This is a genomic window from Litoribacter ruber, from assembly GCF_018449405.1.
Taxonomy (GTDB): Bacteria; Bacteroidota; Bacteroidia; order Cytophagales; family Cyclobacteriaceae; genus Litoribacter; species Litoribacter ruber.
Map to the genome: position 1 here is coordinate 1 of NZ_JAHCMY010000012.1, position 57,671 is coordinate 57,671.

Annotated in this window: 42 protein-coding genes and 3 tRNA genes (1 of these 45 running past the window's edge); 27 read left to right on the plus strand and 18 right to left on the minus strand. The window is 44.6% G+C overall.

Annotated elements, in window-relative coordinates:
• Positions 1 to 269 precede the first annotated feature (269 nt).
• Entirely contained in the window at positions 270 to 1,823 is a 1,554-nt protein-coding gene (locus KI659_RS15355; RefSeq protein WP_213946257.1) for a GH3 family domain-containing protein, read from the plus strand.
• Positions 1,824 to 1,859: 36 nt separating this feature from the next.
• Positions 1,860 to 2,468, plus strand: coding sequence for a hypothetical protein (locus KI659_RS15360; protein WP_213946258.1), 609 nt, complete (start codon positions 1,860 to 1,862; stop codon positions 2,466 to 2,468).
• Between the two features lie 52 nt (positions 2,469 to 2,520).
• On the opposite strand, the gene KI659_RS15365 is transcribed toward KI659_RS15360, so the two are convergent.
• From KI659_RS15365 to gndA, 3 genes are all read right to left on the minus strand, one after another.
• Entirely contained in the window at positions 2,521 to 2,958 is a 438-nt protein-coding gene (locus KI659_RS15365; protein ID WP_213946259.1) for a DUF2147 domain-containing protein, read from the minus strand.
• 73 nt (positions 2,959 to 3,031) lie between these two features.
• Positions 3,032 to 4,378, minus strand: a complete 1,347-nt coding sequence (locus KI659_RS15370) for a GntP family permease (RefSeq protein ID WP_213946260.1) — start codon at positions 4,376 to 4,378, stop codon at positions 3,032 to 3,034.
• Positions 4,371 to 6,263: an NADP-dependent phosphogluconate dehydrogenase gene (gene gndA / locus KI659_RS15375; protein ID WP_213946261.1), complete on the minus strand. Its 1,893-nt coding sequence runs from the start codon at positions 6,261 to 6,263 to the stop codon at positions 4,371 to 4,373. The genes KI659_RS15370 and gndA overlap by 8 nt, the downstream gene beginning before the upstream one ends.
• A gap of 279 nt (positions 6,264 to 6,542) precedes the next feature.
• Here gndA and KI659_RS15380 point away from each other — a divergent pair.
• A tRNA-Arg gene (locus KI659_RS15380) sits at positions 6,543 to 6,616 on the plus strand.
• Positions 6,617 to 6,829: 213 nt separating this feature from the next.
• Here the strand turns inward: KI659_RS15380 and KI659_RS15385 are convergent.
• Positions 6,830 to 7,564, minus strand: a complete 735-nt coding sequence (locus KI659_RS15385) for a porin family protein (protein ID WP_213946262.1) — start codon at positions 7,562 to 7,564, stop codon at positions 6,830 to 6,832.
• 268 nt (positions 7,565 to 7,832) lie between these two features.
• Here KI659_RS15385 and KI659_RS15390 point away from each other — a divergent pair.
• Positions 7,833 to 7,921, plus strand: a tRNA-Ser gene (locus tag KI659_RS15390).
• A 7-nt stretch (positions 7,922 to 7,928) separates the two neighbouring features.
• A tRNA-Pro gene (locus KI659_RS15395) sits at positions 7,929 to 8,003 on the plus strand.
• Between the two features lie 441 nt (positions 8,004 to 8,444).
• Here KI659_RS15395 and KI659_RS15400 read toward each other — a convergent pair.
• On the minus strand, positions 8,445 to 8,804 hold the full coding sequence (locus KI659_RS15400; protein ID WP_213946263.1) for a hypothetical protein: 360 nt from the start codon (positions 8,802 to 8,804) through the stop codon (positions 8,445 to 8,447).
• Between the two features lie 479 nt (positions 8,805 to 9,283).
• Between KI659_RS15400 and KI659_RS15405 the strand changes: the two genes are divergently transcribed.
• Together KI659_RS15405 and KI659_RS15410 are read left to right on the plus strand one after the other, a co-directional pair.
• The gene (locus tag KI659_RS15405; protein WP_213946264.1) at positions 9,284 to 10,273 is read left to right on the plus strand and encodes a 2-hydroxyacid dehydrogenase; all 990 of its coding nucleotides are present in this window, start codon (positions 9,284 to 9,286) and stop codon (positions 10,271 to 10,273) included.
• 14 nt (positions 10,274 to 10,287) lie between these two features.
• The gene (locus KI659_RS15410) at positions 10,288 to 11,736 is read left to right on the plus strand and encodes an L-lactate permease (RefSeq protein ID WP_213946265.1); all 1,449 of its coding nucleotides are present in this window, start codon (positions 10,288 to 10,290) and stop codon (positions 11,734 to 11,736) included.
• Positions 11,737 to 12,683: 947 nt separating this feature from the next.
• On the opposite strand, the gene KI659_RS15415 is transcribed toward KI659_RS15410, so the two are convergent.
• Positions 12,684 to 13,277 carry a hypothetical protein gene (locus KI659_RS15415; protein WP_213946266.1) on the minus strand — a complete coding sequence of 198 codons (594 nt, stop codon included), beginning with the start codon at positions 13,275 to 13,277 and terminating at the stop codon, positions 12,684 to 12,686.
• A 60-nt stretch (positions 13,278 to 13,337) separates the two neighbouring features.
• Positions 13,338 to 13,850, minus strand: a complete 513-nt coding sequence (locus tag KI659_RS15420) for a hypothetical protein (RefSeq protein WP_213946267.1) — start codon at positions 13,848 to 13,850, stop codon at positions 13,338 to 13,340.
• A 213-nt stretch (positions 13,851 to 14,063) separates the two neighbouring features.
• Between KI659_RS15420 and KI659_RS15425 the strand changes: the two genes are divergently transcribed.
• From KI659_RS15425 to KI659_RS15445, 5 genes are all read left to right on the plus strand, one after another.
• On the plus strand, positions 14,064 to 16,076 hold the full coding sequence (locus KI659_RS15425; protein ID WP_213946268.1) for a tetratricopeptide repeat-containing sensor histidine kinase: 2,013 nt from the start codon (positions 14,064 to 14,066) through the stop codon (positions 16,074 to 16,076).
• Positions 16,054 to 16,815, plus strand: coding sequence for a LytR/AlgR family response regulator transcription factor (locus KI659_RS15430; protein ID WP_213946269.1), 762 nt, complete (start codon positions 16,054 to 16,056; stop codon positions 16,813 to 16,815). Before KI659_RS15425 ends, KI659_RS15430 begins: the two co-directional genes overlap by 23 nt.
• A gap of 181 nt (positions 16,816 to 16,996) precedes the next feature.
• Positions 16,997 to 18,721 carry a bifunctional isocitrate dehydrogenase kinase/phosphatase gene (gene aceK / locus KI659_RS15435; RefSeq protein WP_213946270.1) on the plus strand — a complete coding sequence of 575 codons (1,725 nt, stop codon included), beginning with the start codon at positions 16,997 to 16,999 and terminating at the stop codon, positions 18,719 to 18,721.
• A gap of 98 nt (positions 18,722 to 18,819) precedes the next feature.
• A complete protein-coding gene (locus KI659_RS15440; protein WP_213946271.1) occupies positions 18,820 to 19,410 on the plus strand; it encodes a peptidoglycan recognition protein family protein in 591 nt (196 codons plus the stop codon).
• Positions 19,356 to 23,159, plus strand: a complete 3,804-nt coding sequence (locus KI659_RS15445) for a phosphodiester glycosidase family protein (protein ID WP_213946272.1) — start codon at positions 19,356 to 19,358, stop codon at positions 23,157 to 23,159. Before KI659_RS15440 ends, KI659_RS15445 begins: the two co-directional genes overlap by 55 nt.
• 1 nt (position 23,160) lies before the next feature.
• Here KI659_RS15445 and KI659_RS15450 read toward each other — a convergent pair whose 3' ends face one another.
• From KI659_RS15450 to KI659_RS15475, 6 genes are all read right to left on the minus strand, one after another.
• Positions 23,161 to 23,520, minus strand: a complete 360-nt coding sequence (locus tag KI659_RS15450) for an iron chaperone (protein WP_213946273.1) — start codon at positions 23,518 to 23,520, stop codon at positions 23,161 to 23,163.
• Positions 23,521 to 23,610: 90 nt separating this feature from the next.
• A complete protein-coding gene (locus KI659_RS15455) occupies positions 23,611 to 24,438 on the minus strand; it encodes a DUF1206 domain-containing protein (RefSeq protein WP_213946274.1) in 828 nt (275 codons plus the stop codon).
• Positions 24,439 to 24,473: 35 nt separating this feature from the next.
• Positions 24,474 to 27,461: a glycoside hydrolase family 3 N-terminal domain-containing protein gene (locus KI659_RS15460; RefSeq protein ID WP_213946275.1), complete on the minus strand. Its 2,988-nt coding sequence runs from the start codon at positions 27,459 to 27,461 to the stop codon at positions 24,474 to 24,476.
• Between the two features lie 133 nt (positions 27,462 to 27,594).
• Positions 27,595 to 29,307: a RagB/SusD family nutrient uptake outer membrane protein gene (locus KI659_RS15465; protein ID WP_213946276.1), complete on the minus strand. Its 1,713-nt coding sequence runs from the start codon at positions 29,305 to 29,307 to the stop codon at positions 27,595 to 27,597.
• A gap of 19 nt (positions 29,308 to 29,326) precedes the next feature.
• Positions 29,327 to 32,581: a SusC/RagA family TonB-linked outer membrane protein gene (locus KI659_RS15470; protein WP_246535439.1), complete on the minus strand. Its 3,255-nt coding sequence runs from the start codon at positions 32,579 to 32,581 to the stop codon at positions 29,327 to 29,329.
• Between the two features lie 487 nt (positions 32,582 to 33,068).
• Positions 33,069 to 34,226, minus strand: coding sequence for an acyltransferase family protein (locus KI659_RS15475; protein ID WP_213946277.1), 1,158 nt, complete (start codon positions 34,224 to 34,226; stop codon positions 33,069 to 33,071).
• A 191-nt stretch (positions 34,227 to 34,417) separates the two neighbouring features.
• On the opposite strand from KI659_RS15475, the gene KI659_RS15480 reads away from it, so the two are divergent.
• From KI659_RS15480 to KI659_RS15510, 7 genes are all read left to right on the plus strand, one after another.
• Complete coding sequence (locus KI659_RS15480; protein WP_213946278.1) at positions 34,418 to 35,050, plus strand: response regulator; 633 nt, start codon at positions 34,418 to 34,420, stop codon at positions 35,048 to 35,050.
• An 88-nt stretch (positions 35,051 to 35,138) separates the two neighbouring features.
• Positions 35,139 to 35,993 carry an N-acetylglucosamine kinase gene (locus KI659_RS15485; RefSeq protein ID WP_213946279.1) on the plus strand — a complete coding sequence of 285 codons (855 nt, stop codon included), beginning with the start codon at positions 35,139 to 35,141 and terminating at the stop codon, positions 35,991 to 35,993.
• Entirely contained in the window at positions 35,990 to 37,525 is a 1,536-nt protein-coding gene (locus tag KI659_RS15490; protein WP_213946280.1) for a glycoside hydrolase family 10 protein, read from the plus strand. The genes KI659_RS15485 and KI659_RS15490 overlap by 4 nt, the downstream gene beginning before the upstream one ends.
• A gap of 116 nt (positions 37,526 to 37,641) precedes the next feature.
• Positions 37,642 to 41,736 carry an AAA family ATPase gene (locus KI659_RS15495; RefSeq protein ID WP_213946281.1) on the plus strand — a complete coding sequence of 1,365 codons (4,095 nt, stop codon included), beginning with the start codon at positions 37,642 to 37,644 and terminating at the stop codon, positions 41,734 to 41,736.
• A gap of 89 nt (positions 41,737 to 41,825) precedes the next feature.
• Positions 41,826 to 42,251, plus strand: a complete 426-nt coding sequence (locus KI659_RS15500) for an SRPBCC family protein (protein ID WP_213946282.1) — start codon at positions 41,826 to 41,828, stop codon at positions 42,249 to 42,251.
• 12 nt (positions 42,252 to 42,263) lie between these two features.
• A complete protein-coding gene (locus KI659_RS15505; RefSeq protein WP_213946283.1) occupies positions 42,264 to 43,007 on the plus strand; it encodes a hypothetical protein in 744 nt (247 codons plus the stop codon).
• A gap of 80 nt (positions 43,008 to 43,087) precedes the next feature.
• The gene (locus tag KI659_RS15510; RefSeq protein ID WP_213946284.1) at positions 43,088 to 43,501 is read left to right on the plus strand and encodes a hypothetical protein; all 414 of its coding nucleotides are present in this window, start codon (positions 43,088 to 43,090) and stop codon (positions 43,499 to 43,501) included.
• A gap of 36 nt (positions 43,502 to 43,537) precedes the next feature.
• Here KI659_RS15510 and KI659_RS15515 read toward each other — a convergent pair whose 3' ends face one another.
• The gene (locus KI659_RS15515; protein WP_213946285.1) at positions 43,538 to 44,269 is read right to left on the minus strand and encodes an MBL fold metallo-hydrolase; all 732 of its coding nucleotides are present in this window, start codon (positions 44,267 to 44,269) and stop codon (positions 43,538 to 43,540) included.
• A gap of 163 nt (positions 44,270 to 44,432) precedes the next feature.
• Here KI659_RS15515 and KI659_RS15520 point away from each other — a divergent pair, with 163 nt between their 5' ends.
• Positions 44,433 to 45,359, plus strand: coding sequence for a YihY/virulence factor BrkB family protein (locus KI659_RS15520; protein WP_213946286.1), 927 nt, complete (start codon positions 44,433 to 44,435; stop codon positions 45,357 to 45,359).
• Positions 45,360 to 45,392: 33 nt separating this feature from the next.
• On the opposite strand, the gene KI659_RS15525 is transcribed toward KI659_RS15520, so the two are convergent.
• Positions 45,393 to 45,971: a nuclear transport factor 2 family protein gene (locus tag KI659_RS15525; protein WP_213946287.1), complete on the minus strand. Its 579-nt coding sequence runs from the start codon at positions 45,969 to 45,971 to the stop codon at positions 45,393 to 45,395.
• A 208-nt stretch (positions 45,972 to 46,179) separates the two neighbouring features.
• Here KI659_RS15525 and KI659_RS15530 point away from each other — a divergent pair, with 208 nt between their 5' ends.
• From KI659_RS15530 to KI659_RS15560, 7 genes are all read left to right on the plus strand, one after another.
• Positions 46,180 to 46,422, plus strand: coding sequence for a hypothetical protein (locus tag KI659_RS15530; protein WP_213946288.1), 243 nt, complete (start codon positions 46,180 to 46,182; stop codon positions 46,420 to 46,422).
• Between the two features lie 51 nt (positions 46,423 to 46,473).
• Positions 46,474 to 46,917, plus strand: coding sequence for a DUF302 domain-containing protein (locus tag KI659_RS15535; protein WP_213946289.1), 444 nt, complete (start codon positions 46,474 to 46,476; stop codon positions 46,915 to 46,917).
• A 163-nt stretch (positions 46,918 to 47,080) separates the two neighbouring features.
• Positions 47,081 to 48,124, plus strand: a complete 1,044-nt coding sequence (locus KI659_RS15540; protein WP_213946290.1) for a hypothetical protein — start codon at positions 47,081 to 47,083, stop codon at positions 48,122 to 48,124.
• A gap of 178 nt (positions 48,125 to 48,302) precedes the next feature.
• Positions 48,303 to 49,853, plus strand: coding sequence for a M20/M25/M40 family metallo-hydrolase (locus tag KI659_RS15545; RefSeq protein WP_213946291.1), 1,551 nt, complete (start codon positions 48,303 to 48,305; stop codon positions 49,851 to 49,853).
• A gap of 118 nt (positions 49,854 to 49,971) precedes the next feature.
• The gene (locus tag KI659_RS15550; RefSeq protein ID WP_213946292.1) at positions 49,972 to 50,877 is read left to right on the plus strand and encodes a DUF5996 family protein; all 906 of its coding nucleotides are present in this window, start codon (positions 49,972 to 49,974) and stop codon (positions 50,875 to 50,877) included.
• A 43-nt stretch (positions 50,878 to 50,920) separates the two neighbouring features.
• Positions 50,921 to 52,666, plus strand: a complete 1,746-nt coding sequence (locus KI659_RS15555) for an alpha-amylase family glycosyl hydrolase (protein WP_213946293.1) — start codon at positions 50,921 to 50,923, stop codon at positions 52,664 to 52,666.
• An 83-nt stretch (positions 52,667 to 52,749) separates the two neighbouring features.
• Complete coding sequence (locus KI659_RS15560; protein ID WP_213946294.1) at positions 52,750 to 53,964, plus strand: PQQ-dependent sugar dehydrogenase; 1,215 nt, start codon at positions 52,750 to 52,752, stop codon at positions 53,962 to 53,964.
• A 33-nt stretch (positions 53,965 to 53,997) separates the two neighbouring features.
• On the opposite strand, the gene ligD is transcribed toward KI659_RS15560, so the two are convergent.
• The 3 genes from ligD to KI659_RS15575 all read right to left on the minus strand — a co-directional run.
• Positions 53,998 to 56,403 carry a DNA ligase D gene (gene ligD / locus KI659_RS15565; protein WP_213946295.1) on the minus strand — a complete coding sequence of 802 codons (2,406 nt, stop codon included), beginning with the start codon at positions 56,401 to 56,403 and terminating at the stop codon, positions 53,998 to 54,000.
• Between the two features lie 3 nt (positions 56,404 to 56,406).
• Entirely contained in the window at positions 56,407 to 57,186 is a 780-nt protein-coding gene (ku, locus tag KI659_RS15570) for a non-homologous end joining protein Ku (RefSeq protein ID WP_213946296.1), read from the minus strand.
• Between the two features lie 168 nt (positions 57,187 to 57,354).
• Positions 57,355 to 57,671, minus strand: partial view of a PorP/SprF family type IX secretion system membrane protein gene (locus KI659_RS15575; RefSeq protein ID WP_213946297.1) — the 3' portion only. It continues 706 nt past the right edge of the window; the window shows 317 of its 1,023 coding nt (coding positions 707-1,023); the start codon falls outside the window, past its right edge; the stop codon is at positions 57,355 to 57,357.

The window sequence follows — 57,671 nt, forward strand, 5'->3', positions numbered from 1 at the left end:
GAAGCTCGAAGGGAGGGCCACGAGAGTAAAAAACGGTTAATTTCAAAAAAGCCTCCAAATCACCCCAAGAAGCGCCCTGCCCTGCGGTGTACTTGGTACTTGGTACCTAGTACTTTGTACCCATTCTGAAGTACGAAGTACGAGGTGGTTGACAGTGCAGCCACGTTCAACTAATACCCCGCTCCTCTCCCAAAACCTTTGAATGGTCCAATAGTTGCATATAAAGTAGTTACATTTTTTATTTTGACCACTTACCACAATTATTATAAATGACAGTCATTGGAGAAATTATCAAAAGGGCAATCGAGTTTGGAGATAAACTGAACTCGGATCAGAGCCCGAAAGACGCTCAATTGGAAGTATTGGAAAGCCTGTTGGATAAAGCAAAAGACACCTCTTTTGGTCTTTACTATGGTTTTCAGCAGATTTTGGATGAGGATGAGGATATAGACAAGGCATTTGCCAAAAAGGTCCCCTACCACGATTACGACGCCATGTACAACAAATGGTGGTGCAAGCTTATGGACCGGCATGAAAACATCACATGGCCGGGACTCAATGAGTATTTTGCCGTGAGCAGCGGCACCACGAGTGCCAGCAAACATATCCCCGTCACAGACGACATGCTTGATTCCATCCGGAAAACTGGTGTAAAGCAGATTATGACCCTTTCCAAATATGACCTTCCCGGTGATTTTTTCGAAAAACAGATTATGATGTTGGGAAGCTCTACCGATTTGAAGGAAAACAACGGTTTTCTTGAAGGGGAAATCAGCGGTATTAGCGCCAGCAGAATCCCTTTTTGGTTTAAAAACTTTTACAAACCTGGAGAGGAAATAGCCTCAATTGAGGACTGGGACAAGCGCGTGGAAGCCATAGCCAAAAAAGCCAAAGAATGGGATATTGGCAGCATCAGTGGCATTCCTTCTTGGATAGAACTGATGATGAAAAAGGTCATCGAATACCACAAGGTGGATAATATTCACGACATTTGGCCAAACTTGGCTGTTTACACCCCTGGTGGGGTTGCATTCGAACCCCACCGAAAGAGCTTTGAAAAACTGCTCGCGCATCCCCTAATCTACATAGATACTTATTTGGCATCGGAAGGATTTTTGGCTTTCCAAAGCAGGCCGGATTCCAGCTCCATGACTTTGGTACTCGACAACGGGATTTACTTTGAGTTTGTCCCCTTCAAGCCTGAAAACATGACCGAGTCAGGGGCCGTTCATCCGGATGCCCCCTCATTGGCCATTGACCAGGTGGAAGAAGGGGTTGATTATATCCTTGTCATTTCTACTGTTTCGGGAGCCTGGAGGTATATGATTGGAGACACCATTCAGTTTACCGACAAGGAGAAATGTGAAATCATCATTACGGGACGAACCAAGTTCTTCCTGAATGTAGTTGGTTCGCAACTAAGTGTGCACCAAATGGATCAGGCAATTGAGCAGATTCAGGAACAATTTTCCATTGCCATCCCTGAATTCACCGTAGCGGCCGTCAAAAAGGATGGGGAATACATTCACCGCTGGTATCTGGGTGTGGATGGTGATAGTAGTGATGAAAATGTTGTCGCTGAGGAACTGGACAAGATCCTCCAGGAAAATAACAAGAACTACAAAGTGGCGAGAAGCAAATCCCTGAAGGGAGTTGAAACCCGCATTATTCCTGTTGATCTTTTCAACGACTTCAATGAAGTAAAGAAGAAAAAGGGAGGTCAGGTGAAATTTGCCAAAGTCATGAAAGAAGAGGCCTTCGAAGAGTGGGAAAGTTTCGTAAAGGAGAAAAATCCACCTTTGAGCCCAACAAATGAGGTATAGCCCTGTTTTTTAATCATAAACTAACCATTAATGACCATGAAACTGAACACTAAAACGCTGAGTATACTGACAAGTTCACTGCTAATAGCAGGTGTTTCCTGTACTGCTGATCATGCTTACAAAACTTCTATCTCCGGGAAAGAGGAAGTTGTAGTAAATCAGTATGAGGGGACGTTTTTCAAAGAAGTGGACGAAAACAGCATCATCACTGTAAGGTTGCAGGAAGACAGAATCTTTGACGCTGCAAAATTCCAGGAAAGCCTAAATGAAACCGGACAGGAAAGTCGCCAAGTAGCCGTGGAGCAGAATGAGAACGATGATGATGATGAAAATGATGTTCAAGCAGCATCTATGGATAGAAAAAGTGATAAAATGGACGCCAAACTCATTGGGGCTTCCCAAAATCGGACGGCTAACAATCCCTGGATTTCGTTGAATGATAGCATTTCATATAGGATCACCCATTTGTATCATGACAATGAATTGCACTTGAAAGCTTTTTATATCAACCATAAAGACAGCGAATTTCCCAAATCAGGCCGTGTGATCAGCCAAAACCGGGCACAGGAACAAAATCTAATGCCCGCTTGGAACCACATGATGAGCTTGGCCAGGCAATACGGAAACAATGTAACAACCCGATAAATAAGAAAGGCATCCAAAACTGGATGCCTTTTTTATTTATAACTATTAATTTCTAATCAGCTCTTGTCCATTCCACCGTTCTACCGATAAGAGAAATTCCAACATACCCCCTTACTTCAAGCGTATTGGGGTTTTTCATTTTGATGATACTGGAATAGGTCTTGCCATTTTTTGGATCATAGATAGTCCCCTCTTCCCAGGCATTTCCATCAAATTCAAAATCACGAAGCAACCTCATCCCCATAATGGGCCTATCTCTTTTTGATTTGTCGGAGTTGTTTTTATCCACCTTTGGTTTTCCGTTTTCCTCAGGCTCTTTAAGCCAAACAATCTTGCCATAGTACTTGTCACCCTCCTGGAAAATCTCCACTTTGGCGTCTTTCTCTGTGTTGTACCAAGTGCCCTTGATGTCATCGGCAGACTGGGAAAAAGCATTGTGAGAAATTAGAAAAACAAATACGAAAGCAATCTTTGTTAATACAGTTTTCATAATTTTAGGTTTAATTGATTTTCAAAATAAACTTATTTGATAGTATATGCAAAATTTTGCGGGTGAAATTTTGTTAAGCAAAACTCCAAGCCAAAAGGCTAACCGCAAAACCCACCAGTGAAACGATGGTTGTCATTATACTCCAAGATTTCAAGGTTTGTTTTTCCGTCATGCCGAAATATTTGCTCACCAACCAGAACCCGCTGTCATTCACGTGAGAATATATCGAGGCTCCGGCGGCAATGGCAATAACGGATGCCGCCAATTGAACAGAGTTGATTTCTGATCCTGCCAAAACTGCTGCTGTCATTCCAGCACTTGTGATCATAGCCACCGTACTGGAACCCTGAAGCAGACGAATGGCAGCGGCGGCCAGGTACCCAAAAAAGATGGCGTTCATCCCTTTGGCCATCAGAAAGTCGGCGATCATCAGGCCTGCCTCGGTTTGGGTAAGTATTTCCTTAAACACTCCTCCTGCGCCAGTCACAAGGATAATTAGGCCTGCAGGCTCTAAAGAACGGTTGCTTATGGCTAACAGTTCTTTCTTTGTACTGCCTTTTTTCAAACCGAGTATGTACCAGACCAGTAAATTGGCAATTATTAGGGCTGAAAAGGGATGCCCTATAAAACGTAAGGAAGTGATAAGGTTGGGATTGGCTGCCTGAAAATCCATAGGTGCCATTTGGGCCAAGGTGCTCATGAAGATTAAGATCAGCGGCACAGCCAGAAGTAACACAATCAAGGCTACCGAAGGCAGCTTAGATTGCCCTTCTGCATGGGTAATCTCATCGGGAGCTGTAATGTTGATGCGCCTGGCAATAAAATTCCCAAAAAATGGTCCGGCCATGAATGCGGCAGGAATTCCGGCCACAATCCCTATGACAATCACCCAGCCCATATCCGCACCAAGTATGTTAGCCACAGCCACCGGACCCGGAGTAGGGGGCACAAAGGCATGGGTAATGGCCAGCCCAGCCACCAAGGGTATCCCGTATTTCAACAGTGATTTCCCCGTTTTCCGCTGCAAGGCATATACCACCGGCATAAGCAGTACCACACCCACATCAAAAAACACGGGAATGCTTACCAAAAAACCTGTAAACATGAGTTTGAAAGAAACCTTGTTTTCTCCCCCGCCCTTCAAAATGGAGGCCGCCAAAGTCTGTATCCCCCCGGAGTTCTCCAAAATAGCTCCAAGCATGGCCCCCAAACCGACTACAATGGCAATAAAACCCAGGGTGCCGGCCATACCATCCTGCACGCTTGCCAGAACATCCAAAGGCCCCATCCCAGCCATCAGTCCCACGCTGATACTTGCGATCAAAAGGGCTAGGAAGGGTTGGATTTTGAAATAAAGAATCAAAAAAATCAAGACGGCAACTCCTACGAGAACTGCCGTCAAGAGTCCAAAATCAATCATTTGAAAGCCAATCAGTATGAAAATAATTTCCTCTTTCCTTGTCCTTCCTTTGGTAAGTATGGGCGCCAAAGAAGTCCCGCTGGGCTTGGATCAGATTTGCCGCAGACTCGGAAGTGATGGCGGACAAATAATAATTGAGTGCTGAGGACATCACAGGAACGGCATGACCACTCTCCATGGCCTGGTTGACCACAAAGGCTAAATCACGCTGGCTTTTACCGAATAGCTCCAAGGACTGCTTGGCGGCAAGCAAGTTGTCGTGGTCTTTAAAAACATCCACCAAATCTTCCATCAAGGCAGACCTGATAATGCAGCCATTGGTCCAGATTCTGGCTGTCTCACTAAGATTTATTCCCCAATCCTGCTTATCCGACACCGTTTTGATGAGGTCAAATCCTACGGCATGGTTGATCAAGCTCACCATGGCAAAGGCATTTCTCAGAATTTCAGGCTTTTCGTCAAATACAAAAGCGGGATCCGGTTTGAAGGCTATTTTTTTTGCCAAGTCTTCTCGGGAAGTTTTCCTGGCACTGATGTTTCTGGCCATTACGGCCTCAGCCAAAGGCCCGTATGGCACCCCGTTTTCCAGGGCCACACTCACTGACCAACCACCTGTACCCTTTTGCTCGGCCTGATCCAAAATCTTATCCAAAAGGAATTCTTCATTTTCCTTTTTCTTCAAAATGGAAACTGTGATTTCCAACAGGTAACTGTTCAAACCATATCCTGCCCAATCCTCCAGAATGGCCGCAATCTTTTCAGGTTCCAGCCCCCATCCATGGCGCATGATGCTGTAGATCTCGGCGAGCAATTGCATTTCGGCATATTCTATACTGTTGTGTACCATTTTGACAAAATGCCCGGCTCCCCCAGTTCCCACATGCGTGATGCAGGCCTTTCCTTTTTTGTCCACAGCGGCAATTTTCTCCAAGTAGGTTTTCAGAAGATTATAACCTTCTGCTGTCCCGCCGGGCATCAGACTAGGCCCCTTTCTCGCACCTTCTTCCCCTCCGGAAATACCCATGGGAAGAAAGTGAAAACCGTCAGCTTTTAATTCTGATGCTCTTCTTTCACTATCCTTAAAAAATGAATTCCCCCCATCCACAATCACGTCGCCTTTGGAGAGTAAAGGCTTGAGCTGTTCAATTTGCATATCCACCGCATTTCCGGCAGGAATCATTAATAGAATTACCCTAGGCGCTTCCAAAGTATGGACAAAGGATTTCAAATCGTCAAAGGCTTTGAATGGCAGGTCTGGGTTTTCATCGGCAAGGCGCTGCGCAATACCTTCCTCAGAGCCGACCACATGCCGGTTGTACACACAGACAGTTTCTCCCTTTTCGGCTAAATTGAGGGCTAGGTTGCGCCCCATCACGCCCATTCCGATGATTCCAAACTGCACTTTATTTTGGTGTAATTTGTCCATAATTTCCTGTACGATTAGGTGTGGTGAAGAATCAATTTCAATCCTGATCCCGTAGTCAGGCTCTTCTAAAATCTCAAACTGGGAATCCAGCAATTTGGGGTTCATAAAATGTTTCATCCGGGTGACCAAGCGCTTCCGGATAGTATCATAGCTTCCTGCCAGATACACCCAGTTGATTTCCGTTGCTTCCGCAAGGGTTTGCCTGTAATCTTCCTTGAGTGCTGAGCAGGCCAGTACGGCACCCCCATTATTGTCCCACTCCCGGAGGTTGGAGGCAAGTACTTTGAGCCAAGGGATTCTGTCCTGGTCTGTCAAGGGCTCCCCGTTGGACATTTTGGCCACATTGACGGGCGGATGGTAAAGGTCGGCATCGTGAAAGGGCAGGTTTAACTGCTCGGCCAGCAGCTGCCCGACCGTTGTCTTTCCACAACCCGAAACCCCAAAAACTATTATTATCATGATTTAAATTAAGCATTTTTGTGAAGCATTCCCATTCTATATGTAATCCCCTGAGCAGGTAAAAGTTTGGAAGCAAGTATCATTGCAAATAAATCAACTCAAAATGAACCAGTTAAAATAATTTTGATCAAAAACCCCGCCCTGCACTTGCCAAAAAACCTAAATTGCACCATATTTGCACCTGATTCGAAAACGGTCTTGTAGCTCAACTGGATAGAGCATCCCGACCGCCCAAGCGGCCGGGAAGGTTTCAGGTTGAGTTAAATATTTAAAGTGAATGGTCTTGTAGCTCAACTGGATAGAGCAACTGCCTTCTAAGCAGTAGGTGTCAGGTTCGAGTCCTGACAGGATCACGAAAGCTCTCCTTTTGGAGAGCTTTTTTTATTTACAAACCGGGTTAAAAGTACCTGCTTTCTAAACAGTAGGTTTCAGGTTCGAGTCCTGACAGGATCACGAAAGCTCTCCTTTTGGAGAGCTTTTTTTATTTACAAACCGGGTTAAAAGTACCTGCTTTCTAAACAGTAGGTTTCAGGTTCGAGTTGGCCGCGGTGAATCACTTTGAGCTCTTAATTTAAAGTGTAGATAAGTCCCACCACTCCAAAGTTGACAATGGTAAAATTATATACCGTGTCGTTGGAGGCTCCGCCTTCGAGGACCCTGTAGCCTGCCTTCAATTCTAGATTTGGAGCTATAGGCCCTCTTCCCCCGATCAGAAAATCGAATGCCCGACCTTGGGGGGCAGCAAGTCCATCTCCTTCCAGATAAAGACTCCATTTTGGGAGTTTGTACTCGGTATATAGATGAAGCAAAGGCACAAATCCCACATCATCGTTGAAATCGTAAGAACTTTCGTCTTGAAGTCTTACTACCGCATCCCGGATTTTGCCGGTAAAACCTACCCCAACAATCCAGCGGTCATTTCGCACAATATCTCGTCTGTAGGTAAGGCGGTAGCTGTTGAACTGATAGTACCCATCAATATTATTTCCTTGGGGGAAGGTGCTGTTTTCAAAATCAATCGTGGTGGGTGCGGCACCTTCATACCTCAAACCCAAAGGTGCGTAAAGGGCAAAAATATGGTTTCTTTCAGCAAAGGTGAAGCCGAGACGTAATCTCACAGGGATCACTGGCCCCTGTAAATCAAAATCGCGGTTGAAATCAAACAATGTTCCCCCTTCATTGGGAATCCTGATCTCATTGTAACCTTGGATGGCAATGCCGGACTCTACGTCTAGTGACCATTGGGCCAAAAGTGGGGAGGTAACGAAAACAAATAATAGTGCTGCAATAAATCTTTTCATATGGCTTTTTTATATAAAGGCCTTCTCTTCTAGTTTTGTTTTCATAAAACCAATCCCCCCGCCATCCTTGTCCGGTGTCACGTCTTCCGTCTTCCGTCTCCGGTCTCCAAACTCCTCCCAAATTTTTCGTCTTGTCTCTCAGGAGGTTAAAAATTAATTGATAAAAAAGGCAAGAAACTTCCCATTTAAAGGCTTCTGAAGTTTGTTTCTTACCGAAATAATGATTTATATTTGCAACGCTTTAAGGGAAAAACGTTTCCCAAAACAGAGAGAGTTGGGTGAGTGGCTTAAACCAGCAGTTTGCTAAACTGTCGTACGGGTCAAACCGTACCGGGGGTTCGAATCCCCCACTCTCTGCACCGTTCGGGGTGTAGCGTAGCCCGGTCATCGCGCCTCGTTTGGGACGAGGAGGTCGCAGGTTCGAATCCTGCCACCCCGACATTAAGCCTGCTCTTTTGAGCGGGCTTTTTTTGTTTGTAAAGTTTAGCCACGGAGGCGCGAAGGCGCAAAGAAATAATTTAGTAACAATACTGAGCAGGAGGTCGCAGAGCCTGTGCCGCTTTTTCTGCGGCATTCGAATCCTGCCACCCCGACATAGAAGCCTGCTCTTTTGAGCGGGCTTTTTTTGTTTGAAAAGTTTAGCCACGGAGGCGCGAAGGCGCAAAGAAATAATTTAGTAACAATACTGAGCAGGAGGTCGCAGAGCCTGTGCCGCTTTTTCTGCGGCATTCGAATCCTGCCACCCCGACATAGAAGCCTGCTCTTTTGAGCGGGCTTTTTTTGTTTGAAAAGTTTAGCCACGGAGGCGCGAAGGCGCAAAGAAATAATTTAGTAACAATACTGAGCAGGAGGTCGCAGAGCCTGCCTTTGTTAGCTCCAATTATTTTATTCTTTTCATAATAAGTTCAATTCCTTGAGATGTTTGAATTTTCAAGGTGTCTTTATCTACTTCAATTATCTCGTGCTTAAAGCTTTTGCCGTTCGTAGTAACCGTAAGAGTTTGACTATTCTTGTCAATTTCGTATTTCCCTTTCAGTTCACTGATAACAGAATCTCCACTGGAATACATTGTAAGTATGTAACTCCCGTCACTATTAAAATCAGCCCTGTCGGTGACATCAAATCCAGTACTTTCTTGCACATAAACTGAAGTCCAAGAGCCGACTATATCATTCTGTTGGTTTGATTGGCAGGCCACGAATGCTAGGCAGGTAAAAAGTAAAAGGGGTTCGATTTGCATAATCATTTATAATTTAAATTAACATTTTGTAGCAACCTGAAGGTGGCGATTTCCCGGGTTCTCAAAAAAAACTGCCAGGTAACATTCACCAGACGGTATAAACCTGGGAGGTTGGCTCCCTCCCCAAAGCATCCGTCTAATTTCTCTTCACCACTATACTTCCTGGAGCTATCCCTGAGTTATGGGTTAGCCTTATCCACTGTGCACCCTCTCCGCTATCACTGGGGACCCTCTCCGCTCCCACTAGGGGTAAGGGCCTACAGGGTGCTGATTGGAAGCTGGGTAAGAGCTGACAGATTCCTGGCCTGGTTTGACTACCCCATCCCTCCGAATGTCCCAAGAATCGGCTGGTAGTTAAAGGGGGAGAAAAGGGGATTTAAAGAAGCCAGCCCTTTTGCCTTAAATGCTGTTCAAGGCAAAATTGCCCTTGAATAAACCTGAAGGATGTTTTCCCGTTATCCTTACAAAACAACAGCATAATGAAAACACTTTTCTTCAGCGCCAAACCATATGACAGGGATTTCTTCACCCGCCAAAACCAAAACCACAACTTCCAGCTTGAATTTATTGACGAGCCCCTCAACCACCACACCGCAGTGCTGGCCCAGGGCTATGATGCTGTCTGTATCTTTGTTAACGACAGTGCCGATGCTGAGGTGTTGGACATACTCGCACAACAGGGCGTAAAGCTGATCGCCCTCCGCAGCGCCGGTTATAACCATGTGGATCTTTCCAAGGCAAAGGAACTGGGAATTAAAGTGGTGCGGGTGCCGGCCTATTCCCCCTACTCTGTGGCCGAACATACCATCGCGCTGATCCTGACCATCAACCGAAAAACCCACCGGGCTTACAATAGGGTTCGGGAAGGGAACTTTGCCCTGAACGGCCTGATGGGATTTGACCTGAAGGGGAAAACCGTTGGACTGATCGGACTGGGTAAAATTGGGATCGCCACTGCAAAAATCCTGCTCGGCTTTGGCTGCAGGGTACTGGGATTTGATGTGGAAAAATCTGAGGAGGTGGAAAAACTCGGCGTTGAGTATGCCGGCCTGGACGAGCTATATGCCCAATCCGATATTGTGTCCCTACATTGCCCGCTGACACCCCAGACCTATCACATCATCCACACCGATTCGATTGGAAAAATGAAAAAGGGCGTAATGCTCATCAACACCAGCCGTGGGGCACTGGTGGACACCCAAGCGGTAATCCAGGCCCTCAAAAGCGGACAAATCAAATATCTGGGCATCGATGTTTACGAGGAAGAAGCAGACCTGTTTTTCGAGGACCTTTCCGACAAAGTCATCCAGGATGATGTGTTCATGCGCCTCTTGTCCTTTAACAATGTCTTGATCACAGGACACCAGGCCTTTTTCACAGAAGATGCCATGCTGGAAATATCGAAGGTCACCCTGTCCAACATTTCGAGCTTTATCAAGGGAGGGGAATTGGAAAATGAGGTTCACTGATTTCCCTGAAGCCTATGATGCCTGTACTTTCCTTTTTGCCTATAGCATTGCTCATTGTGCTTTCTCTTACTAGGAATGTAAAGGAGGCGGTATTTGTGGTCTTTGCAGTCACTACTTTGCTTTTCTTTTACTGGGGCCGGGGACTTGCCGAATATTCAGGGACACTTGTCGTATCGGCTTTCACCACCCTCAACATTCTCATGATCGTTTTTGGGGCAGCCTTTCTTTTTCACATCATGGAGAAAAACGGCTTGATAGCCAAAATCAGCAGCTCGGTGGCAGAAATGCACCCGGCTAACGAAATGCGATTTTTCCTCTTGACACTTGGCCTTACCGGTTTTTTTGAAGGTGTGGCAGGCTTTGGCACTCCCGGAGCGATCGTTCCACTGCTCCTTATCGCGCTTGGATACAACGCGGTATTATCAGTGGCCGTGGTACTCCTGTTCAACGGACTTTTTGCCATCTTCGGCGCCATATGCACCCCATTGATCATTGGCATCCAGTTGCCCCTACAGCTCAGTGACGAATTGATTTTCGATATTGGCATAATCTCGGCCCTGGTATCCGTATTGACCGTTTTCCTTTGGCTTTTTTACGTTTTCAGGGTGTTTAGGAAGAAAGGTTATGAGTTGAGGCACAAAAAACAGGTCATACTTCTTTATGGGTTATTTGCTGCCCCTTTCTGTTTTTTTGCCTGGGTGGCCCCTGAACTGGCAACGGTATTGGGCTCCCTGATCATGTTGATACTTGCGGTCCTACTCTTCAAGCAGAAAAACACAAAAATAAGCATCAGGCCTTGGCTGCCTTATCTTTTCCTGGCGTTCCTGCTACTGCTTCCCCGCTTGTTCCTGCCACTGAGAACCTTCATCGGATGGGAGATTGCTTTCCCAAGCCTGTTCCAAACTGAAATCGGAACAGTGTTTAGGCCACTACAGACCCCACTTGTGCCATTTTTGGCTACCGGCATGATGGTAGCTTTGAGATACGGGAATTTGGACCTTGGGATCAAGGTACCCCTCCAAAAAACCGGAAGGGTTCTGGTAATCCTCTTCCCCTCCATCGTCATTGCCCAACTGATGATCCAATCGGGTGGGGAAAACCCATCCATGGTGGCCCATATCGCCGGCACCCTGGCAGAAATGGGTCAGTTTTATCCCCTGATTTCTCCCTTTCTGGGCCTTACCGGGACATTCATTACCGGCAGCACCACGGTTTCGAATATAGTATTCGCTCCCTCTCAACTGGAAACGGCCAGGGCTTTAGGTCTACCAGTAGAAATCATCCTTGCCCAGCAGCATGCCGGGGCAGCACTGGGAAATGCCGTGTCCCTTTTCAACATCATCGCCGCATCCGCCATCGCCAGTCTGCACAATTACAAAGAAGTGTTGAAACTAACCTTACTCCCGGTGGTCATTGGTGGGATTATAATAGGGAGTATGGGGTATTTTCTGGTAGTGGTTTAATTTAGCAGCTTCGCTTATTTTCCAGCTCTTTTGCTCTACACTTTGTGGGTATTTTCTTTCCATAAAACACCTCAAATCAGCCCGGTGTTATCAGGTTTTTTAGACAGGTCAGCTCAATTTATTATTAGGAAAAACAGCAGTTCAACCCTTTATCAAATTAAAAACAACACTAAGTGAAGGGGAAAACTTCATGATCTTATTCGACCATACTGAAGTCATTTGTTCTCTAAAAAACCTGCCCGGTTACCTTCTTCAATTTGTCTTCTTGGCAGGTTAAGGGGAGCGGCACTCTAAGGCCCTTCTGTACCAATTGAGACTAATACTGTATTCCTACTCTGCCCATCTTACCCCTAAACATGGTATGGATAAGGTACGGATTAGGTATGGACAAGCAGTACATTTGGGATAACCGGGCATGCGAGGATACCTAGCTTAGCCCTAACTCAATATCCCTATAAGGTCCCTATAATGTCCCTATAAATTCCCTGTAAGGTCACTATAGGGAAAAAGACTGGAGACGGAAGACTGAAACTCCTTCTCGGAATGAAAAGGAGGCACAGACCGGACTGGGCGCCTAGGGGAGAGAGAAATGGGTCAATAAGTCGCACTAAGTTAAAATGGAAGTCGCAGAAAGTTCACTGCTTTAAAAACTTTGTGGTAATCTGTGAAATCTGTGTTTTTTTTCACAGAGAATCTCATAATTTGGGCACGGAGGATCACAGTGTATAAAAACAAAAAAATCCCACTCTCCTCAGTGCACCTCTGTGAAAACCTCCTCAGTGGAACTCTGTGATAAAAATCCCCTCAGCAGAACAAAATGGCTCATCACCAAGCTTGTTGCCTTGCGGTGTACTTTGTACTTGGTACCTAGTACTTTGTACAAAAAAAATACCCCAGGGACATCGCGTCCCCGAGGTAAGAGTAAGTAGCTGAAAAAATCTAAGCTGTCAGTCATCGTCCACTTCAATGACTCCCAGATCTTCCACAAACCCTTTAAAGGTCCCCTGTACAGCAACCCGAGTTGCGTTATCCAATAGGTTGGCAAATGTCAAAGCTAGATTTCCTTCTACATATTCCCTTCCCCCAATAGTCCTCCTCTGATCAATGGTGAAGGTTCCACCTGTTTCTTCCCCGTAAGTCATATATACAGCTGAACTCCCAGTCAAGGTAAGTGAGGCATAAAATCCCTCAGTAGGATCGTCGTCTTCCGTCCAAGCGGGAATGGTATGACTTCCGGGAGCAAAATTAAATGGCTGGGACATCATACGGCTTATGTTCAACACATAAGTGTCGGGATCCTCATCAGCCAGCACTATGGTCATAAAATACCCCCCGTCACTTGTGGTAGCTTTACCTACAAACGTCTCCCCTACCTTTCTCCCAGTCTCAGCACCTGAAAAGGTCAGTTCAGATACAGAAAGGGTTTCCTCATCCTCATCGCGCAGTATGGGTTCCTCATCGTCACTACTGCTACAGCCTATGATCAGGGCTCCCATCAGCAGCCCTGTCATGTAGAATTTCAATTTGTTTAGTGCTTTCATTTTTCATCATAAAAAGTGTTTTTTTTTCCTCATCTTACCTCTTTATGCTTAGGGCCTTCGTCAAAACTCGACGGGAAGCCTATAAGCCACCCTTAAACCAAGCGTATTGAATCCGGTCCCATATCCCTGATATCGGACGGAGAAATCGAAATCTTCGTATAAGAAACCTCCCCCGATGGCTACCGAACCGTTCAGCGTGCTGCCGGAGGCCCCAAAACCCTCTACTCGGAATGCACTGTTGACAATGGCCAAGCCCAGCTGGGCCTCTCCATAAAAGCTTTCAAAGTGGTGCCTATAACCTCCCATGATAGGGATCATGCTGACCCCGCCATTTACCGTGCTGCTGCCTTGGTAGCCGTGGCGGATAAACCCCAGGGTGGCACTGACTTGACCAGCTTCCCCTACCCCATACAAGCCCTTGGCGGTGGCACCAATCCCCACTGACATCCAGCTGCTCTGGATACCAACTGGAAGACCCACTTCCAAACCGGCGTTCAGTGAGTTATTGTCTTTTTGAGCAAAAAGCGATAGAGATAAAACAAAAAACAATGCGGTTGCTAATAGTTTTTTCATGACAAAATGGATTCAGTTTCGAAAAATTGTTTAGGTAAATTTGGCAAACTTTCAGCAGTAGCTCAATAGCGGTTGAGTATTCAGCAGCTTTGACCACCCAAAGGCCAGTTTTCACTGAGTATTAAGCTATACCCCCATCCTTAAACAGTTTATAAGTTGATTACCAACCTGTTATTTAGTAACTTTATCCATATCATTAATCAAAATTTTTCAATGAGATACTTTTTCATTTTATCTTTTCTAATAATCCCAATATCCCTTCATGCCCAAGTGGACAGCTTGAGGCAGGAACTCCAGCATGCCCAAAACAATAATGACAGTGTCAGCCTGCTGATCGATATTTCCAGGGCTATCCACAAGGCAAAACATGATGAATCTGAGGAATTGTCCCTGGCCAGAAAAGCCCTTAGCTTAGCCGATAAGGAAGATACCCTATTATATAGCCGCGCGCTTGACAACATAGGGCTGCTTCACCGCTATCATCAGAACTATACCCAGGCCTTTGAGCTACATGCGAAAGCATTCAAACTGAGTCAGGCGGCTTCTCTGGAGCCAATTTATCAAATGATTTTTGCCAACAATGCAGGAGTGGCCGCCAGATATGATCAGGCTTTTGACCAGGCAATTTCCCACTATCTGGAAGCCCTCAAAATCGCCGAAAGGGAAAGTGACCTAAAAAACATAGCCATCAGTTGCAATGGACTGGGCAACACTTACAGCTATATCAAGGGAAAGGAGGATCTGGCCCTCTCCTATTTTCAAAGGTCCCTAGAAGCCGAATTGGAAAGGGACAACAGCTTGGGGGTGGCGATGAATTATCTTTCCATAAGTGACCACTACACCAACTTGGAGGATTTCCCAAAATCAAGGGAGTATCTAGAAAAGCTTTTGAAACTTAATGAGGAGCGGAAGGACACCTTCGGCCTGGCGATCACGTATGAATATCTGGGCCATAATTATTTTTCCGAAGGAAAGGACTTGAACAAAGCGAACCGCTATTTCCAGCGTTCAATTGAGCTGTTTGACAAACTTGGGAACAAGCACAAAACGGCCGGTTTGCTCAATAGCAAGGCCTCCCTGCTTCAAAAGCTGGGTGATACCAGGGAAGCGGCAAGATTGTATGAAAAGTCGCTTGACATTTCCACCTCCATGTCACTGAAAGCCCTTGCCCATAGCAATGCTTTGGGACTTTCACTGATTATGGAGGAAAATCAGGATTATGGGCAGGCCCTTCATTATTTCAAACTTGCTGAGGCCTATAAAGACAGCATCAACCTGCACGAACAAGAGACGCAAATCGCTGCCCTCACCCGACAGTATGATCTGGAGAAAAAGGAAAACCAAATTGAGCTTTTGGAAAAAGACAAGGACTTGCAGCAGGCAGAGCTTGCTGCCCAAGGGGAAAAATTGAAGAAGCATCAGGCTTTCCTTTTCACCCTTTCCATTTTTTTATTGGCCTTGATCCTAGTCAGCACACTTATTTACAGAAATGCCAAACACCGAAAGCAGGCCGAAAAACTGATCCAAGAGCAGGAAAAAATGAGGTTCAAAGCAGAATATGAACGCAACCTGTTACAGGCTGAAATCCTGGTCACCAGACTGCAGATGAACCCACATTTTCTGTTCAACTGCCTCAATGCCATTAAATATTTAATTCAACTGGAGGACTACAAGACCGCTAAAGAATACTTGGTTGTCTTCAGCAGGTTTGTCAGGAAAGTGCTTGAAACCAGCCAAAACCCCTTGATCAGCCTTAGCGAAGAGTTGAAGCTGGTCAGCCAATATTTACAGCTGGAAAAAATCAGGTTTGATGACCATTTCACCTATTGTTTGAACCATGGGAGTTTAGATAAAGATGAACTGAACTCAATTTCCATCCCCCCTTTACTTTTACAACCATTTGTGGAGAATGCCATCTGGCACGGGTTGCTGAAAAGTGAAAAGCCCGAAAAAAGGATTTCCATAGAAATCACCCATACCGCAGAAGGCTATGAGGTTTGCATCACCGATAATGGTGTGGGCAGGCGGAAAAACTCTTCCAATGAACACACCAGCCTGGGTACTAAAATCACCCAAGACAGGATCGATCTTTTCAACCAATCCAACCAGTGGCAAATAGATTTTACCATCCACGATCTTGCAGAGGGAACGAAGGTTTGCATTTTATTGAAATCGAAAACACTCAATACTAAAAACCAACTACATGAATATAGCTCTATTGGATGATGAAAAACACTGTTTGGAAAGCTTGGCTTTGGACCTAAAGCAGGTAGCTCCCGAGGCAGAAATAGTATTTAAGAGTACCAAGCCGGAGAAAGCTTTGGAAAAAATCCCAGACTTGGAAGTGGATTTACTTTTTTTGGATGTCCAAATGCCTAAGCTGAACGGTTTTGAGTTCTTGGAGCAACTCGCCCCCAATGTGCCGGATGTGATTTTTACCACCGCATATAGCCGTTATGCCATTCAGGCTTTCAGGTACCATGCGTTCAATTACCTACTCAAGCCAATAGATGAAAAAGAGCTGGCCACTGTGGTCGATCATTGGCGGCAAAAGCGGGAACGGGATAGACTGTTTCAGGAAAACACTATTGAAGGGCTTTTGGAGAAAATGAAAAGAGATGGCATTTTTCAAAGCAAGATTGCGGTTCCCGTATTTGATGGTTATGAATTCATAGAAGTCAAGGATATCCTATTTTGCCGAAGTGAGAGCAACTATACCACATTTTTTTTGGAGAACGATGGTCAAATCCTGATCTGCAAAACCTTGAAAGAGGTGGAATCCATATTGAACAAGCACCATTTTATCAGGATCCACCAAAGCTACCTTGTCAACCCACACCACATGACCAAGTTTCAACGCAGTGATGGTGGATATGTGATCATGAAAAACGGAGAGAAGATCAAGGTCAGCTCCCAGAAAAAGGATTTGGTCACGGGGTTTTTTGAAACTGTGAAGAAAAACTGAAGCTAACTAAAAAAATCCACCGCATAGACAAGAAGGTCACAAAGAGTAAGACGGAAGATGGAAAACGGAAGGCCGAAAACGCAGGACGGAATACCGATGTCTTGGCGCCCTTTGCGGTTAAAAATGGACCCGGCATCCGTTTTCCATAGGTTTTTTAGGGTAATTTTTGCAGTTTAGTAGCATGAAGGAAGACTTGCCAGAATCGATAGCCTCCGAGATTTTAAAAGCATATAACACCTACATCGACACTTTCAACGCCCTGACCACTTTGGCCTCTGAACTTTTTAGGCGCAAGGACTGGAAGCGCATGCAGGAAAACCACCTACGCAGACTTAGACTATATAAGGATGAAGTCAGAGATTCAAAGCTCCGCATTTTGGATCAGTTGGGTGGCCAAAAGAACAAACTTTTCTGGAAAAAAGTCAAAGAAAGATATAGGCTGCAAATTGCTGATCTCAAGGACCGGGAGTTGGCAGAGACCTATTTCAACAGTGTGATCCGAAAAACTGTCCCAGGAGTTTCGGCAGAGGAGGAAATAATGTTTGTAAAGGAAGGGTTTAATGCCTGTGACATCTATCCTAGTGAGCATCTCTTCTATAATTATCCCGCAGAATGGGGGCTTCAAAGGATCATCCGGAAAATAGTGGATGATTTTGACATGGGGGTACCCCATCTGTCCAAGGAAAAAGACATACAGTTTCTGGTCAAAACAGTGCGGGAAGTTATCTTGAGTAGATATAAAGCTGATGATTTCACCACCACCCAAATTCTAAAAAGTGTATTCTACAGAAACAAGGCGGCTTACCTGGTGGGTCGTACTTATGTGGGCAGAAAGTGGATGCCTTTCATTATCCCCCTCCTTCACGGACCCAATGGGCTGTATGTGGACACCTTTATTTTCGACCCCAATATCATGTCTAATCTTTTCAGTTTTACGAGAAGCTATTTTATGGTCGAAACCGAGATTCCATCACAGCTGGTGGCTTTTCTCAAATCCATCCTTCCCCAGAAAAAGGTCCATGAACTTTACAATGCGATAGGCTTCAATAAACACGGAAAAACAGAGTTTTACAGGGATTTCCTTGCGCACCTTGAGCAGAGCGAGGATGAGTTTATTATTGCCAAAGGTATCAAGGGGATGGTAATGACTGTCTTTACTCTCCCTTCCTATGATATAGTATTTAAGCTGATAAAAGACCATTTTGAGCCGCCAAAAAACATGACGCGTCAGGAAGTGAGGGCGAAATACAAGTTGGTTTCCATGCACGACCGGGTCGGAAGAATGGCCGACACCCATGAATTTGAGGATTTCAAACTTCCGTTGAATAGGATCCACCCTGAGTTGCTGGAGGAATTGAAAAGCACCGTCAATTCCCTTGTGGAAATCAAAAAAGATACGTTAATCCTCAAGCACCTCTATACCGAAAGGCGAATGACTCCGCTGAATATTTATTTGGACACCTGCAATCACGAAGATGCAAAAGCCGCCGTCGAGGATTATGGGCGGTCCATACTGCAGCTTGCCCAGGCCAACATTTTCCCTGGGGACATGATGATCAAAAATTTCGGGGTGACCCGGCAGAAAAGGGTGGTATTTTATGATTATGATGAGATTGAATTTTTGACTGACATGAATTTCAGGAGGAAGCCAAAAGCAGAAACCTACGAACAGATTTATGCTTCTGAACCCTGGTATGATATTGCCAAAAACGATGTATTTCCAGAAGATTTCAAGCGCTTCATGATAGGAAGAGAGGACGTAAAGGAGCATTTTCAGGAGTTTCATGCTAAGCTATTCGACCCTGACCACTGGAATTCCATAAAAGATAGCATCCTGAAAGAGGAATTGCTACATGCCTTCCCGTATCCGAAAAGCATTAGATTCAGGCCCGAGGAGTTGGATTAAAGCCCTTCCCCCCCATCACTGAAAACAGGGATTTGTCAAAATCACTATGGAAGCCACGGTTTTAAGCCTTATTTTAGGATATCGAGACTTACCTATCTATGTCAAAACTAGTACATCTGATTTTACTGTCCCTAATTTCACTTCCTGCTTTTGCTCAAAATAAAGGGGATTTTCAATCGTCGATTATAAAAAGAGAGGACTGGAATGCCAAGCCGCCACAATTTGAAATCCCAGCCCATACCCCACAGTTTATCACCCTACACCACACTGCGGTTAAGCAAAATGCGGGGATAAGCATAGAGCAAAAACTCCAGAACCTCCAGGCTTTTTCGATTTCAAGTGATCCCTTGGCCGATGGCACCCCCCGAAAAGGCTGGTCCGATGTCCCCTACCACTTTTACATAGATATGGATGGCAACATCGCCGAGGGGAGGAAAATAGAACTGCAGGGTGACTCAAACACCAACTATGACCTCTCAGGACATGTGTCTATCGTATTGGAAGGCAACTTTGAAGTTGAAGAGGTATCCCCCAGTCAACTTGCCAGCCTTCAGAATCTGATTGCTTTTCTCAATGACAACTACGGTTTGCCGCTGAATTCTATTTCCGGCCATCTGGACCAAGCGATGACTTCATGTCCCGGCAAAAACCTCTACAGTTTAATTCCCCAATTACAATCCACGCCATGACCACCAAGATCAGACTTTTCATAGTATTGTTTTTCCTTTCCTGGCAACTACCCGCCCAGGAGATTCAATTGGATTGGATCGAAAGAGCTGATTTGAATATCCTTTTGCCCAATTCCATTCGGGTTTATGAAAGTCATGGACAACTGGCTGATGGTTCGCCTGTCAAGGCAACCTATACAAAGATTGACTTGAAGGATGATAATTTAAATTTCAAAGCAGTGGGGAGCAACATCGCTAGGCAAACCACCCTGGATGCTGCTTTGCAAAATGATGCCCTAGTGGCGATCAACGGCGGGTATTTTTCATCCAATGAATCCGTAAGTTTATTGATTTCCGACGGGGAATTGATAGCATCGGGGCCTGCCCAGGGCACCGCAAGGGGTGCCATGGGTTTTATTGCAGGACAGCCTGAGATTACCTGGCCGCATATAAACCCCGACAATCAGGAAATCTACTCATTTCTATCCCCCACGGTTGGGGAAGGCGATTTTGATGCGGCAAATAAATGGAAGGCCACCCAGGCAATAGGAGGTGGACCGGTGCTGATAAAAGATGGGCAAATTGAGAATTATGGGAAGGCAGAAGGGTTTGGAGGCAGCCATTTGGCCAGGCATCCACGCACGGCCGTTGGCTACACCGCTGATGACCAGCTAATTCTCATGATAGTAGACGGCCGGCAGGAATCAAGTGCCGGGGTCACCTTGGATGAATTGGCCGAGTTGATGAAAGGCATCGGCAGCTACGAGGCCCTCAACTGGGATGGTGGCGGGTCTTCGGCGATGATAGTGGCCGATGAGGTGGCCAATATCCCATCTGATATCCCCGGGGGCAATCGGAACAGCCTCAGAAAAAATGCCTCAGCTCTGGTCATTCAGGAAAAGAAAAAAAGCAACAAGCCCAAAACGATAATCCTTGACACTGAGCATGAACAGTATGCCGAGAAGGGAATTTGGAAGGACAGCAACCATTCCAGCTACTACGGCCATTCCCCGAGCAGAATTGCCAATGCGGAAAGTACATACAATTCTGCAGCTTATAATATTGAGGGATTGGAGGGTAAAAAATACCAATTGGCCAGCTGGTGGACAGTGAATACCAAGACCAATTCTTCAAAAAATCAAGCCGTCATTCATCATTTGGAGGGAATAGACAGTGTTTTCATCCATCAAAATGATATTAAAACAAGCGGGAAATGGAATGTACTGGGCGAATATAAATTTGGTGAGAATTCTAAAGTTGAGTTTTTCCCCCAAGGGGAAGGAAAATTGGTAACTGACGCACTGAGGTTGGTAGAAATGAAGGATAGTCAGAAGATCCAGAAAAGAGGAGACTTGCGACTAGCTGTGATAAGTGATTTGAATTCGGGTTTGGGTGCCGCGGATTATGAATGGCAGGTGGACAGCATCATCCAGCGGATCCCGAGACTATGGCAACCCGATATGGTAGTGTGCGGAGGTGATATGGTGGCCGGAATGGGCATCAGTGATCCTGAGCATTTGAATAAAATGTGGGCAGGCTTCGACAAGCACATTGCCGCACCGCTAAGGCAGGCAAACATCCCATTTGCTTTTACGCTGGGCAACCATGACGGTCCTCGGTCCTATCCCATAGAGCACCAGGCGGCCAAGGAGTTTTGGAAAGACCCTGAAATGGAAACCGGGTTGGAGTTTGTCGACCAAAGCAATTTCCCCAATTGGTATTCCTTCAAAAAAGGAAATGCTTTTTTCATTTCTTGGGAAGCCTCCTCCCCGGTTATTAACCAGGAAAATTTGGAATGGCTGGAAGAACAATTGTCCAGCGAGGAAGCACAACAGGCCCAATACAGGTTTGTAATGGGTCATATGCCCCTATACGGAGTGGCACAGGAAAGGGACTCCAAAGGAAATGTGCTGGAAAATCCAGAGAAGCTAAGGTCAATCCTTGAAGAGTATGGTGTGCATACTTACATCAGCGGCCACCAGCACGCCTATTATCCCGGCAGACGAGGAGATCTGGAACTGCTCAATGCCGGTGCGGCAGGCTCTGGGCCCAGAGGCTGGCTGAATATGGACTTCCCTCCCCAACACACGGTGACCATCATGGATATTTTTTACGAGCAGGATACCATCATCTATACCACCTTTGATATCAAGGAAAAGAATGCCGCTGACATGAAGGTTTTTGACTACAAGAAGCTACCTCCAGCGGTGTTTGGCGTCAATGGTCATTTGATCAGAAGGGATATCCTACTTGCCGAAACCTTTTCAACCGGAAAAGATCAAGCCATAACCTTGCAAGTCAAAGGAAATGCTTTTGTAACCTCAGGGAGAAACTTTAATCGAAAAGACAAAACTTTAAAGTTTTATAAAGGGAGAAATACGGAAGAGGGGGAACTTTTAAAATCTTTCGAAATTTCGCCTGATAAAAGCGGCCAATTTGAAACCAGTATTGACTACGATCGGGACTGGCATGAATGGTTAGCGGCTGGGGCAATTTACGCCCAAGTAGATAATTATCCACCTAGGCACCTTCTAAGCAGTGAGTTTGCCACGCCATCTGCTCCAACTATCACCAGCCACAACCCCAGAAACGTTTATGGGGTCAGGGACATTGAGGCCCTTTATACTGTAGAATGGTCCCCGGCAGAAAGTGCAATGGGGAACTGGATAGGCTATACCTATCAGGTTTCCGATTCGGAATCTTTCGCCAAGGTTTTGTTCGAAAAAGAAACAAATAGGGTCACTGAAGTGAAAATGCGGGAAAGCGACTGGTATGCTATGTTGGAAAATAAGCCATCAGGCCAACCAAAAACCCTTTTTCACAGGGTAATTTCTTCTGATGGAAAAAATGACGTTCACTCCAGCCCTTCCCCTATCCATTTAATGAAAAGCGAGGAGCCATTGGAGGACTTCATTGAGGTTCCGGCTCCAGATTATCAGTTTGTCGGAAAAGTGGAAGGGGCATCGGGAGCAGGCTATGGAGCACTCTGGGATGATGAGGGGAAACTTTGGCTGGCTGATTACGGTGGTAAACTAACCGTAATTGACCCAGATGGAACCGAGTCAACTCTTTCACCAATTAAGAAGGTGGAGTTGGATGGAGAGGAGCTCTCCTTGAACCCCATCAATGGCATCGGGCTTGACAACGATGGGCATATATTGATAGGCAGGAATAGACTCTTGCTAAAAATTGATTCCAAAACTGGAGAAGGCCTTGCCAAGTGGGAAGTGCCGGAAGGCAACCGTGCGATCACCTCTCCAAGAGCTGCCAAAAATGGGGAAGTCTACGTCATGTCCTTGTTTGCTGAAGACGGCAATTTTGTCCTTAAGCAGAATGGGAAAGCTTTTGAAATGGTTAGGGAGTTAATCTTGCCTGACCGCATTTTGGCACGCACCTTTGAAATGGAGAAAGAGGGGAAAAGACTCTTTTTCCCCAACCCAGGGAGCCCCTATATCCAAACTTACGAAAGTGAGGACGGCCAAAATTTCAAATCAGCCGAGGATATCACAAGCATTGCTGCAGGATCCAATGCCATCCATGTGAGCAGTGAGGGGAAAATATATTTAGCTGTAAGGGCGAGTGGTGTAAAACCTGCAACGTTCCACTTTAGGGATGAAAAAAACAAGAGAATGTGGACTTTGGATTTGCCTGAAGTACAGGGTGCTGAAGCGCGAGGCATAGGCGTTTCCCCTGATGGCAAAACCCTAATATTTTGCAGTTATGACAAAGGTGGGGGATATTATATCTATAAGCTAAAAGAGGATCAATAGGCTATTTCTTCATCTTCCTGTTTTCTTCGGCGCGGTGCTTTACAATCCGGCTGATTAAATCCAGCGGCAGGGGCTTGTCGAGTGGAAATTGGATAGAGCCTTTACCTGTTTTATAGGCCTTTAACTCATCTTCAAACTCCTCCATACCTTTGGGGACGGGGTAAAAACCAATATGGTGTTTGAAGGCGGCGAAATGAACCAGGTTGCCGTTTAGTTTGTAGGTGGGCATTCCATAACTAATCGATTCTTCAGCTTCGGGTGCGGCCCGGCGTATTACGGCTCTGACAAGCTCAAGCATCAGCTGTACTTTTTTAGGAAAGGAGAATATGTATTCCTTAACCGATTGCGGTTGTTCTTCCATAATGTCCAAAATCTAAGCAAAAATCCAAATGTAGTTTCGTTAGAAGGAAACGCAAAATCAAAGAAAAACATCTCACATCTTTCAATTATCTCACATTTTATCCTCTTGATTATCATGGTCGTATGTTATTCCCATGGCAAACATAAATAAACCATAAAACACAGTACCTATTGCCACGATCGAAAATGCCCATTTCCCGACTTCTTCACCAAGAAAATTAAAGGCTTTATCGGTATTGACTATAGCTTCAGGGTTTTGATCAAACCCGGCTTCAATGTAGAAATAACCAATAATACCAATGATAATTCCCCTGGCAAAATAACCTACCCAGGCCAAAACATGGATCATCGTCTCTTTCCATGAGGTGAAATGGGAAATTTCCACCCGCTCATCATATCCTTTGGTCACACCGTAATAGAACTGCACTAGGGCTACCAATACAGCTAAGACACCTATGGCAATGATCAGGTATTCACCCGCCCCGTATTCCAGCATCTCCCCTACCATTTCCCGTTCCTCCTCCGGTTCTCCATCCTCTCGGATGCCTGTGGCTCCAAACACCACCATGATACCTGAATAAACAATAAAGGCATCAGCCAGAGAACTTAGACCAATGCCAATTCTCCTTCCGATGCCTATATAATCACTCCCATATTTATAGGGATCTTTGTAGGCTTCAATTATTCTCCAAAACACAAAGCAAAGCCCTCCGGTAAGAACAATAAATATAAAAACCTGTCCAGCTATACTGTCCTCCATCATGGCCATCATGCTACTTTCATCTGCACCGCCTTCTTTTATTTTCAGGAGAGAAAGCATGGCCATCACGCCTATAGCGGTATACAAAAGACCAGTGGAAAATGAACCGTAAATAGGCAAATAATGGATTACTGTACGCAGGTTTTTATTTTCGACCATATGGAGAAAGTGGCTAATTGCTCCATGTTTTAAGTCTAATTAGAAGCCTTTTGTTTAGCAGCATTTTCCATGGCCTCGTAGATAACCTGGTACACGTTCGTTCTGGTGTTGAGCTTGTAAAGCTGGGTATTTTCCCTGGTGGGATGAACCCTATTGGATAGGAACACGTAAACAATCTGGTTTTCAGGATCTACCCAGCCATACGTCCCCGTAAAGCCTGTATGGCCAAAACTGGTTTCAGGTGCACTTGCGGCAGTATTGCCCTTTGGATCTCCAGGACGGTTTGGCCGGTCAAAACCCATAGCCCGATAATTCCCTTCCTCACAATTCACACACTTGCTGTATTGGCTTACCACATTGTTTTTGATAATTTCCTCTCCTCCATAATGTCCATCATTCAGGTATAGGTGAAGGAGTTTTGCCAGGTCATTGGAAGTACCAAACAAGCCGGCATGCCCGCTCACACCTCCAAACATGGCTGCTCCCTCATCGTGTATGGTGCCCTTGAGCAATTGCTTCCTGAAAAGGCTGTCGTATTCCGTTGCAACGATTCTGTCGAGCGGATAGGTTTTGTAAGGGTTGAAAATAAGGTGCTCAGCTCCTATGGGAGCAAAGATGTTCTCTTCCAAGTAGGCGGTAAATTCTTGTCCTGTGATGTTTTCAACTACCTTGGGCGCAAGGATAAAGGATAGGTCACTATAAACATATTTTCCCTTTTCCGAAACCGGGGAATTCATGATCTCTTTGTAAATCTTCTTTGCGTAATTTCTGTGGATATACAAGTTATCGGCTGATTTGACAGGGAAACGTCTAGAAGAATCAGATTTAAAGGTAAACCATTTAAATTTCCCGCTTTTCCTCACGGTCTGTTTCCAGAAAGGTATCCAAGCCTGAAGCCCTGCCTGGTGGGTCAGAATGTCGGCGTAAACCAGATTCTCCTTATTGGTGCCCTCTGCCATGGGAAGGTAGGTGCCGAGGGTCTGGTTTTCATCAAACTTCCCTTCTCCCCTGAGCTTCATAAACGCCGCCAAAGCTGTGGAAATCTTGGTCAGGGAAGCCAGGTCATAAAGGTCGTCCAACTGTACCTCCTGCTCCTCATCGTAGGTATGGTTGCCAAAGGCTTTGTGATAAATCACCTTTCCCTCTTTGGCCACCAACACCTGGGCACCCGGCGTAGCTTTTTGCTCAATTGCCTCATGCACCAAATCGTCTATTTTTTCAAAGTCCCGAGAGGCTAATCCAAATTCTTCAGGGGAAGAATACCCCATCCGGAAACCACTTTCGGTTTTCAAACCATCCCCGATTTTGAAATGGGAGGACACATTGACCGGAAGCTTACCTTTGGCTCCAACTCCACCGAAAATAAGCTGGGAAGCCACATCCTGAGCCATATCCGTTTCCTGGTAGGCAGCAATCACCGCATGCGCTTCATGGAGGCCTTCAAATTTTTCTAGGCTGTAAACATTCCCAAAAACCGATACAACGGTGGGCTGTTGCTCTATCAGTCCTTTTAGGAAAAGGTTGACATTGGAAGTCACCCCAAAATTGCTACCTCCTGCTTTTAGCTGCAGCTTATGCACCCCAACCAAAACCGTGGTGTAATCCGACAGCCTTTTTTTCATCTCTGCAATCTCCTCCAGACCGGCATTTGCGGATAGGAAAAACTTGTCGACTTTGCCGTATCTTTCAAGCCCTTTTTGAAAAGGCGTGGTATTTTCTGTGCCTATTGCCAAGGCGGCAATTTTCTGTTGGCCCAGATTTTTTAGTGGCAGGATGTCGTCTTTATTTCTCAAAAGGGTAAGTGAAGCCTCGGTAAGTTTTCGGTTCAAAAACTCAGCTTCTGGGTTATTAAGATCTTTGACCAGGTTTTCAGTTTCAATTGGCTTCATTTGATCCATGCCGAGCCAATGTTTGGCTTTGAGCACTTTCATCACCCTGCGGTCAATTTCCTCCATGCTGATCTCGCCGTTTTCAATGGCTTTCTTTACCTCCTTGATGGTGTTTCTCACATCCATGGTATTGAGCAACATATCATTTCCGGCCAGTAAGGCTTTCACATCTACCACTCCTGGTTCGTAATATTTGGCCACCCCCTGCATATTTAGCGCATCAGTAAATACCAGTCCTTCATAGCCCATTTCTTCCTTCAGCAGATCGGTCACGATTGGTTTGGATAAAGTTGAAGCCAGGTTTTCTGTAGGATCAAGCGTAGGTATACTCATGTGGGCCACCATGATGCTGCCCAAGCCTTCCTTGAAAAGCTCTCTGAAAGGATATAATTCAAGGTCTGTCAAACGGTGTTTGGAGAAATGAATCACCGGTAAGCCGTAGTGGGAATCCACGTTGGTATCCCCATGACCCGGGAAGTGCTTGGCATTGGCCAAGATTCCCTCATCCTGCATGCCCTTCATATAGGCAATGCCTTTTCTGGCCACATTCTCCTTATCTTCCCCAAAGGACCTGAAACCGATCACCGGGTTGTTGGCGTTGTTGTTGATATCCACCACAGGGGCGAAATTAACATGAATCCCCATCCTTTTGCAGTGGCGGGCGATCTCCCTGCCCATTTCATAAATCAGCTCATCGTCTTCGATGCCACCTAGCGACATCTGATAGGGAAATCTCATGGTGCTGTCAAGGCGCATGGCCAATCCCCATTCCGCATCTATCGTGATCATCAGAGGGATTTTGCTTTCTTCTTGGAAGCGGTTGGTCATATGGGCCTGCCGGACAGGTCCCCCCTGGAAAAAAATCAACCCGCCTACTTTATATTCTTTCACCAAGTTACTGATGGAGTCAATGTGAACTTGGTCTTTGTTGGAATAGACCGGAATCATAATCAACTGGGCAATTCTTTCCTCCTCGGTCATGGTGTTGAAGACCGAGTCTGCCCAATCGCTTTCTTGGGTTAGAAATATGGGTCTCTTGTATTCTTCCTGCTGGGCCAAAAGGCTTGAAACCGACAAAGCTGTTAACAAAACAGTCAGCAAAACAGCTTGAAGGGATTTATTTAAAATTCTCATGAGGCAATAAATGGGTATTTAAGCTAATATGAAAATGGGATTCATCCATTAAAATTAGGCAATTGAATGCAAGTGACAAATAAAAGGCCCTTCACATCGAAGGGCCTTTTTGCAATTTTAACCAACTGGAAACTTACCAGCCTGGATTCTGCTCCAATGTCACACCGTTTTCCCTGTAAAGGGCAATCTGGTCAATCGGAATAGGATCAAGGTAAACTCTAGGATTGTTGAATACCCGCTGTGCAGCCTCAACTGGCGCAGGGATGATATATCCTTCATTTCCTTCGGAAAGCACTACGCTACTCTGAAGTCCAGGAAAATCCGACTCACGGATCCACGCACCACGGTTGATGGTTGGGTTTTCTCTGGTATCCGTATATTCCATTTTCTTCCATCTTCTCAAATCGTTCAAACGGAATCCTTCCATCATCAACTCGATTCTTCTTTCTCTTCTGATTTCCCAAATCAAAGGAGAAACAGATTGATCCTGATTTGGATCTTGGTAAGGCACCCCGTTAACAGAAAACTGGTCACCGGCAACCTGAACTGCAGGCATATCAATTCCTGGTCGGGCTCTAAGCACGTTGATAGTTTTGTCCACATCATCCTGTGTCAAACCTGTGCCACCCAAGGAACCAAGTTCCGCAGCAGCTTCCACATAATTCATCAATACCTCTCCGTATCGGATCACCGGGGCATCAATAATGTTAAGATTGGAGCTTCCTTCAGGGGTATTTCGAATACTTTCATTCAAGAATTTGTGCGTGGAAATCCCCGAAGTACTGTACTCTGGAATGATACCATTTACTCTATACTCATCCGTCACGAAGGTTTCATACATTCTACCGTCACGATTAGACAGATATTCTTCTCTGGTTCTATCTCCTTGATAGTTTGGAGAAAGAGAAATCGGAAGACCATCAGCCATTAGATAGGAATCGATAGCATTTTTGGATACCCCAGTCTGCGGCTCAAAGTTGTTGTAACTCATCAACGAGTGGGACAACATCCCCGGCTCATAGTGTCTATACATGATCACCTCTGGGTTTCCCGCAAGGTTGATAGAAGTAAAGGTCTCACGATAATTGGTTAGAGAATAACGACCTGATCCAATCACTTCGTCAGCAGCCCACTTGGCAGCCTCAAGGTATTCTGAAGCCTTTGCATTGTTGCCTTCGTGATATTTCTGCCAGGTACCTTCAAAAAGCATGGCTCGGGACATGAATGCCAAAACCACATCCTTATTTACGGTCAAGCCCGAAACCCCATCGCTTACTCGCACATTTTCAGCAGCAAACTGGAAATCCTCCAACACTCTGTCCATGACATAGGCTCTTGGATCCCTAGGTCTGTAAATTTGTGCTTGATCACCTTCATTCACTTCCTCTCCTATCCAAGGCACATCCCCAAATTGGTTGACCATGTTAGAATATTCCATGGCCCTGAAGAATCTGGCTACACCTAACCAGTGGTTGATAGCCCCTTCTTCCATAGGAACTGTCTGGATTCTGTCAATAAAGATATTGGCCTTTCTGACCCAGTTGAAGTTGTAATAAGTAGCCGTGGAAGCCGTCACGGGATTCAGGCGGTACTGCGGAGGCGTAGTTGGTGAAAAGTCATCATTCAAGCTTTGGCCTGCAAAGTAACTCCCCCAGGTCCAACCTGTACCATATCCTGTGAAATATTTGGAATAAAAGCCCCAAGCAAAAGTCCGGACATTCTCTTCCGTAGTCCAATATGTTTCATCTGTCAACTGATCGATCGGTGGCTTTTCGAGAAAATCCTCTGCACAGCCCCCAACCGCCACCATGGCAGTGAGTAAACATCCGATTATTTTATTTTTCATTATGCTAAAATTTTAAATCTTAAAGTGTGAACTGGAAACCTGCTGAATAGCTTCTTCTATAAGGGTAAACTCTACCGAAAGAAGCTGGATCATCTAATCCCGCCTGAGTGTAATCGGTCTCCGGATCAATTGGAAGATCCAAGTTTGTAAACTCAAATAGGTTTTCACCAGAGATGTAAACCCTCACCCTGTCAATTTTTATCCTTTGAGTCAATTCAGTTGGAAGTGTATAACCAAGGGTTATGTTCTTCATTCTCAAATATGACATATCAAGAAGGTATTGCGTCTGAGGCAGGAAGTTTCTTGCATTTGCAGACTGTCCTTGGTCAGTAGGCCTTGGATAGAAGGCATTCGGGTTTTCAGGCGTCCAATAATCCAACTGGTGCGCATACCAAGCCTCTCCTGGACGGAATCCTGGAACGGCCAAAGGTCCACTGGCCCAGAAATCTCTTTTCCCTACACCTTGAAGGAAGAAGTTGAAATCAAAACCTTTGAAATCACCACCTACTCGCAAACCATACTGATACCTAGGTGTAGAGTTACCAATTATTCTCCTATCACCTGGATCATCTACAGTACCATCACCAGGAGTAATGGAACCATCACCGTTAAGGTCTCTGTATTTCACATCCCCAGGTCCGTAGAAGAACCAGCCACTTTCATAGAAAGACTGATCAGGAATCCCATCTCTCATGATGTACCTGCCATCCTCCAATACAAACTCACCGTTTGCATCCTGCACAAAATCATTAGCAGTGAACAATCTGTCGGTTTCGTAACCCCAAATCTCCCCCAATACTTTTCCAGGTCTGTCTTGATCGATACCTCTGTTATCAGCGAATTCAGTGATTCTTTCTTGGAAGTCAGAAAGCATTAGCGTGGTGTTCAATCTGAAGCCGTTGTTGAAAACGTGGCTATAATCTACGGCCAACTCCCAACCTCTAGTCTGCAATTCACCCCAGTTTTGCTTGGTAGGCGTGGTACCGAAGGTTGTTGGCACTACCAAACCGGCACTGTGCATGTCGCTGGTGGTTCTTTCGTACCAGTTGAAGCTCACGCCGAACTTGTCTCTCCAGAATCTGGCATCAAACCCGATGTCCAAAGTACTGATGGTTTCCCAGGTCAAGTTGGTAGGTAGTGCACCTGGAGTGGCCGTAGTGATCATGTTTTCATTTCCAATCATCCAATTTGAAGTGGATGAACCCATGATTCTATAAATGTCTCCTAGGAAAGCATTTTGGTTACCAATTGAACCATAAGAGCCCCTAAGTTTCAAGAAGGTCAAAACTGGTGCGAGTGGCTGCATGAAATCCTCTTCTGTAACTACCCAACCCGCCGACATGGATGGGAAAAATGCCCATCTGTCAGTTGGAGAAAGTCTGGACGAGCCATCATATCTACCGTTAAGTTCAAAAAGGTATTTTTCTTTGTAGTTATAGTTGAAACGGCTAAAGAAACCCAAAGTAGCCCAAGCATTTCTATCACCATCCACAAACATATCGCCCGTTGCAAGAGAAATTTCTCCTCTATTCGGATCCATCAAATTTCTTCTCTGAGACCAGTGCGACCAGAATTCAAAAGATTCCATATCCGAACCTGCCATCACCTTGAAGTTATGGTCATTGTTGATGTCAAATTCATAGGTGGCAATTGCTCTACCAACATGTCTCTTGGACCATTCGGAATCATACTGCACTCTATTGTAAGCAGGGCTACTATATGGTTCATAAATCAGGTTAGCACCTGTTGCCCAGAAATTATAGGCAGAAAGCACACCCCCAGTTTGGTGCAGGTTGGTGTTGTTATTCGAATAGGTATAATCCAAATTAATGGAAAGTCCTCTTAGTGGTCTCAAGGTAGTACCCAGGTTGATACGGGACATGGTCTCATTTTCTTGGTTCATGTGAGCCTGCTCTACTTCAGAAATGGAATTTCTGAAAGGTCTCCCTTCATAGGTACCGTAAGGGTACACAGACTGCCATCTAAAGATGTAATACCAAGGGTCATAGGTCTCGGAGGAGAAGTAGAAAGGTCTTGTAAAATTACTTTCTGTATAAAGTACTTTGGCTCTTACATCCATCCAATCGGTTACCGCTGTATTTACAGAAAAGTTAAGGTTGTAACGGTTATACTCATCAGGATTGACTTTCAACTGGCCACTTTGGCCCAAATAACCGGCACTTAAGAAATAGCTTGTTTTTTCAGTTCCTCCAGATACAGAGATATCGTGCTTCTGCTGAGGGGTGTATTGTCTTAGGAAAAGATCTGCTGGGTCCCAAGAGCGGTAGAAGAACAGACGGCCGTCACGGATTTCAAAATCACGTCCCATCACCATTTCCATTCCTAAATCCTGTCCGCCATAATTGGCTTCCCACTCACGCATTTTTTGGATCCCCTCTTGGTCAAAGAACATCCCCACTGCGCCAAAAACGTTGGTTGAAGGGTTGGTTCTCTGCAAAGCACGGAAAGCCATTTCAGCGCCATCAGCACCAGGAGCGATTACCGGAGTAGTGGTAGGCGTGCTATATGCAATGTTATTGGAATAGGTGATTTTTGGCTTGCCACCTTTCACACCTGATTTGGTAGTGATCAAAATCACGCCCCAAGCAGCACGCGAACCGTAAATGGAAGATGCGGCAGCATCCTTCAATACGGAGATACTTTCGATATCCTCTGGGTTGATGAGCTGAAGGCTTTCAATCTCCACGTTATCCACTAGGATCAAAGGCTGGGCACCGTCGGTGTTACTCAAGGTTCCCGTCATCCCTCTTAATCGGATATTTGGATTCTGGCCAATCTGCCCACTTGGCGTGGTGATAGTAAGGCCGGGGGTAGTACCCTGAAGACCTCTACCCACATCGGTAATTGGTCTACTTTGAAGCACTTCGGTATCTACGGTCTGTACAGCACCGGTCACCAAGCTTCTTTTCTGAGTACCGTAACCAACAATTACCACCTCATCCAGGGTGTTGGTATCAGTTCCTAGTTCTACATTAATAACCGATTGGTTACCTACTTGCTTTTCTTGGGTTAGCATCCCGATAAAGCTAAAGCGAAGCACGGCATTTTCATCCACCTCAATGGAATACCGGCCGTCGATATCGGTGGAGGTGCCTGTGGAGGTGCCTTTGACCATTACGCTTACACCTGGCAACGATTCACCGTCATCTGCCGATGTAACTACCCCGGTCACGGTCCTCGTCTGCGCTTGAGCAGAAAAGTGCAACAGGAGAAAACATAAAGACCAGATGGAGGCCTGTAAAAGTTTTTTCATGTGTTTAATTAATTAAGGGTTTTGATAAGAGTTTTAAGTAGTTCAATAGGCACCTAAACCTTCAACCCCCTTGAAAACAGCAGGTTAAAAAGCTAAGGTTACTTTATAGGTTTTTTGTTGGGTAAATTTTTGGATTTTTTAACATTCATCCATCCCTGAAAACAGGGATATTAATAAATCACTGATTCGATAAAGGCAGTTTTGCTGAAGAAAAGGGGGCACGGAGGTACGCGGAGTTTGGCACTGAGTTGCACAGAGTCTCCTTCGCGGAAAGAAAGGGGTCACCAAGGGCACAAAGTCAAAAAAAAGGGCACTAAGGCTTCTTCGCGGCTACCTAGATCGTCACCTCGAGGCCCTATATTTTGCAAGCACACCCAATGCTACGACGATATAATTTCTCGCTGCGGCGCTGCGAAAACCGCCGCGATCGCTGCGAGAACTTTTACTCGTTATTAGTACTGAAGATTAGCGATTTTCCTAGTCGCAGTTATACCTTAATGAATATCTTGTTTCTTTCCATGAAGTAGCCCACTATCCATAGGGTGAGCATGAAGGAAATGGCAAAGAGCAGGGAGGCGGTTTTGTCTACATTCCAGCTTAGAAATGCATTTTGGTATATCCATCTGGAAAGGGGCACCTCTCCCACCCTGATGATGGAAAGCGTTTTAATCAGTGCTCCCGAAAGGATAAAAAGGATTAGGGGATTTTTGCCAAAGACTTCGAAAAAATAGGTCCATTTAGCGATTTTCAATTTCTCAATAAGAAAAATCAATCCCGATAAAACTATCAAACTCCATCCTGTACTATAAACGACAAAGCTACTGGTCCAAATAGGTTTATTGATAGGAAACCAAATGTCCCAAAGCAAGCCGACCAGTACACCAATGGCTCCTGCCAATAGCAACATCCTGGTTTTGCGAAGAAGATTGGTTTCTTTTTGAATGTATAACCCGGCCCAAAACCCGGTAAGTACATTTACCACAGCGGGGAAAGTGCTCAAGAGGCCTTCCGGATCAAATGGAAGTCCAAAGCCTTTGTACAAGTTGGATTCAGGAATAATCAAGGCGTCAAATTTGAGCCCTGCATTACCTTTAAGACCAAAAGGTTCAGCCCCATCCCCGAAAGCCCACATCACTGCCCAATAAAGCAGCAACATCCCAGCGCCTACCCAGTAAGTGGTTTTGATTTTGCAAAAATGCACGATCAATCCTGCAAATAAATAACAAAGTGCAATCCTCTGAAGGACCCCCATGATTCTTACCTCCGTAAAATCTTTCATCAGAATCTGCCCATCTGCATTCCGGTATATGAAGGGGAAAAGGGTAAGCGAAACCCCAAAAAGAAAGATCAATCCGGCACGTTTGAAAAGTTTCACCAAAACCTCCTTCCGGTCCCCTTCCTTGAATTTTTTAAGCCCAAAGCTCATAGCGTTACCCACCACAAATAAGAAGGATGGAAAAACCCAGTCTGTGGGCGTAAATCCATGCCAAGGGGCATGCTTGAAAGGAGCATAAATATGCCCCCAGCTCCCAGGCGTGTTCACCACGATCATCAAACACACCGTCAGCCCTCTCAACACATCAAGTGAAAGGTATCGCTGTCCTTGTTTGGTTAAAGTAGGTTGTGGGGTTACTTGGGTGGCCATGGTATTTCAAATCTTGAATTGAGGCTCCAATATTAGCCAAAAAATCTACATAGGGAAAAGATTTAGTATTTATTTGACAAAAGGAATATAGTTTTATAAAATTTTAGGTTAAGTTCACCTCTAAGAAATTATTCGTTTCTTACCCCAATAAAGCCTTGTATATTGCAGTTTCAATTAAAAGACCCAGAATAATGATCAAAGTGTTGGTAGCGGATGATCATCAAATGTTTATTGATGGTATTAAATCCATGTTGGAGACTTCGGAAAACATTGAAGTGGTGGCAGAAGCCATGAATGGCAAGCAGGTTTTGGAAATTTGCGAAAAGCGGGAAGTGGATCTTGTCATCATGGACATCAGCATGCCCGAACTCGACGGATTGGAAACCAGCAAACAGTTGCTGAAGCTTTATCCTGACATTAAAATTTTGGGGCTTTCCATGCATAATGACCGGAATTTCATATCCGACATGCTCAAAACAGGCGCACATGGCTATATTCTCAAAAACACGGGCAAGCAAAACTTAATTGAAGCCATTGAAGCCATCCATGGTGGTGAAACTTTTTTAGGGGAGCAGGTACAGCAGACCCTGCTCAACAGTTTTATGAAAAAAAGCAAAAGTCTGCAGGTAGAAAAACTCTCCAGCAGGGAGCAAGAAGTGCTGGAAAGTATCGCCACAGGCATGACTACCCAGGAGATTGCTGAGCAACTTTTCATCAGCAAGAACACGGTAGAAACCCACCGAAAGAACTTGCTTTTTAAGTTAAAGGCCAAAAACACAGCGGAATTGGTCAACAATGCCTACAAGGAAAGACTGATTCAGTGATTGTGGTAAATCCCTATTTTCAGGGATGTGAGAAAAACCAATTCCCCACATATTTGTGGGGAACAGTTTTTCTTTTTAACCGACAAGCATGTTATTAATCGCTGATAGTGGCTCTTCAAAGACCAATTGGAAATATATTAACGGGAACGGGGAGGTTTTGGAGTCCATCAAGACGATCGGACTGAATCCCTATTTTCTTTCCCAGGAAAATATCACAGAAATAATCACGGAGCAGCTTGCTCCCAAAATTGACAGCCTCCGCTCCGTCCATTTTTACGGTGCTGGCTGCGGTACTCCAGAGAAACAGGAAATAGTGCAGCAAGCCATCATGAATGGTCTTTCTGTCTTTGATGTAGAAGTCAAGGGGGATATTTTGGGCGCTGCCCGGGCGCTTTTTCACGACTCTGAAGGCATTGCCTGTGTGATCGGGACGGGTACGAACAGTTGCCTTTATGATGGAGAGGAAATAATCCAAACTGTTCCCTCCCTGGGATACATGCTGGGAGATTTTGGCAGTGGTGCGGTGATTGGAAAGGAATTTTTGGCGCTTTTGCTTCAAGAAAAGCTTCCAAAAGTGATTGAATACAGCTTCAAAGAAGATTTTGGACTGACCACACCGCAGATCTTGGACAAAATTTACAATAAGCCTTTGGCCAATAGATTTTTAGCAAGTTTCGTCCCTTTTCTCCGGAAACATGCTGAAACTCCCGAGTTGCGAAAAATGATCAAAAACGGTTTTTCACAATTCATGGATTATTACATCCGCCCTTACCGGAACAAATCTGAAAGCACCATCGGCATAGTGGGTTCTGTTGGATTTTATTTTCAGGATTTTCTTCTGGAGGTAGCTTCTGATAAAGGTTACAAAATCCGCACAATCATGGCCGACCCTATGGAAGGGCTGATCAAATACCATTGCTCACACCAATACGACCCAAAATGATGAAAAGACTCCTTGTTGTTTTAATTGCCCTTTTGACCGGAAATGTACATGCCCAAGACAGCCCAAAAAGAGAATTGAGGGCTGTTTGGATCGCCACAGTGGAGAATATTGACTGGCCTACCACCAGAAACAAAAGTGCGCAGGAGCAGCAGGAGGAATATGTCAAAATGCTAGATCATTTCCAGGAGTTGGGCATGAACGCTATCATCATGCAGGTGCGACCTACCGCTGACACCTTTTACCCATCATCTTACGAACCCTGGTCAGCCTATTTAACAGGTGCGCAGGGACGCCAGCCCAACACCTATTACAACCCCTTGACTTTTTTGATCCAAGAAGCAAAAAAGAGAGGACTGGAATTCCACGCCTGGTTCAATCCCTACAGGGCCAGCAATTCCAAGGACTTCATACCCCATGCGGAGCACCCCCTGGTGACCAATCCTGAGTGGTTTGTCCATTATGGAGGGAAATGGTACTATGACCCGGGGATACCGGCGGCACGGGAATTTGTGTTTAAATCCATTTTGGAGACTGTCAAGCATTATGACTTGGACGCGGTTCATTTTGATGATTACTTTTATCCCTACAAGGTTCCTAATGAGGATTTCCCGGATTCCTTAAGTTACAAAGTTTACGGTCAGGATTACGACCATATCGATGATTGGAGACGGCAGAATGTAGACACCTTTGTGGAGGAATTGGGCCAAAGGATTAAGGAAGAAAAACCTTTTGTAAAGTTTGGAATCAGTCCTTTTGGGGTTTGGAGAAATAAGGACATGGACGAAATGGGCTCCGACACCAAGGCTGGGGTGACTAATTATGATGACCTGTACGCAGATGTGCTCAAATGGCTAAGGGAGGGATGGATTGATTACATCACCCCGCAACTTTACTGGCAGATTGGCTTTGAAAGGGCTGAGTATAAAACATTGGTAGACTGGTGGTCAGAGCATACCTTTGGAAGACACCTTTATATTGGACAGGGGGTGTATAGATTGGGTCAGGATGGCTGGAAGGAGCCTTTGGAAGTTCAGAATCAGATAAACTACAACCGCGAAAATCCCAAGGTGAACGGCAGCATGTACTTTAGTGCCAAAACTTTCGTAAACGACCAAGGCGGCTTGAATTCAAAAATCAAGGATGTTTATCCAAATAAGGCCTTGGTGCCTACCATGCCCTGGATAGAATCAGAAAGTCCAGCGGCGCCGATTCTGGATGAAATTACCGGCTCGCAAGGTGAAGGAATTACTCTGAATTGGCGGGATGGATTGCCTTACAGTAATGCCTATTATGCGGTATACAGAGTAGAGGGTTCAGAGGAGCAGCTTGATTTGGAAAATTCCGCCAATATTATCGCCATCGTGCAGCGCTCCGCATACGGAGACCAGCACTGGACTGATGGCTCAGCTGAAAAAAGAACAAATTATACGTATCAAATAACGGCTTTGGATAGGCTGCACAATGAAAGTGAGCCTAGCAATGCCGTACAGATCCGCACCCGGGGACGGAGAGGAAGTATCCGGCTCCGATAAAAGAGCATAGAAAAGTTGTTTTTGGTTTAAGCAGATTCTATTTTGAATAAGGGGTACTCTTTGTAGTTTCCCCTTATTCTTATTTTCTTTGCTCAGCACATCAATCCCATTTTCTTATGGCTTTTCCCCAAAGCTCCCCCACCATACAAAACAATGATCCCAACTGGGCAAGACTAAAAAAAGCGTTTGAAAAGCTGGATTCTAAAAATGAATTCCCTTCCCATATTGGAGTTTTGGTTACGGGCTTGGCTGGGTCGGGTAAAAGCACTTTGATCCAATCCTTCATTTCGGAATTCTACGCTGCATTCCCATTATTGCAAACCCATCACAAAAAGCAGCAGCGTAATATCCCTTACTCCGAATTCAAAGATGCCATAGGGGCATTTATTGGACAGGTGTACCAAGAAAAAACTCAAGATGAGTTTCTCCTGTTTTCTAAAGCATTGAAGGGGCATTTTGGTAAAGATTTCCCAGTAATTTTGGAGTACATTCCTGAGCTAAACCTTCTGGCTGGCCAGCACCATGCTGAGGTGGACAAAACTGTCCCCTCCATCGAAAATCAGCTTTACCCCCTTATTCTGAAACTTTTCCAATTCATTAGATCATACTTTGGGCAACCGGTGATCCTTTTTACGGACGATCTGCAGTGGATGAGCGAGGCTGAAATCAACCTGCTCAAATTTCTATTGGCTCATCTTCAAAAAGACATTTTGATATGGGTTGGAGCATTAAGGCCTATGCAGGGGCAGGACTCCCCTATCCCACATTTGATCGATAGCCTAGGTTTTGAAAACAGGGTAATTGAACAAATAGGGATAGAAAGCCTCAACAAATCCCAGAGCAAGCTTTTTATTGAAAACCAGCTGGATGGCCCCTGTTCACCCCACATAGTGGACCTCTGCCATAAGCTGAGCAAAGGGAAATTACTTCACCTGCAATTGATATTGGAGGACCTGAAAACCCGAAATCTCCTACAGAAAAATGGAAGAGAATGGTCAGGCGATATAGCGGTAATTCAAAGTCGCCTATCCAACCATTCGCTGGAAAATTTCCATCAGGTCAAGCTTAACAAGCTCAGCCCTGAAACCCAGAAGTTGGTTCAGCGGCTGGTATGTATAGGTTCCATAAGTAAAAAGCTGCTGCTGGAATGGTATAATGGAGATAGCGGGATGTTGGATAAAATGCTCCACGAGGGACTACAGCAAGTAATCCTTTCCCAAAAGGGGCAGGAGATCCAAATCCGGGACACCCATTTGGGTGAAATGATTTACAACAGCATCTCCCAAAAAGATAAGGATATTTATCATTTTGGCTTTGCCCAGTTGCTATATAGTTCAGAGGAAAACATTTCCAACCCCCAATTATATATAATTGCTGCTACCCATATCAATTTGGTTATTCCGTTTTTGAGAAGAAGCGGGCAGTTGGAGTTTGGAGCCATTCTTAACTATAAGGCGGGGATGATATCCAAAAGGGAAAAGGCGTTTAGCCAGTCCAAATCATTTCTCAAAATCAGCGGCAATCTGCTCAAAGAATGTGAATGGAATAGGGTCTCAGAGCAGATTTACCAGGTTTACATGGAAAGGGCGAAGGTCGAATATTACCTTGGGGATTTTGATTTGGCTGAAGTGCATTTGGACTTTTTACTGGATAAATTTAATGAGTTTGAAAAAAGGGCGCCTGTATATCGGCTCAAGATTGTCATCAACAACCATTTTGGCAAATACAGAAAGGTGCTGCAGATCCTAAAGCAAAGTTTGGCAGAGCTGGGTCTGACCTTGCCTCTTAAAAAATCCCTGAAAAAGGAAGTTGACCTTCTCGCTGAAAAACAGGAAAAAGGTTTGCCTTTTGGCAAGGATCTACCTGCGGCCAACAACCAATTTATAACGGACTTGCTAAATGTGGGTGGCATGGCTCTACACCATACCTCAGATTTATTGATGAACTGGGCTGCTCTGCAGATTATTTTAAGGTCTGAATGGTCCGAAAACCAATCCATAAAAGCCATCGGCTATGTTTCTTATGCGAGGCTTAAAATCAATGCTGGAGAGTATAAAAGAGGCTTGGAACTTGGCAAGAGGGGTATGATTTTCAACCTCAAAAACCATGACCACCAGTATCGATGCAGGGTTTTTGGGGTGTATGGGTTCTACATCTTGCCGTGGAAAGAGGATTATGCCAAAAGCAATGAAATCCTTACCGAGGGAATTGAGTCGGGAAGGTTGTCGGGTGACCTGATTGGTTTGTATATCCTCAAAACCCACTTGTTTAACCTTCACTTCATCTCAGGCCGCCCGCTTGAGCAATTGCTTCAGATAAGATTTGAGGAAACCCATCCCCGCATGGAGTTAACTTATTACATCACCCAGTACCAACAGCACCTGGTGAGTTACCTGCTTGGGCGCACGCCGACTTTCGGACTTCCACAGCAAAGGCCGTCTTATTTGGCGGCTGTGCTTACGATCAAGGAAGAGACCTTTTACCGAAATTATGTTCTTTCACTCTATTATTTTCTGGGTGGACATTACGAAATCGCCACCCAAACAGCTCTGATAGCACAAGAAAACAGCACACTGCAGGAAGGCTCCCCTTTAATCCCGGCAAACCTGTTGATTTTGGCTCTTTCGATTTCGCAAAATCATCATGCTGACCAAACAAGTTTAGCCATTCAAGAATTTCAGGAAATAGTCAGCCAGTTTGAGATTTGGGCGGAATTAAATCCTGCCAACTTTTCAGCCCAACTATCTTTGTTATTGGCAGAAAAAAGCCGGATCAGCCAAAATCACCAAGAGGCCAATTTCTATTATACAGAAGCCCTAAAGCAGGTGGCCGCCGACAACTTTTTTCTAAAGGGTTTAGTACTGGAATTATTTGCCAAATCACAGTTGTCCTGCCATGCAAACTTGGAGGAAATAAGGACATTATTGATAGAAGCCAAAAGAGAATATCAAACATGGGGAGGACAGGCAAAAGCTGATCAACTGGAATTACAATACGATTGTATTCTTTCCTCCTCGACCATTTATAGCCTGGATCATCTCGATATCGAAACTATCCAAAAGGAGCTCAGCGGAGACTTAAATGTAAAATCACTCATTCAAAAATTGATGGTGCTAATCCTGAGGTTTACGGGAAGCACCGGTGTGGGGATTTATCTTTCTGAAAACCACGGGGAATTGAACCAGGCAGGAATGTCATTTTCCTACCCACAACTGGCTGAGGATAGGGAACTCTTCCCAAAATCCCTCATTCTGATGGCCCACAAAACCAAATCAGCCTTGATTATAGGGGACACCGAGGCCGGCACCATCCACCATCAGCCCGAATTGGCTGTGAGAAAGGTAAAATCATTCAGTATCCTTCCTATTTCCATATCCGGCACCAATTCGATGGTGGTGTACTTGGAAAATACATTAGCTTTTGATTGGTATAATGAAAAGCTAATCAGGTGGGCCAAAACGATAGCAAACCAAGGGTTGATCATCATTGAAAATGCACTAATCCATGAAAACACCATTATGCTCAACAAAGAGCTTCGCAAGGAAATGGAGGAAAAACAGCAGCTCGCCGAATTGATCCAACGACAGAAGGACGACCACCTCAAGGCAATGGTGGAATCCTTGGACTCTGAACGTGGCCGGATAGCGGGAGATTTACATGACAGCATTGGGTCGATGCTCTCAAGTGTGAAGTTCAAGTTTGGCGGGATTCAGGAAAGCCTTTCCCTGATGGAGAATGATAATTTCAACGGGGCCATCCATATGCTTGATACCGCCATCGATGAAGTGAGAAAAATAGCTCATGAAATGTCCCCAGTGGGACTGAAAAAATTTGGACTGCAGGCGGCCTTGGAAAGCTTTATTTCCAACCTACAAAACGCCAGACAACTCCATATCAACTTTCAGATGTTAGGTTTCAAAAAGAGGCTTTCGGAGCAAATGGAGTTGGTACTTTACCGGATCTGCCAAGAGTTGGTTCAAAACGTATTGAAGCACGCACAGGCCACTGAGTTGGACATACAACTGATACACCACAAAAAGTCCATCAACCTGACCGTGGAAGATAATGGCAAAGGTATGGATACCGGCAATATCCTTCACGGCTTCGGTTTCCTAACCATTCAGGCCAAAATCAAGTTGCTAAAGGGGGAATTCAATATAGAAAGCCGTAACGGCAAGGGCACCTTGGTATGGGTGGACATTCCCCTATAATCTTCAAATTAGCTTTCTTTAACGCTTTGATTTCGGAATTTCGGGCGAATTTGGCTAATTTGAGGCTACTTTTCAAACCCACTTCATTTATGAGCATTGTCAAAGAGCACTTGAAAATTCAGGCCCCTGTCGCCAGCGTTTGGGAGGTTTTGCTGGACCCAAGTTTCATTCCCCAATGGGCAAAATCATTTGGGGAAGGCATCTGGGTAGATGCTGAATGGAAAAAAGGCGGCTTGGTGAGTTGGAAAAATAAGGCCGGTGAAATTATCGCCAAAGGAATTGTTTTGGCCCTTGAACGAAACACGCTGATCAAGGTTGGCTATTTTGATGAGGCCCATGCCCACCCCACTTCGGCCCTTGGAGATTACAGGGAAGAGTACCAACTGGAGTCGGGACAACATAAAACCCTGCTTACAATCACGGCCGGCCCCCTGCCCCAGGACACAATCCAGCAAATGACTGGCATCTGGAAAGATGCCCTGAATTCAATCAAAGCCTTAGCAGAAAACCGATAAACCCGTTTTAATATGTCCTATCCACTTAGGATACTTATTTTCATCGTACTTTTTGGTAGCGGTAGTTCGATTGCTTTTGCGCAGGCGGTTACGGGAAATGTCATTGATGTACAGGATAATTACAACCTCAAGGATGTCAAGGTAGAAAACATCAAAACTGCAGAAACTTTTACCTCCAATGATCGCGGTTATTTTAGGATCGGAGCCACTTTGGGGGATTCCATTCGGTTTACAAAGGAAGGCTATGTGCCACACTATTGGGTGGTCGATGATTTGGAGCACCAGTTGATCCCGTTGATTTTTGATGCCGTGGGACTTCCTCCAGCCTATGTTTTTGGGGAACGGCCCTCACTTTATATCCCTGGCATTTCAAAAGATTTGGACCCTGACCGTAAGCCTGCCGGCCCCGGGAGGGTGTATGGCGGGCATAGCGGCAGTCAAACTGAAATGACGCCGGGCTTTACTATGGACGGTCCTATTTCCTATTTTACCCGCAGGGAGCGAAACAAACGTCAATATAGACGGGCCATGGAAAAGGAAGCCAGGCAGGCCCCCTATTTGGAAATCATTAAGTCTGATTCCGTAATGCATGTGTTGAAAAGCAAATATCAGTTGGAGGACAAGGAACTGGACAGCTTGATTATCGAATTCAACCTATATCACATTGAGCATGAATTCCTTGACTTGGATCATGAAGATGTATCCAGATTGTTGCATGCCTTTTTTGAGCGCTACTATTATTTTGGCAGGAAATAAAAAGTCCTTAATGAGTAAGACAAGGGCATTGATTTTGAGGGAAATTTGGAGAACTTTTTTTAAATCTAACCACAAACATCATGTTAAGCAGTTCATATTTAACTAATGACAGGGTAAGAACCGTAACTGACCCAGAAATTAACGAGGAAATAGACAACGATATAGAAGAAAATGTCCGGTTTTATTCCATCCAAAACCCCATAACGATTCGCAGGAGAATCAAAGACCTCGATGAGGAATGGGACGTGGAAAGAGTTCTGGAGCTAAACGCATCCACTTTGGCCTTTACCGGAATCGCCCTTGGAGCATTGGGCAGCAAAAAATGGTTGTTGCTTTCGGCTCTGGTTACCGGATTTTTGGCCCAACATGCCATTCAGGGTTGGTGCCCCCCTTTGGTGATTCTGAGAAAGCTAAAAATCAGGACCCGAAAAGAAATTGACATGGAGAAATTCGCACTTCTTCAGGCTTTGGAGAAAAGGGAAGCCCACATATAATATCAAACCCCGTCTAATCGCGGGGTTTGTTTATTTTTAGGGCAATCTGATTTCCAATCCATCCTCGGCCATGTCAAAATCCACCGAATCCGCATTTTCAAGCATCTCATCGCCCATGTGGGTAAGAAGTAGCTTTTTGCAATTCAACTGCTTCTTTTTCAGCGTGGTATAAGAGATATGATTAGGCCCTTCCTCCAAGTAATAATTGCACTCGCAGATAAAGAGGTCCGCATTATCCGATAGCGGGTAAAGTTCATCGGTCCACTCTGTATCTCCTGAATAGGCAATGACCTTATTGCCTACCGTTACCCTTAACCCATGTGGCAGGGTCTCCTGCGAATGGACGACGGGAAAGCTTTCAATTCTGAGTTTTTCAAGATTCAATGTTTGGTGCGATCCAAAAAACACATACCTAATGTCCAATTCCGACAAGGTGCTGGAGCCTGGATAGTATAGCTCAACGGCCTGCTTCACTTTTTCGTCCATCCCGACAGGGCAAACTATGCAGATTGGCTTTTTCCGCTTGTTTTTCTTTTCTTCCAAAAGGAAAAACACCAAGCCTCCGAAATGGTCCCCATGCATATGGGAGATGATGATCATATCAATTTCCTGGGTTGGAATCTGATATTTCTTCAAAGCCAAAAGTGTGGTAGCTCCACAGTCGATCAAAAAGTTAATCTCAGGAGAAGAAACATAAAATGAGGTATTGGCCCTCCCCCCACTGCAAAAAGCATCTCCACATCCTAAAATTCTTAAAGTTACTTCCATGATGTCAAGGTGATTAATGATATAGAGGTGAATACAAATAGCATTCTAATTTTCACTTTCCTGTATTTTTATTCTTATTTTTATGTATAATTTTTAAAATATAATTAAACCAAGCTTTTTTATTTCAGTTATCCCATTAAGCTAACTTTTAAATGAACCACCTATGCCTAAACTATCGGAGCTCAAGTTTAAATATATAAAAGAAGTATTTTTAAAGACAGCTAAGCGATGGAACGACGCCGACCCCTTTAGACAAAGTGCCATTATAGCCTTCTACGCCATCTTTTCCTTACCTTCCCTGCTGGTGATCATCATCGCGATAGCGGGGTACTTTTTTGGAGAAGAAGCGGTTTCTGGAAATTTACAAAATGAAATATCAGAAATGATCGGTCCAGATTCGGCTGAGATGGTAGAGGACCTCGTAGCCAATGCCACTGTTGCCGACAGTGGGACTTGGGGAGTAATTATGGGGGTGGGCCTATTGATATTTGGTGCTACTACCGTATTCTTTCAGTTACAAAAAAGCCTCAACCGTATCTGGGGTGTGTTGCCCAAGCCTGATCAGGCCATCAAAAAAATGCTTTTGGATAGGTTGTTCTCTTTTGGGTTGGTTTTGGTGATTGCCTTTCTACTTCTCATTTCACTGGCCCTGACGTCCGTGATGGCAGTATTGGGCGATTGGTTGATGACTTGGTGGCCTTCTTATCTCTATATATTATTTATAATTCTGAATTTCATTGTTTCACTGGCTGTTATCGCAACCCTGTTTGCCATGATGTTCAAACTCTTGCCGGATGCGATTATCCGATGGGAGTCTGTGTGGGTAGGTGCCTTTCTTACCGCCTTACTATTTGAAATCGGAAAATTTGCTCTTGGCCTTTATTTTGGCTTAGCCGAACCGGAATCAGTTTATGGTGCTGCTGGGTCCATTATATTGGTGATGATGTGGGTTTCCTACGTGTGTATGATCGTATTTTTTGGGGCAGAATTCACCCGCAATTGGGCTGTTAAGTTTGGTCATGGGATTAAACCAAAAGCAAATGCCATTTTGGTGGAGGATAATCTTCAAGATCCTTATTACATAGAATAAAAAACAATGGAGCCTTAAAAGCTCCATTGTTTTTTACCAATCATCATCATCATCATTCCGATTCATGTTTTCATAGTCTGGTGCCACTTCGTCAGGAATGGCCATGGCATGATATTGTTTCATGAAATCAATTTTACCTTCCTTATTGAATCTCCAAACCTCATGGATTGGGCTGACTACCTTGTTGCCCTCTTCGTCGGTATAGATATCTTCACCCCAAACGGCCACCCAGTCCTCATCCTTGTCCACACTTTTTAAGCTAACATAGGAAACAATCTTGCTCTGATAATTATCAAGTCTATCTCTGTGTTTCTTTGTTTCCTCCATCAATTTTTCCAACCCCGTAATCCTTGTTCCATCCGGAAACTCCATGGTCACATCATCAGCAAAATATTCCAAGTTTCTATCCAGCATATTTTCTTCATAATCCTTCCAAACTTCTAAAATTTTGAAAGAATGCCTATCATCCCCCATTCTAAACTTGGATGAATACTCCGCCTCATAAGGCATCTCCGTTTTTTTGGTGATTTTTTTCAACCTTTCCGGTCCTTGGGCAAAAGTCAGACCTGCCACCAAAACAAATACGATCAATAAAGCTAAACACTTTCTCATAACATAATTTGTTTTATTAAAGAAACAACAAAACAAATTTACTAAAAAACCAAGGAATTACGTTATCATATTTTATACATAATTTGGTATAAAGCCATCAAAACCAGCCATTTATTCGCTTTATTATCAGGAAAAACTCAAAACTATAAGGCCTCTGGCGTGTTCTATTATAACTAATCAACTACTGAATAACCAAAACCAAATTATTATGTCAGACCAGAAAAACTCACCTTCTCCACAAGGAAAGTCCAACCCCTCCGATCCGGGACAGGAGGACAAGGCTGCCATCAAAAAAGGCAAGACCGAGGAGGAGATCAAAAAGGAAAAAGAACTAAAGGAAAAGTATTTGGAAGAGAATGGTGAAATTCCTCCCCACCTGGAAAAAGGAACCAACCGCAATCCCGACAAACCCAACATCCACAAGCCACCATATGGCGGTGGGACTAAATAATGTTTAACCCCTTAACCTGGTCAAAGCCAGGTTATTTTTATAAATTTAACTATGAAACTTTTCACTGGCCTTTTTTGCGCATTGTTGCTTTTGAGTTTTCCATCCCTAGGTCAGGAGAATCTCAAAAGCCACCAGAGTCAACATAATTTTGACCAAACCATCTCTCTGCTAAAATCCAAGCTCTCCGATAGGGGCATCGAGGTCATGCAAGTGATCGATCATGGCCAAAATGCCAAAAATGCAGGGCTTGAACTTGAAAAGACACAGGTTTTGGTATTTGGCAACCCAAAAGTTGGCACAAAATTGATGCAGTCAAATGCGGATATTGCAATAGAGCTTCCCCTGCGGCTGCTCGTGATGGAAAGACAAGGAAAAGTAACGGTAAAGTATACTGATCCAACTTCTTGGGTAGCAAAATACGGTCTTCAAACCGAGAGTGAAATTTTGGCCAATATGGCCGAATTGCTCGATGAACTTGGAAGAACGGTAGAATAGGGTAAATAAGAGGAAGGCAAAATTTTAGCTTTTCTATAGATTTTAGGCTAATTTTGGGCATTCGTATGTCCAAGAATGCATTCCATATTTATTAGGCTACCCAACCTTGTAATTACAAAGCAATTCTATTTAGCATTCTAGAATTTCACCTTAAAATACCCTTATGGAAACTGTGGAAAACACCGCTGAAAATCAACCAATCAAACCTTTGAAATGTCTTTTTTACCTGCCCAAGGTAGCGAAAATCAAAATACCTGCCTCAACTGAAAAAGTGGAGACCTTCCATCTTTTCTACGGAGCTGATGTAAATGATGAAACCTTGAATTTCAAGTTTTTAATGCCTGCTGTGGAGGAGGCAAAAAACGAGGATTATGACATTATCCTGGGTTTTGACAAATCTTTGAATAGAATAATCATCGGTTATAAAAACACAGAAGGCCGCTTCCAGGCATTTAATGCACACCAGCAAGCTGCTCTTATCAGTGACCACCTCATTCAGCAGGTAATTTGGGATCGACCTTTTGGAGAATCTGGAATGATGATTATCAAGTCCGTGATCCTTTCTGATCAACTTGACGGCATAGCTACTAAAAACGGTGTACCTGTAAAAACCACCCATTCAGGATTTGACAACTTGATGGGCGGTGTAAAGGCTAACATGGAAGCTGTGGAGAAGATCATTGCTTTTGATGATAGAAACACTGTAATTCTAAATCCTGATGCGGATAAAAATTCCCAGTCGATTTTTGACATGTGGATGGCCTTGCTCAGCGATTTGGCCGAAAAGGAGAAATCCATGCTCGACAGGCACATCGATCTGCAGGTGAAGTACCGGCTATATCTGGAAAAAACCTTCCAGATCACCCGAGATACCAGTATCAAAAAGATTTTCGACAAATTCAGAACCAAGCCGCCTGTGGATGATTTGGCCGATGAACTGGTGTTGATTTCCGATTATAAAAAACAGACCTTCCATAACAAGTTGACCGGCCGTAAAGGCACTTTGGAACTTGAAGCCAGAAATATGGTACAGATTGAGTACTCCAGTGGGCTTAAGCTTACGGTAGAGCTAGAAGAAGGTGAGACGCAAATGTCCATTCATTTGAGTAAATACACCAATTTTGCTTTTAAGCCAAAGTATGCTGAAATCAGGAAGGGGTTGCATGACAGTTTGTTGAAAACGGTAGTGATATTGGGTAAAATGTAAGAATCGAAAAGCGGCTTAAAGCCGCTTTTTTCATGTTGATTGCCTACCGATTATAAGGTGATTTTTACGTTTATAAGATAATTTTTATTTGGGCCGGAAAATTATCCCTATTTTAGACCCGCGTCAGCATTGACTGCACACACGAAAACTTTCTTATTTTAGATTTAAAAATTTTGTTATGCGCAAAAGTTCGTTTTTGGTGCTTTTCCTAGTAGCTTTTGGCTTGACGGCCCAGGCTCAGGATAAAGACCAAGTAATTGAAAACATGATCAAAGAAGCTAAGGAGAATTCCCAGCTTAAAAAATTAGCCTACGAGGTTACTGACCTTATCGGTCCTCGTTTGGTGGGTACACCACAAATGCAGAAAGCTCATGACTGGGCTGTTGACACCTATGCCGAATGGGGCATTGAGGCTGAAAACGAGCAGTGGGGTGTATGGAGAGGCTGGGAAAGAGGCGTTTCCCATATCGACCTAATTGAGCCAAGAGTAGTTTCATTGGAAGGTATGCAGTTGGCTTGGAGCCCTTCCACTGATGGCCCTGTGACCGGAGAAGTGGTGATTGTCCCAGATTTGGAAGATTCGGTGGCATTCCAAAACTGGTTATCCAATGAAGTAGAGGGCAAATTCGTCATGATCTCCATGATGCAGCCATCAGGCCGACCAGAATACAACTGGAAGGAGTTTGCAACTGAGGAATCTTTTGAAAAAATGAAGAAGGATAGGCAAGAGGCGGCTGAGGCTTGGGCCGACCGGATTGAAAAAACCGGGTATAATGCCCGATCTCTTCCTGCAGCCCTTGAAGAGGCTGGTGCTGCTGGCGTGGTGGCATCTTATTGGTCACAAGGATTTGGTGTTCAGAAAATTTTTAGCGCCAGCACCAAGAACATCCCAATGGTAGACATCGCCCTGGAAGATTATGGCATGCTTTACAGAATGGTGGAAAATGACGCCAAGCCAAAGCTTAGAATCAATGCTGAATCCAAGGAATTGGGTGAAATGCCTACTTTCAATACCATTGCCACTATCAAGGGTTCTGAAAAGCCAGAGGAATACATTATTCTTTCTGCCCACTTCGATTCTTGGGATGGCGGAACAGGTGCCACTGACAATGCCACAGGTACTTTGGTAATGATGGAAGCTATGAGAATCCTGAAGAAAATGTATCCTAACCCTAAAAGAACAATCATCGCTGGCCACTGGGGTAGTGAAGAGCAGGGTTTGAACGGTTCAAGAGCATTTGTGGAAGATCATCCGGAAATTATCGAAAACATCCAGGCGGTATTCAACCAGGACAACGGAACGGGTAGAGTGGTAAACATCTCAGGACAAGGTTTCCTTCACGCCTATGAATTCATCAACAGATGGTTGGAGCCTGTACCTCAGGATGTGCGTAGACACATTGAAACGACTTTCCCTGGCAGCCCTGCTGGTGGTGGCTCAGATTATGCATCTTTCCTAGCTGTAGGAGCACCAGGCTTCTCCTTGAGCTCACTTAACTGGTCTTACTTCAACTATACTTGGCACACCAACCGTGACACGTATGATAAAATCGTATTTGATGATGTAGAAAACAATGTGATTTTGACTGCTATCCTAACTTACATGGCAAGCGAAGATGACCAAAGCTTCAAAAGAGAAAAAAGCATCCTGCCTGTAAACCCAAGATCGGGCAGACAAATGACCTGGCCAAATCAGCGTAACGCGACAAGAAGAGGCATGTTGGATTAATCAACTTATAACATCAAAGCTCAACCAAAAATGGTTGGGCTTTTTTTATGGCTAAACATAACTGAAATGGCTTTTTGGTAGTTAATCAAAAACACTATCACCCAAAACCTAATTATCTGTGAAGTCAAATCAGAAACTGCCCCAGCTCCCCTTGGAAGAGTGGGAAAAAAGCAAAATCACCTTACATTTATTCCTTCAGATTGTTGGTAAAATAAAACTGGCACTGATGCCTCCCAAAAACCATTGGTGGAACATTACTTTTCGGGTTTCCTCCAAAGGCTTAACCACCGGCCCCATACCTTATCAAAACGGCCAGGGAAATTTCACCATAGAGTTTGACCTTCTCAAGCATCTCGTCCAGATTAATTCCAGCAATGGGGGTGTAAGGAAATTTGAGATCATGTATGGACTTACTGTGTCCAAATTTTACTCTTTGCTATTGGATAACCTTCAGCAGCTGAATATCTCGGTAAATCTCAAAAACCCCTACCCCTATGACATGGGCGTAGAAGGCGAGTTTACAAGCCTAACCAAGCATTATCATTATGATGCCAATTATGTCCAAAAATATTACAGAGTCCTGCTGTGGGTAGACAATATTTTCAAGGATTTCGAATGCAAGTATAAAGGCAAATCTTCCCCTGTGCATTTATTCTGGCACTCCTTGGACTTGGTGGTCACGCGGTTTTCAGGCAAAAAAGCAGATAACAGCATGATGTCGCGCACTTCAGATAGGGAGGCTTATTCTCATGAAAACATTTCCTTTGGTTTTTGGGCAGGGGATAAAAACCACCGTGAACCTGCTTTTTACTCCTACACTTGGCCAAGTCCTGAAGGATTGGATAGCTACCCCATAAAACCTGCAGAGGCAAAGTGGATAGATAACAACGGAAGTCCGATGGCACTACTCAATTATCAGGACTTGATCAACAAGCCGGACCCGGAAAAAACGCTCAAGGAGTTTTTACACAGTGCCTATCAGGCTGGGATAACTTCCGCTGGATGGGAAACAGAATCTTTTTAAAACAACCCTACATCTATAATTTCCAATGGAAAACAATTTCCCAATGGGAGCTAGCCTTCATGAGGAAGGCTGCTTTTTCAAATTATGGGCACCCCATGCCCAGTCCGTTCACGTAATTGGGGATTTCAATGATTGGAAACCAGGTGAGCCTTTAGAAAAAGATGATCATGGTATCTGGCAGGGCAGTATCCGCAATGCCCAAGAAGGACAGGAATACCGCTATTTGCTTAACAAGGGAGACCAGGAGTTTTCAAGGATAGACCCTTATGCCAAGGAAGTCACCCACTCCATGGGCAACAGTGTTATTTGCACCCCCTTGCCTCCTATCGGTCATTTTGATCCCCCGCCCCTTCACCAAGCAATCATTTATGAGCTGCACGTGGGTACATTTTATAAGACCTCTGAGGAAGGTCCAGGAACATTTGCTGATGTAATAGAAAAGCTGGACTATCTGCAAGAGCTGGGTGTCAACATTATCAAAGTAATGCCTGTCCATGAATTTGCCGGAAGCTTTAGCTGGGGGTATAATCCCTCCCATCTATTTGCCGTGGAAACCAGCTACGGAGGTCGAAAAGAATTCCGCAAACTCATTGACGAGGCCCATACTCGGGGCATAGCTGTGGTGCTAGATGTGGTCTACAACCATTGGGGGCCCACGGATCTGGATTTGTGGAGATTTGATGGCTGGTATGAAGGCGAGGGAGGCGGAATCTTCTTCTACAACGACGATCGAGGTGAAACGCCTTGGGGTCACACCCGCCCGGATTTTGGAAGACCGGAAGTCCGAAAATTCATTTTTGACAATGTGATGTTTTGGCTAAATGAAATCGGGGTGGATGGGCTTAGGTGGGATGGCACGGCTCTGATAAGGAACTGCAAGGGCGAAGAGCACCTCAAGGACCAGGATCTTGCCGACGGCTGGTCGCTTATGCAATGGGCCAATGAGGAAAGTCGGAAGGTAAAACCAAAGGTAATCTTGATAGCGGAGGATGTAAGAGGAAATGGCACTCTGACCGAAAAAACCGAGGAGGGCGGTGCAGGGTTTGATGCCCAGTGGAACTCGATTTTTGTAGAGCATATCAAGCCTTCTTTAGCCGATGATGCGCAATGGCATATGGACCAGGTGATTGAGGCGCTGGAATTCAGATACAAGCACAATGCGTTTGAGCGGATTGTGTTTTCAGAATCCCACGATGCGGTGGCGATCGAAGACCAGAGATTGCCGGAAGAGGCGTCTCCTGGGCAGGCTGACTCTTGGATAGCCAAGAAAAAATCAGCTCTTGGAGCAGTTTTGACCATGACAGCTCCTGGCATTCCAATGATCTTTCAGGGTCAGGAATTTTTAAAAGCAGGGGCGTTTGACGAAAAAGACTTTATCAACTGGGACAGACTTGAACAGAGAAAAGGAATATTCAAGCTTTATCAAGACCTGATTTCCTTGAGGCTCAACAAGGAGCATAAAAGCCATGCCTTGAGCGGCCAGCATATCGAGATTCTCCACGCCCATGCCGAGACCAGGGTTGTAACTTATAAAAGGTGGGCGGATAATGCCGATGAAGCAGTTTATGTTATCATAAACTTTTCCCAAGATACCCACGAAGATTATTGGCTTCCTTTCCCGGGGGAGGGAGATTGGGTCACGATTTTCAACAGTGACAGCAAAATCTACGATGAGGAATTTGGAAATTTAGGTCCCACCAAATTGGAAGTTCATCAGGATGAGGAAGGTAACTCCTCCCATTCCATCATATTACCCCCTTATTCTGCAATTATTATGTACAGAGAATGAGGTTAATCCAAACAAAATTTTAAACAGTAAGTTCTTTTGAAGGAACACAACATTTTTATCAAGCAATTTAAACCACTAACAACATGAATTCAATTTCAAAACTTTGCCTGCTCGGAGGAGCTGGATTGCTGTTTGGGCAACCTCTGATGGCCCAAAGTGTGACCGATGAGGTGATCGAGGAAAAAATAGAAACCGAAGAGGCCAATATAAAAATCACCAAAGTAGTGGATGGTCTTGAAAACGCCTGGGGAATAGATTGGTTACCCGATGGCCGAATGTTGATCACTGAGCGTCCGGGGAGATTTCATATAATAGATGGAGAAAACATCCATAGGTTCAGAAACCTTCCCGAGATTGATCTATTTGAGGATGATAAAACACCCGATGAGGGAGGAAATCAAGGTGGGCTTTTAGATGTGGCCGTACATCCTGACTATCAAAACAATGGCTGGATTTACTTTACTTATTCCAGCCCAGGAGATGATGACTCCAATTTCAGCGGTGATGAGGATTATGCCACTGGTACCGCTTTGGCCAGAGCCAAGCTGACTGATGACGGAACAGATATCAGTGAATATGAGGTATTATATGTACAATCCCCGCGAACGGAGCCAGGAAGACACTATGGTTCAAGGATTATATTTCCGGGAGATGGAACGGTTTTATTTTCCATAGGGGACCGTGGAATACGATATCCTTCTCAAGATTTGACTGATCCGGCGGGATCAATAATTAGGCTGAAAGAAGATGGAGGTGCGGCGGAGGACAACCCTTTTGTTAATAAGGAGCCAGGCAACCTTCGTCCTGAGATCTTCAGTTTTGGCCACAGAAATAATCAGGGGATGGTAATCCATCCTACAACTGGGGAGATTTGGGCGTCAGATCACGGACCAAATGGAGGAGACCTTTTATACAAAGTGGAGAAAGGCAAAAATTACGGATGGCCTCAGGTCTCCTATGGAACCGAATACGATACAGATGAGAAAATCGGTATTGGTAGAGAGGCTCCAGGCGTAGAGAAGCCTGCCCATATCTGGGAAGACAACATGGCTCCTTCGGGATTAACTTTCTATACCGGTGAGTTTCAGGGTTGGAATGGCCATCTATTTTCAGGTTCATTGAAGCAAAAAGCAATTTACAGATTGGTGATTGAAAATGGTGAAGTGACCCATGATGAGAAAATGCTGGAAGACAAAATCGGAAGAATTAGAGCCGTAAAGCAAGGCCCTGATGGAAACCTTTATGTGATTACAGATGAAGAGGACAGTGGAGTATATAAACTAGAAATTATTGAATAAGAATATAAGGCCGGGTTTCTTCCCGGCCTTTTTTTATCCCAAATTATCCAAAATCAACTCTATTTCATTTTTTTCAGTCAACACACCTCTGAATAGATCGCCCATCTTTTCTAATCGCTGGGGCATGGTTTTAATGGTAAAATCTTCTTTTTTCAATCCAGGCTTTACCTCTTCCCAATTGAGCGGGGCTGAAACCCTGGCTCCGGGCACAGGTCTTACACAGTAAGGAGCAGCCAAGGTTTGTCCTTTTCTGTTTTGCATGAAATCCAGGTAGATTTTATCGGTACGTTTCTTTACTGCTCTTTCCATACTGGTAAGCTTGGGCACCAACTCATGAACATGGTAGCACAGCAACTTGGTAAAGTCCCTGGCATCATCATAACTGTACCCATCTGCAAGTGGTATGTATATATGAAGCCCACTTGACCCGGAAGTTTTGCAAAAGCCTTTCGCTTTCCCCTGATCCAGTACTTCCTTGGTAGCCTGGGCAACCTCTATTACTTGTTGAAAGGTATTCTTATCACTGGGATCCAAATCAATGACCACCATATCAGGCTGATCCAAATCACTCATTTTGGAGAGCCACGGGTTGATCTCTATACAGCCCAAATTGGCCATGTAAATCAAAGTCGCCTCATTCTGGCAGAGCATATACTCAATATAATCATCCTTGGACTTACTATGCACCTTAACAGTTTCAATCCAATGGGGAAAAATACCGGCCGTATCCTTCTGGTAGAAGCTTTCACCCTTGATTCCATTGGGGTGCCGGTGCATATTCTGGGGCCGATCAATTAAATACGGAAGCATGAAATCCGAAACATGCATGTAATAATCGATCAGGTCATATTTGCTATACCCTTCATCCGGCCAATAAATTTTCTCCAAATTGGTAATCGGCACATTCACCCCATCTATCTCCAAATTGCCCTTCGACTCTTCGGCTGGCTTACCTTTACCTTTTTTCAACTTAATTTCAGTTTCTTTGGTGATTTCCTTTGGAGCTTTGTCACTTCGGAGGCCTTTGTAAACAGGATGTCTCAAGCTACCTGATCTGGTCCACTCAGAAAACCCAACTTCACAAATCAGCTTCGGCTCAAGCCAGTTGGCTTTCCTGCCTTTCAGGCTGATTTTTCCTGAAAAAGGCGACCCCTCTCTCTTTAAAGGCTCAAACAAATCCAGTAATTCCCGGCTTTCTGCTTCGCTAAAACCTGTACCGCAATTGCCAATGTAAACCAACTCTTTTTCTTTGTACATTCCCAAAATCAGGGAGCCTAAACCTCCCCCACCCTTGATTTTCACAAATCCGCAAATAATTGCTTCTTGGCTTTCCGAGGCCTTTATTTTAAGCCAGAATTCTGACCTTGCTCCTGGGTAATATTTAGAATCGGCTTTTTTGGCAATCACCCCCTCTATGCCCATTTTAATGGCTTTTTCATAAAACACGCTCCCCATGTCTTCCAAATGGTCGCAGTAATATATATGGTCAATTCCCTCAATGACGTCTTGAATCAAACTTTTCCGATCAAGTAAAGGCAGTCCAGTCATATCATGGCCATTGAGGCTAAGCATGTCGAACACATAAAACCTGAGCTCCCCCTCCTTTTCAGCAGGGTAGTTTTGAAGGGCCTGAAAAATGGGAAGGCCGTTTTCATCGAGGGCTACAATTTCTCCGTCTAGGATGGCATCATGCTCAATTTGGCCAAGGCTTCTGTGGATTAGAGAGAATTTAGAGTTGAAGGAAATGCCATTTCGGGAATACAGGTTAACCCTCCCGTTTTTAATATCTGCAATCGCGCGATACCCATCCCATTTGAGTTCATATATCCAGCCGGCCCGTTTAAAAATTTTATCCGTTTTGGTGGCCAACATGGGTTTAAAAAAGCCTCTTTCTTCACCATAATTAGAAATTTGATCTTGAAAATCTTCCGCGTCATACTTGGAGTCACTGGAAAATTCATCTTTCTTTTTGATCAATAGCCAGTGGTTTTCCTCCTTTCCTCCCTTTGTCCTGACCAAAGCAAAAGCCCCATTAACCTTTTGCCCAGTAAGGGTGATTTTAAGATTGCCGCTTTTATATCCTTCGATTAAGTTCTTTTCAGCCCCACCCTCCGAAGATTCATAGGTGCCAAAATCCCAAATCCTCATCCTTCCAGCCCCATAATTTCCCTTGGGAATGTCTCCTTCAAAAAACAAGTAATCCAACGGGTGGTCCTCTGTGTGAATGGCTAACCTTTTATCATCTGGGTAAAGCGAGGGCCCCTTGGGAACTGCCCAGCTCTTTAGCACCCCATCCATTTCGAGCCTCAAATCATAATGCAGGCGAGTGGCTTCATGGCGCTGGATCACAAACCTTAACTGTTCACCACTAGCCTTTCCCCCTTTAGGTTCTGGGGTGTTTTCAAAGTTTCTTTTTTTATAATATGCCGAAAGACTCATTTATCAGGAGGCTTTTTTTGATTTCTTTTTGTCCAAACTGGCCTTCAGTTGGGCCATAAGATCCTTAGCCGGAGTGGGTTTGCTTTCGTATTTGGTGGCCTTTGTTTTCTTGCCGGATTTTTTACTTTTAATGATCTTCATCAGTTGATCATTGTACACATCTTTGAATTTGTCGAAATCAAACTTCTCTGTATAATTTTCAATTAAACTCAATGCCATATCAACTTCTTTTTTGGTTACCTTGGTATTGGGCAATTTTAGGTCGGAAGGCTTCCTGATTTCATCTGAAAAACGTATCACGTGCAGAACAAGGGCATTTTCATATACACCGATCAGACATAAATTCTCTTTTTGCCGCATCACAAATGTGGCCACACCAAGCTTTTTGGTTTTCTTCAGTGCATCGCGCAGTAAGTTATATGACTTTCCTCCCTCTTTTTGGGGCTCCAAATAATACGGTTTTTTGAATAGCACATCGGCTACATCGGAAGCTTCGATAAAGGACTCGATTTCAATGGTGCGGTTTTTCTTAACATTGGCCTGCTCAAAATCCTCATCTGTAAGCACGATATAGTTTCCGTCATCATTTTTGAAGCCCTTGACAATATCCTTCCAAGCCACTTCTTCCCCCGTGGTTTCATTGACGCGTTTATAGCGGATGCGGGCATTATCGGCACTGTCGAGCATGTCCAAATCCAATTTGCGGTCTTCTGTGGCACTGTAAAGCTTTACGGGGATGGATACTAATCCAAAACTCACCGTTCCGTTCCAAATTGATCTCATAGTGTTGTGGTTATAACAAAAAAACCTCCTGAAGTTCAGGAGGTTTTAAAAGTGCAATTTTAGTACCTATTTAATTTTCCGTAGCTAGGGGACGGAAGACCGGAAATCGGAAAAGGGAGACCGGAACCAAGACTCACTTAGCAATATTTCGGCTAATCATTTAAACTATTAGAATTTGAAACATGGCAAAATAGTGCTCTTCCGATTTCTGTCTTTGGCATTTCCGTAAAGGAAGGAATACCTCACAGAAACCTCGTGGGCACCTCCGGAATTGCGGAGACCGAGCCTGGAAGTATTAAAATCAAAGCTATACCCTATATCCAACCCAGAGTCAAAGGTGAACCCGAATGAAGCAATGATGGCCTCATTGTTTGGCAAACTATATTTAACTGGCAATCCCCTGTACCACAAACCCACCGTGATCGGCTCCAATAAGAGTTGAGACCCCACCTCCAGTTGGTTAAATGGTTGCTGATGCCTAAAGT

Bases quoted from the DNA above. Each gene is read 5' to 3' on its own strand.
- KI659_RS15515 (WP_213946285.1), bottom strand. From the start codon at position 44,269: ATGGAAGTAACTTTAAGAATTTTAGGATGTGGAGATGCTTTTTGCAGT.
- KI659_RS15475 (WP_213946277.1), bottom strand. From the start codon at position 34,226: ATGGCCACCCAAGTAACCCCACAACCTACTTTAACCAAACAAGGACAG.
- KI659_RS15535 (WP_213946289.1), top strand. From the start codon at position 46,474: ATGAAACTTTTCACTGGCCTTTTTTGCGCATTGTTGCTTTTGAGTTTT.
- KI659_RS15470 (WP_246535439.1), bottom strand. From the start codon at position 32,581: ATGAAAAAACTTTTACAGGCCTCCATCTGGTCTTTATGTTTTCTCCTG.
- KI659_RS15360 (WP_213946258.1), top strand. From the start codon at position 1,860: ATGAAACTGAACACTAAAACGCTGAGTATACTGACAAGTTCACTGCTA.
- KI659_RS15365 (WP_213946259.1), bottom strand. From the start codon at position 2,958: ATGAAAACTGTATTAACAAAGATTGCTTTCGTATTTGTTTTTCTAATT.
- KI659_RS15540 (WP_213946290.1), top strand. From the start codon at position 47,081: ATGGAAACTGTGGAAAACACCGCTGAAAATCAACCAATCAAACCTTTG.
- KI659_RS15500 (WP_213946282.1), top strand. From the start codon at position 41,826: ATGAGCATTGTCAAAGAGCACTTGAAAATTCAGGCCCCTGTCGCCAGC.
- KI659_RS15410 (WP_213946265.1), top strand. From the start codon at position 10,288: ATGATGCCTGTACTTTCCTTTTTGCCTATAGCATTGCTCATTGTGCTT.
- KI659_RS15405 (WP_213946264.1), top strand. From the start codon at position 9,284: ATGAAAACACTTTTCTTCAGCGCCAAACCATATGACAGGGATTTCTTC.
- KI659_RS15455 (WP_213946274.1), bottom strand. From the start codon at position 24,438: ATGGTCGAAAATAAAAACCTGCGTACAGTAATCCATTATTTGCCTATT.
- KI659_RS15445 (WP_213946272.1), top strand. From the start codon at position 19,356: ATGTCCCGGCAAAAACCTCTACAGTTTAATTCCCCAATTACAATCCAC.
- KI659_RS15520 (WP_213946286.1), top strand. From the start codon at position 44,433: ATGCCTAAACTATCGGAGCTCAAGTTTAAATATATAAAAGAAGTATTT.
- KI659_RS15440 (WP_213946271.1), top strand. From the start codon at position 18,820: ATGTCAAAACTAGTACATCTGATTTTACTGTCCCTAATTTCACTTCCT.
- KI659_RS15560 (WP_213946294.1), top strand. From the start codon at position 52,750: ATGAATTCAATTTCAAAACTTTGCCTGCTCGGAGGAGCTGGATTGCTG.
- KI659_RS15495 (WP_213946281.1), top strand. From the start codon at position 37,642: ATGGCTTTTCCCCAAAGCTCCCCCACCATACAAAACAATGATCCCAAC.
- KI659_RS15490 (WP_213946280.1), top strand. From the start codon at position 35,990: ATGATGAAAAGACTCCTTGTTGTTTTAATTGCCCTTTTGACCGGAAAT.
- KI659_RS15400 (WP_213946263.1), bottom strand. From the start codon at position 8,804: ATGCAAATCGAACCCCTTTTACTTTTTACCTGCCTAGCATTCGTGGCC.
- KI659_RS15505 (WP_213946283.1), top strand. From the start codon at position 42,264: ATGTCCTATCCACTTAGGATACTTATTTTCATCGTACTTTTTGGTAGC.
- KI659_RS15370 (WP_213946260.1), bottom strand. From the start codon at position 4,378: ATGATTGATTTTGGACTCTTGACGGCAGTTCTCGTAGGAGTTGCCGTC.
- KI659_RS15555 (WP_213946293.1), top strand. From the start codon at position 50,921: ATGGGAGCTAGCCTTCATGAGGAAGGCTGCTTTTTCAAATTATGGGCA.
- KI659_RS15525 (WP_213946287.1), bottom strand. From the start codon at position 45,971: ATGAGAAAGTGTTTAGCTTTATTGATCGTATTTGTTTTGGTGGCAGGT.
- KI659_RS15415 (WP_213946266.1), bottom strand. From the start codon at position 13,277: ATGAAAGCACTAAACAAATTGAAATTCTACATGACAGGGCTGCTGATG.
- KI659_RS15355 (WP_213946257.1), top strand. From the start codon at position 270: ATGACAGTCATTGGAGAAATTATCAAAAGGGCAATCGAGTTTGGAGAT.
- KI659_RS15385 (WP_213946262.1), bottom strand. From the start codon at position 7,564: ATGAAAAGATTTATTGCAGCACTATTATTTGTTTTCGTTACCTCCCCA.
- KI659_RS15450 (WP_213946273.1), bottom strand. From the start codon at position 23,520: ATGGAAGAACAACCGCAATCGGTTAAGGAATACATATTCTCCTTTCCT.
- aceK (WP_213946270.1), top strand. From the start codon at position 16,997: ATGAAGGAAGACTTGCCAGAATCGATAGCCTCCGAGATTTTAAAAGCA.
- KI659_RS15420 (WP_213946267.1), bottom strand. From the start codon at position 13,850: ATGAAAAAACTATTAGCAACCGCATTGTTTTTTGTTTTATCTCTATCG.
- KI659_RS15485 (WP_213946279.1), top strand. From the start codon at position 35,139: ATGTTATTAATCGCTGATAGTGGCTCTTCAAAGACCAATTGGAAATAT.
- KI659_RS15430 (WP_213946269.1), top strand. From the start codon at position 16,054: ATGAATATAGCTCTATTGGATGATGAAAAACACTGTTTGGAAAGCTTG.
- KI659_RS15510 (WP_213946284.1), top strand. From the start codon at position 43,088: ATGTTAAGCAGTTCATATTTAACTAATGACAGGGTAAGAACCGTAACT.
- KI659_RS15465 (WP_213946276.1), bottom strand. From the start codon at position 29,307: ATGAAAAATAAAATAATCGGATGTTTACTCACTGCCATGGTGGCGGTT.
- gndA (WP_213946261.1), bottom strand. From the start codon at position 6,263: ATGATAATAATAGTTTTTGGGGTTTCGGGTTGTGGAAAGACAACGGTC.
- ku (WP_213946296.1), bottom strand. From the start codon at position 57,186: ATGAGATCAATTTGGAACGGAACGGTGAGTTTTGGATTAGTATCCATC.
- KI659_RS15480 (WP_213946278.1), top strand. From the start codon at position 34,418: ATGATCAAAGTGTTGGTAGCGGATGATCATCAAATGTTTATTGATGGT.
- KI659_RS15530 (WP_213946288.1), top strand. From the start codon at position 46,180: ATGTCAGACCAGAAAAACTCACCTTCTCCACAAGGAAAGTCCAACCCC.
- KI659_RS15460 (WP_213946275.1), bottom strand. From the start codon at position 27,461: ATGAGAATTTTAAATAAATCCCTTCAAGCTGTTTTGCTGACTGTTTTG.
- KI659_RS15425 (WP_213946268.1), top strand. From the start codon at position 14,064: ATGAGATACTTTTTCATTTTATCTTTTCTAATAATCCCAATATCCCTT.
- ligD (WP_213946295.1), bottom strand. From the start codon at position 56,403: ATGAGTCTTTCGGCATATTATAAAAAAAGAAACTTTGAAAACACCCCA.
- KI659_RS15545 (WP_213946291.1), top strand. From the start codon at position 48,303: ATGCGCAAAAGTTCGTTTTTGGTGCTTTTCCTAGTAGCTTTTGGCTTG.